Genomic DNA, 57,671 nt, shown 5'->3' with positions numbered 1-57,671 from the left:
CTCGACGCTGCCCGACCTGCCGGTGCTGCCCGGCCTCGACGCGCCCACCTCCTACGCGGTCGGGCTGCCGGCCCTGGACACCCGCGCCCCCTCCGGCGCGGTGCACGAGCGGGAGATCCGGCCGCGCCGCCGGCTCCGCTGGTGGCAGACCCTGCCGATCGCCCTGCTGGCCACCGCCGGCTCGCTGATGTTCGCCTTCCCGCTGGCCTTCGGCTCGGCCGGGGCCGGCTCGGCGATGATCGGGATGCTCGGCCTGCTGCTCACCGCCGCCTCGCTCGGCTGGGGCGCGATGGCGGCCCGGCACGCGGGCTACAAGTGGCCCGGCCTGCCGCGCCGCGGCACCGGCGAGCGGGCCGGCTGGAAGGCGATCGTGATCTACACGCTGATCGTGCTGGCCGCCTGCGCGCTGGCCCTGTACCGGGTCGTCCGGCTCTCCGGACGGTAGCCGGACCGCCCCGTCCGGGCTCCGGAACCGGAGAGCGGTGCTCCGGTGCTCCGGTGCTCCTCGGTACCATCGGGAGGGTGACCGCATCCTCCGCGCAGCCCGTCGGCCTCCCCTTCCTCAAGGGGCACGGCACCCAGAACGACTTCGTGATCGTCCCCGACCCGGAGGGCCGGCTGGCCATCGGCCCCGAGGCCGTGGCCGCGCTGTGCGACCGCCGGTCGGGCATCGGCGGCGACGGGCTGCTGCGCGTGGTGCGCTCCGCCGCCGACCCGGTGGCGGCCGGCCAGGCCGACCGCGCCGAGTGGTTCATGGACTACCGCAACTCCGACGGCTCGATCGGCGAGATGTGCGGCAACGGCATCCGCGTCTTCGCCCGCTACCTGGTCGAGGCCGGGCTGGCGAAGCCGGGAGAGCTGCCGGTGGCCACCCGGGCCGGCCTGCGGACCGTGCGGGTCGCCGAGAACGCCGAGGACGGCACGTCCGGCGAGATCACCGTCGACATGGGACACGCGCTGCTGCCCGGTCCGGACGGGATCGAGGTGACGGTCGGCGGGCGCAGCTGGCCGGCCCTGAACGTCAACATGGGCAACCCGCACGCGGTCGCCTTCGTCGAGAGCCTGGACCACGCCGGCGAGCTGCTCACCGCGCCGCCGGTGAGCCCCGGGGGCGTCTACCCGGAGGGTGTCAACGTCGAGTTCGTGGTGGACCGGGGGCCGCGGCACGTCGCGATGCGGGTGCACGAGCGCGGTTCCGGCGAGACCCGCTCCTGCGGCACCGGCGCGTGCGCCGTCGCGGTGGCCGCCGCCCGCCGGGACGGTGTGGACCCGGCGGTCACCGGCGAAGCCGTGACCTACACGGTGGACGTGCTGGGCGGCCGGTTGACGATCACCGAGCACCCGGACGGCCGGGTGGAGAAGACCGGTCCGGCGGTCATCGTCGCCCGCGGCGAACTGGACCCGGCCTGGTCGGCGCTGGTGCGGGGAGTCTGACCGGCCGTCACCGGCCGGAGCCCGCCCCGGAGATCGTCCCGGAGCTCGTCCGGCCGCGCGGACCGGTCAACGGCCGGTCCGCGTTTGCCCATTTCGTCCGGGATCGAATCCCCCCGTTCGGGTGATACGCCTGACGGACGGGAAGCGGGGCCTCGCGGAACGTGCTCTGCTCGGTAGCATGGACCACCGGGTCGGCCCACGCCCCCGGTACTGCTGCCGGAGGTGCCGATGACCATCGAAGCCGGGCAGCCCCTGGCGGGGCAGCCGACGTCCGCACGGCAAGCCGGGCCCAGGCGCCCGCTCGGCGGGTTGGGCCGGGCCGCGCTCGGCCGCGCCGGGCGCGCCGCGCTGCTGGCCACCGGCCGTCCGCCGGTGCCGGACGCCCTCGAACCGCTGGTCCAGGCCCACCGCCGGCACCATCCGCAGGCCGACCTCGGCCTGCTCGGCCGCGCCTACCGGCTGGCCGAGGCGAGCCACCGCGGCCAGAAGCGCAAGAGCGGCGAGCCGTACATCACCCACCCGCTGGCCGTCACCATGATCCTGGCCCAACTCGGCGCCGGGACGACCACCTTGGTCGCCTCGCTGCTCCACGACACGGTCGAGGACACCGAGTTGACGCTGGAGCAGGTGGCCGAGGGGTTCGGCCCCGAAGTCGCCTACCTGGTCGACGGGGTGACGAAGCTGGAGAAGGTCGACTTCGGCGCGGCGGCCGAGGCGGAGACCTTCCGCAAGATGCTGGTCGCCACCGGGGACGACGTCCGGGTGATGGTCATCAAGCTGGCCGACCGGCTGCACAACATGCGCACCATCCGGCACATGAAGCCGGCCAGCCAGGCGCGGATCGCCAAGGTCACCCGGGACGTGCTGATCCCGCTGGCCGAGCGGCTCGGCATCCAGGTGCTGAAGGCGGAGCTGGAGGACATCGTCTTCGCCACCCTGCACCCCGAGGAGCACACCCGCACCCGCGCCCTGCTCGGGCGGCACGAGGCCGGGCCGGACACCCTGCTGGCGCCGTTCGCCCACAGCCTGGCCCGCCAGCTCGGCGAGGCCGGGATCGCCGCCGAGGTCACCGTGCGCCCCCGGCACTGCGTCTCGCTGCACCGGGTGCTGCTCAAGCGGGCCGCTGCTCCCGGGCCGGACGGCAAGCCGCAGGGGCCGCAGCCGGCCGACTTCGGGCGGCTGCTGGTGGTGGTGGAGGAGAACGCCGACTGCTACGCGGTGCTCGGCGAGCTGCACACCTGCTGGACGCCGCTGCCGGGGGAGTTCAAGGACTTCGTGGCCGCGCCGAAGTTCAACCTCTACCAGTCGCTGCACACCGCGGTGGCGCTGGCCGGCGGCGAGGTGGTCGAGGTGCTGGTGCGCACCCGGCGGATGCACGAGGTCGCCGAGACCGGGGTGGTCGCGCTCGGCGACCCCCGGCAGCCGGGGACCGGCGGCGACCAGGGCCGGGACGAGCTGGACCGCACCGACCCGGCCCGGCCCGGCTGGCTCTCCCGGTTGCTGGAGTGGCAGCAGGAGACCCCGGACCCGGACGCCTTCTGGTCCGCGCTCACCGCCGACCTGGCCGGGGACCGTGAGATCACCGTGGTCACCGAGCGTGGTGAAACGCTTCAGCTCCGAGCCGGCGCCACCTGTGTGGACGCCGCCTACCTGCTGGGCGAGGAGACCGGCCACCGCTGCATCGGGGCCCGGGTGAACGGCCGGCTCGCCGCGCTCTCCACCGTGCTGCACGACGGCGACCGGGTGGCCATCCTCACCGAGGAGGCCGCGGGACCGGCGCCCGAGTGGCTCGCGCACGCCCGCACCCCGGCCGCCCGGCTCGCCATCGAGCGCTGGCTGGCCGACCACCCGGCCGACCAGCCGCCGCGCCGCCCGGTGGTCCGCACCGGCCCGTCCGCCGGGCAGCCCGCGCCGCCCGACCGCCCGGCCGCCGCCGGCCGGCCCGCCGCCCCGGTCGTCGTGGCGGACCGCCCCGGGGTGCCCGTCCGGCTGGCCCGCTGCTGCACCCCGGTGCCGCCGGACGAGATCGCCGGCTATCCCATCCGCGGCGGCGCGGTCGCCGTGCACCGGGCCGGCTGTCCGGCGGGGGAGCGGATGCGGGCCGACGGGCGCGGCGCCCTGGAGGTCGGCTGGCGCCCCGGCGGCGCCCCGGCGGGGGGCTACCGGGCCACCCTGCGGGCGGAGGCGCTGAACCGGCCCCGGCTGCTGGCCGACCTCACGGCCGCGATCTCGGCGGAGGGGGTCGGGATCGTCTCGGCCGAGGTGGAGCCGCCGCAGGAGCTGCGGGTGCGGCACACCTACACCGTCGAGCTGCCCGACCCGGCCGCGCTGGCCGCCGTGCTGCGGGCCATGCTGCGGGTCTCCGGGGTGTACGACGTGGAGCGCCCGCACGCCCCCGCCGGGGGCGGCCCGGGGCGTCCGCCGGCCGGCGCGGCGGCGCCGGAGGAAATGGGGATGACCGGCGCGCGTCCGGCGTGCGACCATCATGGGGAATTCACGGCCGGACCGCGGCGTTGACCGGGCGGAGGAGTCTCAGCCCGTCCCGCGGCCCCGAGGGGTAGCTCACACCTCGCCCGAGTGCTAGACGGGGCGGCAGCTGGGCAGACTCCGGGCACGACCGTCCGTACGGTCGCGCACAGGCCACCCGTTCCAGCAGCCTAAGGACAGAATGACCTCCACGTTCGACACCCGCGACCACGCCGACGCCCCGCGCCGCCTCGACGGTCTGCGGGCGGAAGCCCTCATGGACGAGGACCTCGCGGCCATCGACGAGGACCTCGGCCACCACTTCGACGGCGACCAGTACGACCGCAGCGAGCGCGCCGCGCTCCGTCGCGTCGCCGGCCTCTCCACCGAACTCCAGGACGTCACCGAGGTCGAGTACCGCCAGCTCCGCCTGGAGCGCGTGGTGCTCGTCGGCGTCTGGACCGACGGCACGCTGGAGGAGGCGGAGAACTCGATGGCCGAGCTCGCCGCACTGGCCGAGACGGCCGGCTCCGAGGTGCTGGACGGTGTCATCCAGCGCCGCGACAAGCCCGACGCGGCCACCTACATCGGCTCCGGCAAGGCCCAGGAGCTGCGTGACATCGTCGCCTCCACCGGGGCGGACACCGTGGTCTGCGACGGTGAGCTCACCCCGGGCCAGCTGATCCACCTGGAGGACGTGGTCAAGGTCAAGGTCGTCGACCGGACGGCCCTGATCCTGGACATCTTCGCCCAGCACGCCAAGTCCCGCGAGGGCAAGGCCCAGGTCTCGCTCGCGCAGATGCAGTACATGCTGCCGCGCCTGCGCGGCTGGGGCCAGTCGCTCTCCCGGCAGATGGGTGGTGGCGGCTCCGGCTCGTCCGGCGGCGGCATGGCCACCCGCGGTCCCGGTGAGACGAAGATCGAGACCGACCGGCGCCGGATCCGCGAGAAGATGGCGAAGCTCCGCAAGGAGATCGCCGACATGAAGAAGGGGCGCGACACCAAGCGCCAGGAGCGCCGGCGCCACCAGGTGCCGTCGGTCGCCATCGCCGGCTACACCAACGCCGGCAAGTCCTCCCTGCTCAACCGGCTCACCGGCGCGGGCGTGCTGGTGGAGAACGCGCTGTTCGCCACCCTCGACCCGACCGTGCGCCGGGCGCAGACCCCGAGCGGCCGGGTCTACACCCTGGCCGACACCGTCGGCTTCGTCCGGCACCTGCCGCACCACCTGGTCGAGGCGTTCCGCTCCACCATGGAGGAGGTCGCCGACGCGGACCTGATCCTGCACGTGGTCGACGGCTCGCACCCCGAGCCGGAGACGCAGCTGGCCGCCGTCCGCGAGGTCGTGGTCTCGGTCGACGCGCAGAACGTGCCGGAGATCGTGGTGATCAACAAGGCCGACGCGGCCGACCCGCACGTGCTGCAGCGCCTGCTGCGCCGCGAGCCGCACGCCATCGTGGTGTCGGCCCGCACCGGCGAGGGCATCGACGAGCTGCTCAAGCTCATCGACGAGGAGCTGCCGCGCCCGGCCGTCGAGGTGCACGCGCTCGTGCCGTACACCCAGGGCGCGCTGGTGTCCCGGGTGCACGCCGAGGGCGAGCTGCTCGCCACCGAGCACACCGCCGACGGCACCCTGCTGCACGCCAAGGTGCCGGCCGAGCTGGCCGCCGAGCTGGAGCACTTCGCGGTGGCGCTGACGCCGCAGGGCTGAGCCGCACCGCGCGAACGGGCCCCGGCCCCTCCCGTGAGGGGGGACCGGGGCCCGTTCGCGTCGTCCGGCGGCGGCTACTTCTTCTTCGAGATCCAGTCCAGCGCCTGCTTGGCGACCGTCTCCAGGTACGGCCCGCTCAGCGAGGTGTGCTCCTGGGTGCCGATCGAGGTGTTGGAGACCAGCGCGAGCTTGCCGTCCGGCATCGGCGCGAACCAGCCGCCTCCGCTGGAGCCCTGGGTCATGTTGCAGCCGATGGTGAGCATCGAGGGGCGCTTGGGGTCGAAGGAGAGCCGGGTCGGCTTCCCGCCCTCGCACTTGTAGAGCTCCTGGCCGTCGAACGGCTTGTACAGCGGGTAGCCGACCGCCGTGACCGCGATCTTGTCGCGCGGAGCGTCGAACCAGACCGGGACGGCCCCGCCGACCGTCTCCTCCAGCGACTTGCCGCTGTCGGTCTGGTTGCTCACCCGCATGATCGCGAAGTCGTACTGGTTCGCCGCGTCACCGGTGCCGCCGCCCTCGACCAGCCACTGCGGCGAGGTCACCACGTCCTTGGCCCACCAGGTGCCGAGCGGCGCCAGCTCGGCGAGCGGGGCCTTCTTGCCGCCGCTGGAGGCGCCCGAGTTGTTGTAGGCCGGGACGAAGACCAGGTCCTTGAAGTAGCTGCCGCCCTTGCCCGGGTGGACGCAGTGGCCGGCCGTCCAGACCAGGTTGCTCTTCCCCGGGTGCGCCGGGTCCTGGATCACGGTCGCCGAGCAGTTGCCGCGGCCGCCCTCGGCCGAGAAGAAGACCTTCCCGGAGGGCTGCTTGGTGTACGGGCGCGGCACCGTCACGGCCTTGACCACCGGCGGCTCGGGATCGGTGACGCCGGCGTCGTCGGCGGGCTTGGCGGTGGGCGGCGCCGGGTCGGCCGGCTTGGAGTCGCCCATCTTGTCCGGGTTCCAGAAGTCCTTGACGATCGGGTTGTTGAAGACGTGCTTGGACGCCCAGTTGTCCCAGTCCTCGAACTTCCACTTCGTCAGGTCGTCCCAGCTCTTCGGCAGGCCGTCCAGCAGACCGGTCGGCAGGCCCGAGGGCAGGGTGATGCCGCCGATCACGCCACTGCCGCCCCCCGCGGCGGAGGCGGACGCGGTGGCGCCGCCGGAGGGCGGCGGTGCGGCGGTGCCCTCGCCCGAGGGCCCGTCCGGGCCGCAGGCGGTGACGGCGAAGAGGGTCCCCGCGGCGAGGACCGCGGCCGCGGCTGACCGGTGGATCGCTGGCATGGTGCTGTCCCCCTGGTGGTTCGGTGTGGGCGGCGGACCGCCGTCCTGGAGTCTGCCACTGGCCACCAGGACGGCCCCGGGCGGCCCCCGGGTTCCGGCCCCGGGCGAGGGTCACCGATCTGTGATGCGGGGAGGGCCGCTACACCCCTACGACGGTCCGGCGGCCCCTCCCGGGCGGACAATCACCGATCTTCACCCGGACGAGTGAGCCGTCCTTGTGATCACCCCTCAGGGATAGGTAACCCTTACCTGACGCGACGGTGCGAGCGCCCGCCGGTTCTCCCCACCCCCTGTGCGTCGGCACTCCACGCGCATCAAGGAGCAGCATTGAGCACCGCCCTGACCGGGGCCCCGCCCCGACTCCCGGCCCGCCGCCCCGCCACCACCGCGGCCCCGGCCCCGTCCGACCGGCTGCTCCACCCGGACCCGGTCGTCGCCGCCGAACAGGCCGCCCTGGAGGCCCTGCTGCGCTGCTGGGCCCGTGAGACCGGCGCCACCCCCGGCCCCGACGGGTACCTGAGGATCGCCGTCCTCGGCGGCGCCGCCCGGCTCTCCGCCCCGGTCCGGCACTGGTCGCCGGCCGGCTGGCACCGGTTCGGCCCGGCCACCCTCGCGGCCGGCGAGGCCGCCGCGGCGGGGGACTTCGCCGACGCCCCGGTGGACGCCGTCACCGCCGCCGCCCTGCTCGCCGCCGCGGCCGCCGACCGGCCCGACCCCGGCCAGGTCGCCGACCTCGCCGCCCGGGTCGCCGACTCGGTGGTGCGCACCGCCGACATCCTCGCCCACCACCGCGCCGCCACCGCCCCGGTGCCCGGCGGGCCCGAGCGCTCGGAGTTCCTCGCCGCCGAGCAGTCCCTGCTGCTCGGCCACCCGATGCACCCCACCCCGAAGAGCCGCGACGGCCTCGGCCCCGCCCAGAGCGCCGCCTACTCGCCCGAACTGCACGGCTCCTTCCAACTGCACTGGTGGGCCGTCGACCGCGACCTGCTCGCCGCCGGATCCGCCGTCGCCGACAGCGCGGAGCGGATCACCGCCCGGCTGCTCGACGACCCCGCCCTGCTGCCGCCCGGCACCGCCGCCCTGCCGCTGCACCCCTGGCAGGCCCGTGAACTCGCCCACCGCCCCGCCGTCGCCGACCTGTTCGCCGAGGGCCGGCTGCACGACCTCGGCCCGGCCGGCGACCCCTGGTACCCCACCTCCTCGGTGCGCACCGTCTACCGGCCGGGCACCCCCTGGATGCTCAAGCTCTCGCTGGGCCTGCGGATCACCAACTCCCGCCGGGAGAACCTCCGCAAGGAACTCCACCGCGGCCTGGAGATGCACCGGCTGCTGGAGAGCGGCCTCGGCGCCGAGTGGCGGGCCGCCCACCCCGGCTTCGACGTCGTCCGCGACCCCGCCTGGATCGGCGTCGACCACCCTGGCCTCGGCGACCCGGGCGGCCTGGACACCGTACTGCGCGCCCAGCCCTTCGCCCCCGGGGACCGCGCCTACTGCGTGGCCGGGCTGGTCGCCGAACGCCCGCACGGCGCCCGCGGCGGCGACACCGTCCCGTCCCGGATCGGCGACCTGCTGCGCGCGCTCGCCGCCCGCACCGGCCGTCCGCTGCCCACGGTGACCGCCGAATGGTTCCTTCGCTACCTGGACGCCGTCGTGCTGCCCGTCCTGTGGCTGGACGGCGTGGCCGGCATCGCCCTGGAGGCCCACCAGCAGAACAGCCTGGTGCTGCTGGACGCCGCGGGCTGGCCGACCGGCGGCCGCTACCGCGACAACCAGGGCTACTACTACCGGCGGAGCGCCGCCGACCGGCTCACTGCCCGGCTGCCCGGCCTCGGCGCGCACAGCGACACCTTCCTCGACGACCCGGTGATCGACCACCACTTCGCCTACTACCTGGGCATCAACCACGTGCTCGGGCTGGTCGGCGCGCTCGGCTCCCAGCAACTCGCCGACGAGGCCCTGCTGCTGGCCGCGCTCCGGCGCTTCCTGACCGGTCCCGCCGTCACCGCCACCGGCTCGGCACTGCCCGGCCTGCTGCTGGACGCGCCGACCCTGCCCTGCAAGGCCAACCTGCTCACCCGGATCCAGGGCCTGGACGAACTGGTCGGCCCGGTCGCCACCCAGTCCGTGTACGTCGACATCCCCAACCCGGTGGCCGGCGCGTGAGCGGCCCCGGCGGGACGGCCGGGCCCGGCGACGACCCGGCCGGGTGGGGCGCCATGCCCACCGCCGCCGGGGAGTTCCGGCTGCGCCCGGTCCGGCTCCCCGCCGACCTCGGACTGCTCACCGGCTGGATGAACGACCCCGAGGTCGCCGCCTTCTGGGAGCTCGCCGGCCCGTCCGCCGTCACCGAGCGGCACCTGCGCGGACAGCTCGACGGCGACGGGCGCAGCCTGCCCTGCCTGGGCCTGCTGGACGGCACCCCGATGAGCTACTGGGAGGTCTACCGGGCCGACCTCGACCCGCTCGCCGCGCACTACCCGGCCCGGCCCCACGACACCGGCCTGCACCTGCTGCTCGGCCCCGCCGGCAGCCGCGGCCGGGGCCTCGGCGCCACCCTGCTCGCCGCCCTGGCCGACCGCGTCCTGCGGGAACGGCCGCGCTGCGCACGGGTGCTCGCCGAGCCCGACGTCCGCAACCGGCGCTCCGTCGGCGCCTTCCGGCGGGCCGGCTTCCGGCTCGCCGCCGAACTCGACCTGCCCGGAAAACGGGCCGCCCTGATGGTCCGCGACCGCACCCCGCACCCCGCCTAGGACTGCACCGCTCATGGACACCCTCGCACCCCCGCCCGGGCCGTACGACCTGCTCGGCGTCGGCATCGGCCCGTTCAACCTCTCGCTCGCCGCGCTCGCCGAGCCCGTCCCCGGCCTGCGCACCCTCTTCTGCGACCGGCGCCCGGAGTTCCGCTGGCACCCCGGGATGCTCGTCGACGGCGCACGGATGCAGGTGCCGTTCCTCGCCGACCTGGTCTCCCTGGTCGACCCGACCAACCCGTGGTCCTTCCTCAACCACCTGCGCGAGCAGGACCGGCTGTTCCCGTTCTACTTCACCGAGCGCTTCCAGCTCACCCGCCGCGAGTACGACCACTACTGCCGCTGGGCCGCCGAGCGGCTCGCCAACTGCCGCTTCGGCACCGAGGTCACCGCCCTGCGCTGGACCGGCGACCGGTTCCGCGCCGAGCTGCGCGAGAGCGCCACCGGGCGGGAGCGGACCGTCGAGGCGCGCAACGTCGTGCTCGGCGTCGGCACCCTGCCCGTGCGGCCCGCCGCCTTCGCCGCCCTGGACGGCCATCCCCGGGTCTTCCACTCCGCCGACTACCTCGACCGGCGCGAGTCCCTGGCCGGCGCCCGGGACATCACCGTCGTCGGCAGCGGGCAGTCCGGCGCCGAGGTCTTCCTCGACCTGCTGCGCCGCCACGACGGCGACGGCGTGCGGCTGCGCTGGCTCACCCGCACCCGGGCACTGGCGCCGATGGAGTACTCCAAGCTCGGCCTGGAGCACTTCACCCCCGACTACACCCGGTACTTCCACGGCCTGCCCGGGGCCGTGCGCGACACCCTGGTCGAGGCCCAGTGGCAGCTGCACAAGGCCGCCTCCGCCGAGACCCTCGCCGAGATCCACGACCACCTCTACGCCCGCACCGTCGGCCGGCCGGTCGGTGACGCGCCGGTCGAGATCACCCCCGGCACCGCCGTCACCGACACCCGCCCCGGCCCCTGCGGCGGGCTCGAACTCGACTGCCGGCACACCGACTCCGGCACCGGACACCTGCTGCGCACCGACGCCGTGGTGCTCGCCACCGGCTACCGGGCCGCCCGCCCGGCCGCCCTGGAGCCGCTCGCCCACCTCGTCGACTGGGACGCCGCCGGCCGCTACCGGGTCGACCTCGACCACCGGGTGGCCACCCGGCCGGAGGTCACCGGCGGGCTGTACGTGCAGAACGGCGAGCTGCACACCCACGGGGTGGGCGCTCCCGACCTCGGCCTCGGCGCCCACCGCGCCGCGGTGATCCTCAACGCCGTCACCGGGCGGACCGTCCACCGGCTGCCGCAGCGCACCGCCTGGACCGGCTTCGCGCCGCCGGCCGCACCCGTTCCCGTACCCGCTCGTCCCCGACCCCAGGAGCCGACCCGTGCCGCAACCGCCGGCCGCTGAACCGCCGCTGTACCTGCCGCCGCAGCTCACCGCCGGGCACTGGCAGCGGGCCGGCCGCGCGCTGCTGGCCAAGATGCTCGGCGAGTTCGCCTACGAGGAGCTCGTCACCCCCGTCGAGACCGGCGCCCCCGGCGGCCACACCCTCAAGCTGCCCGGGGCCGAGTACCGCTTCACCGCCCGGCGCGGTGCCTACGACGGCTGGCTCGTCGACCCCGGCTCGGTGACCTGCGACGCGCCCGGGGGCCCCGACCCGCTGCGCTTCCTCGTCCACGCCCGGCGCGCCCTCGGCCTGCGCGGCGAGACCACCGGCCACCTGCTGCGCGAGCTCACCGCCACGCTGACCGCCGACGCCCACCTGCTCGCCACCGCGCTGACCGCCGCCGAGCTCGCCGACCTCGGCCACACCGAGCTGGAGGGCCGGCAGGGCGGCCACCCGTGGATCGTCCCCAACAAGGGCCGGATCGGCTTCTCCGCCGCCGACGCCGCCCGCTGGGCCCCGGAGGCCCGCACCCCGCGCCGGCTGCCCTGGATCGCCGTCCACCGCCGGCTCGCCGAGTACCGGGGCGTGGCCGGCCTCGCCGACCCCGCGTCGCTCTACCGCCGGGAGCTGGACGACCCCGACGCGCTGCGCGCCCCGCTCGGCGCCGCCGCCGACGACTACCTGCTGCTGCCGGTGCACCCCTGGCAGTGGGACGAGACGGTGCTGCCGCTGTTCGCCCCGTGGATCGCCTCCGGCGAGATCGTCCCGCTCGGCACCGACGGCGACCTGCGGCTGCCCCAGCAGTCGATCCGCTCGTTCTTCAACGAGAGCCGCCCGGAGCGCTGCACCGTCAAGCTGCCGCTGGCCGTCCTCAACACCCTGGTCTGGCGCGGCCTGCCCACCGAGCGCACGCTGGCCGCGCCCGCCGTCACCGCCTGGATCCACGGGCTGCGCGACGCCGACCCGTTCCTGCGCGACGAGTGCCGGGTGGTGCTGCTCGGCGAGATCGCCTCGGTCACCGTCGACCACCCGCTCTACCGGGAGCTGCCCGAGGCCCCGTACCAGTACAAGGAGCTGCTGGGCGCGATCTGGCGCGAGCCGCTCGGCCCGGCGCTGGCGCCCGGCGAGCGCGCCCGCACCCTGGCCGCGCTGCTGCAGACCGGCGGCGACGGGCGGCCGCTCGCCGCCGAGCTGATCGCCCGCTCCGGGCTCGCCCCCGCCGAGTGGACCGCCCGGCTGTTCGGCGCGATGCTGCCGCCGCTGCTGCACTTCCTCTACCGGTACGGGCTGGTCTTCTCCCCGCACGGCGAGAACGCCATCGTGGTCTTCGACGAGCGGGACGTGCCGGTCCGGCTGGCGGTCAAGGACTTCGTCGACGACGTCAACCTCAGCGACCAGGACCTGCCCGAGCTGCGCGGACTGCCCGCCGAGGTGGACGCGGTGCTGCTGCGCGAGGACCCGCAGGGCCTGTGCCAGTTCCTGCACTCCGGGCTCTTCATCGGCGTGTACCGCTTCCTGGCGCCGCTGCTGGAGGCCCGGACCGGCCTGGCCGAGGCGCGGTTCTGGGCGCTGCTGCGCGCCGAGGTGCTGCGCCACCAGGCACGTTTCCCGGAACTCGCGGAGCGGTTCGCGCTGTTCGACCTGTTCCGGCCGCGGATCGACCGGCTCTGCCTGAACCGCAACCGGCTGCTGCTGGACGGCTACGCGGACCGCCCGCACCGCCCGCACGCCGCCCGGTACGGCACCGTGCCCAACCCGCTCGCCGTCGACGGGACGGCGCCGCTGCCGGGACAACGGGACCGGATTGTCGCCCCCGCGCCGTAGGGTGGGAGGGTCATGACGAACGACTCCGAATCCCAGCTCCCCGCCGAGGACGCCGACCCGGCCGGGAGCGCGGCGGACGCCCCGGTCGAGGCCGTCCCCCGCGCCCGCGTCCCCGAGCTGCTGCACGCCGCGGTCGCGGCCGTCGGCGGCGTCGAGCGCCCCGGCCAGCTCCGGATGGCCGAGGCCGTCGCCGACGCCGTCGACCACGACGAGCACCTGCTGGTGCAGGCCGGCACGGGTACCGGCAAGTCCCTCGCCTACCTGGTGCCGGCGCTCGCCCACGGGGACCGCGTGGTGGTGGCCACCGCCACCCTCGCGCTCCAACGCCAGCTCGTCGAGCGCGACTTGCCGCGCACCGTGGAGGCGCTCCATCCGGTGCTGCGGCGCCGCCCGCTGTTCGCGATGCTCAAGGGCCGCTCCAACTACCTCTGCCTGCACCGGGCCAACGAGGGCACCCCGAGCGACGAGGGCGAGGGTCTGTTCGACCCGGTCGAGGCGATGGGCGGGCCGGCCGGCAAGCTCGGCCAGGAGGTGCTCCGGCTGCGCGACTGGGCGGACGAGACCGAGACCGGCGACCGGGACGACATGACCCCCGGCGTCTCCGACCGGGCCTGGGCCCAGCTCTCGGTCACCTCCAAGGAGTGCCTGGGCGCCAGCCGCTGCGCGTACGGGCAGGAGTGCTTCGCCGAGAAGGCGCGCGAGCGGGCCAAGCTCGCCGACGTGGTGGTCACCAACCACGCGATGCTCGCGATCGACGCGATCGAGGGCGCGCCGGTGCTGCCCGAGCACGGGCTGCTGATCATCGACGAGGCCCATGAGCTGGTCAACCGGGTCACCGGCGCGGCCACCGCGGAGCTGACCGTCGGCGCCGTGAACCGGGCGGTCAAGCGGGCCGCCCGGCTCGCCAACGAGAAGGCCGTGGACGCGCTGCAGGCCGCCGCCGAGAACTACCACGGCCTGATGGAGACCGCCCAGCCCGGCCGGGTCGAGGAGCTGCCCGAGTACCTCGGGTACGCCGTCACCGCGATCCGGGACGCCGCCCGGCAGGTGATCACCTCGCTCGGCGAGACCAGGGACAAGGGGCTCAGCGACGAGGACGCCGTCCGCAAGCAGGCGATGGCCTCCGCCGAGTCGCTGCACGAGACCGCCGACCGGCTGCTCCAGGACTCCGAGTACGACGTGGTCTGGATCGAGCGCAGCGACCGCTACGGGCTGGGCACCGCCTCGCTGCGGGTCGCCCCGCTGAGCGTCTCCGGGCTGCTGCGCGAGGGCCTGTACAAGGAGCGCTCGGTGGTGCTCACCTCGGCCACCCTCAAGCTCGGCGGGGACTTCAACGGCGTGGCCGCGTCGGTCGGCCTGCCCTCCGAGGCCCGGCTGCCGGACGTCCGCACCGCGGGCGACCATCCGGAGGCGGCGGGCGCGGGCTTCGGCGACGAGCCGGTGCCGCACTGGCGGGGGATCGACGTCGGTTCGCCGTTCAAGTACCCCAAGCAGGGCATCCTGTACGTCGCCCGGCATCTGGCCGATCCCGGGCGGGATCCGGAACGGCCGGACATGCTGGACGAGTTGGCCGAGCTGATCGGCGCGGCCGGCGGGCGGACGCTCGGCCTGTTCTCCTCGATGCGCGGCGCCCAGGCGGCCGCCGAGGCGATGCGGGAGCGGCTGGACCACCGGATCCTGCTCCAGGGGGAGGACACCCTGGGCGAATTGATCCGCGAGTTCGCCTCGGACGCGACCACCTGCCTGTTCGGCACGCTGTCGCTCTGGCAGGGCGTGGACGTGCCCGGGTCGGCCTGCCAGCTGGTGGTGATGGACCGGATCCCGTTCCCGCGGCCGGACGACCCGCTGATGAGCGCCCGGCAGAAGGACGTCGAACAGCGCGGCGGGAACGGCTTCATGGCCGTCGCGGCCACCCACGCGGCGCTGCTGATGGCGCAGGGCGCGGGCCGGCTGGTGCGTGCGGCGGACGACCGGGGCGTGGTGGCGGTGCTCGACCCCCGGGTGGAGACCAAGCGGTACGGCGGCTTCTTCCGCTCCTCGATGCCCGAGTTCTGGTACACCACGGACCGCAACCAGGTGCGCCGCTCGCTGGCGGCGATCGACGCCTCGGCGGCGCCGGTGCGCCCGGTGGTGAAGCGGGGCTGAGACGGACCGGAGGGGCTCCGCGCGGTGTGCGGGGAGCCCCTTTCCGGGTGTCGCCGTGTGGGGGCCGGGGGCGGACGTCAGAGCCGGCGGAGGACCGCCACGACCTTGCCCAGGATGGTCGCGTTGTCGCCGTTGATCGGCTCGTAGGCCGGGTTGTGCGGCATCAGCCAGATCCGGCCGTCCTCGCGCTTGAGGCGCTTGACGGTGGCCTCGCCGTCGATCATCGCGGCCACGATGTCGCCGTTCTCGGCGACCGGCTGGCGGCGGACGGTGACCCAGTCGCCGTCGCAGATGGCCGCCTCGATCATCGAGTCGCCGCGCACGGTGAGCGCGAACAGCTCGCCCTCGCCGACCAGCTGGCGCGGCAGCGGGAAGACGTCCTCGACCGTCTGCTCGGCCAGGATCGGTCCGCCGGCGGCGATCCGGCCGACCAACGGCACGTAGGAGGTGGAGGGGCGGCCGGCGGTCTCGGCGGTGTTCGGCCGGGCCACCTCGACACCGCGGACCTCGTAGGCGCGCGGGCGGTGCGGGTCCCGGCGCAGGAAGCCCTTGCGCTCCAGCGCCATCAGCTGGTGGGCCACCGAGGAGGTGCTGGACAGGCCGACGGCCTGGCCGATCTCGCGCATGGACGGCGGGTAGCCGCGCCGCTGGACCGAGTCCCGGATGACCTCGATCACCCGGCGCTGGCGCTCGGTGAGGCCGGCCTCGTCGGTGCGGATGCCGGGCGGCCGCCCGGGCGCCGAGCGGGCCGGGGCGGGGTGGGCGTCGTCCAGCGCGGGGGAGTGCTCGATGGGCTGGTCCGGAACGCGGCCGACGCCGGAGAGTCCCGGGCCCGGGAGGCGGTGGTCTTCGCTACGGTCCATGCTGATGTCCACGCTCTGCTGATTCGTGGTGCGCTGCCCCACCTTGAGCTGGGAGTGTTCCTGCACCGGGATGGTGTTGCTTTCGACGGTGTTCACGGCGGCCCCTCTCGACGGCTGTCCTCTCCTTTTTCCAGCCCAACGCACCTCGTATCGAAAGGTTGCGCCAAACACACGTTCGAGTGAATTATTCGGGAGTTGGCTGACTCGATCAAGGCTTTGTTGTACATCGATTAAATGTTCGATCCCAAGGCTTCCCCGGAATCCTAGTCGGCGCCGACACGCCAGTGGGTCCACTTCCGCCACGGACCTAGATGTAGTGGCTACAGTCCTCTCCGTGGCCCAGTACTTGTGGTCGAGGCCTCAAGATCGGGTTGCTACCTGCGCCCCGGGATCGCATAGACTCGACCAGTCCGCACGTCCTGCCAGGGAGGGATCCTCAGGTGCACTGCCCCTTCTGCCGGCACTCCGACAGCCGCGTCGTCGACAGCCGGACCACCGAGGACGGCAGCTGCATCCGCCGTCGCCGGCAGTGCCCGGACTGCGGCCGCCGCTTCACCACGGTGGAGACGGCCGCCCTGATGGTCATCAAGCGCAGCGGCGTCACCGAGCCGTTCTCCCGGGAGAAGGTCATCTCCGGCGTCCGCAAGGCCTGCCAGGGCCGCCCGGTCACCGAGGACGCCCTCGCCCAGCTCGGGCAGCGGGTCGAGGAGTGCGTGCGGGCCACCGGCAACGCCGAGCTCACCACCCATGACGTCGGGCTGGCCATACTCGGCCCGCTGAAGGAACTCGACGTCGTCGCCTACCTGCGCTTCGCCAGCGTCTACCAGGCGTACGACGGACTGGAAGACTTCGAGGCCGCCATCGCGGAACTCCGCGCCGAGCGGCCCGCCCCCGAGGCGGACGGCACGCCCGTGCCCGTCGCCGCGGCCGCGCCCTAACCGGCCCGGCCCCTTCACCGGCCCCTTCCGGGGTCGGCAGCACCCCCCGGCCCCTCCGAGGGCCGACGTGTGCCCGAAAACGGCGCACAGACCATGACAAAACCGTGCGTGGCCGGCGAGTGACTCCCGCCTGCCCGCACACCGGAAGAGCGAACCAGCCGTGCCCGGACTTTTCGGGGCACTCCGGGCGTTTGCCCAACCAGGAGGAGGAACAGAAGTGACAGACACCACGAGCGGTTCCGCACGCGGGTCGAAGTCCGACAAGACGGCGGCCAAGGGCGGCGCAGGCAAGGCCCCCAAGGGCGGTCTGCGGATCGGGCGCATCTACACCACTCCTGGCGTGCACCCGTACGACGAGGTCAGCTGGGGGCGGCGTGACGTCGTCATGACCAACTGGCGCGACGGCTCGATCAACTTCGAGCAGCGCGGCGTCGAGTTCCCCGACTTCTGGTCGGTGAACGCCGTCAACATCGTCACGTCCAAGTACTTCCGCGGCGCCGTCGGCACCCCGCAGCGCGAGTGGAGCCTCAAGCAGATCATCGACCGCGTGGTGCTCACCTACCGCGCCGCCGGTGAGAAGAACGGTTACTTCGCCACCCCGGACGACGCCGAGGTGTTCGAGCACGAGCTGACCCACGCCCTCCTCCACCAGGTCTTCAGCTTCAACTCGCCGGTCTGGTTCAACGTCGGCACCAAGCAGCCCCAGCAGGTCTCCGCCTGCTTCATCCTGGCGGTCGACGACTCCATGGAGTCGATCCTCGACTGGTACAAGGAAGAGGGCATGATCTTCAAGGGCGGCTCGGGCGCCGGCCTGAACCTCTCCCGGATCCGCTCCAGCAAGGAGCTGCTCTCCTCCGGCGGCAACGCCTCCGGCCCGGTCTCCTTCATGCGCGGCGCCGACGCCTCCGCCGGCACCATCAAGTCCGGTGGCGCCACCCGCCGCGCGGCCAAGATGGTCGTCCTCGACGTCGACCACCCGGACGTCGAGGCCTTCATCGAGACCAAGGTGAAGGAGGAGGAGAAGATCCGCGCGCTGCGCGACGCGGGCTTCGACATGGACCTCGGCGGGGACGACATCACCTCCGTCCAGTACCAGAACGCCAACAACTCGGTCCGGGTCAGCGACGAATTCATGACCGCCGTCGAGAACGGCACCGAATTCGGCCTGCGCGCCCGGATGACCGGCGAGGTCATCGAGACCGTCGACGCGAAGAAGCTCTTCCGCAAGATGGCCGAGGCCGCCTGGGCCTGCGCCGACCCGGGCATCCAGTACGACTCGGTCATCAACCACTGGCACACCTGCCCGGAGTCCGGCCGGATCAACGCGTCCAACCCCTGCTCCGAGTACATGCACCTGGACAACTCCAGCTGCAACCTCGCCTCGCTCAACCTCATGAAGTTCCTCCGCGACGACGACTCGTTCGACGCCGGGACCTTCGCCAAGGTCGTCGAGCTGGTCATCACCGCGATGGACATCTCCATCTGCTTCGCGGACTTCCCGACCGAGAAGATCGGCGAGACCACCCGCGCCTACCGCCAGCTGGGCATCGGCTACGCCAACCTCGGCGCCCTGCTGATGGCCACCGGCCACGCCTACGACAGCGAGGGCGGCCGCGCCCTGGCCGGCGCCATCACCTCGCTGATGACCGGCACCGCCTACCGCCGCGGCGCCGAGCTCGCCGGCGTGGTCGGCCCGTACGACGGCTACGCCCGCAACGCCGCCCCGCACCAGCGGGTCATGAAGCAGCACGCGGACGCCTCCAGGGCCGCCGTCTCCTTCGACGAGCTGGACGCCCCGGTCTGGGCCGCGGCCACCGAGACCTGGAACGACGTGCTCCGGGTCGGCGCGCAGAACGGTTTCCGCAACGCCCAGGCGTCGGTGCTCGCCCCGACCGGCACCATCGGCCTGATGATGGACTGCGACACCACCGGCGTCGAGCCGGACCTCGCGCTGGTCAAGTTCAAGAAGCTGGTCGGCGGCGGCTCGATGCAGATCGTCAACGGCACCGTCCCGCGCGCCCTGAAGCGCCTCGGCTACCAGGACGAGCAGATCGAGGCGGTCGTCGCCCACATCGCCGAGCACGGCAACGTGGTCGACGCGCCGGGCCTGAGGACCGAGCACTACGAGGTCTTCGACTGCGCCATGGGCGAGCGCTCCATCTCCCCGATGGGCCACGTCCGGATGATGGCCGCGATCCAGCCGTGGATCTCCGGCGCCATCTCCAAGACGGTGAACATGCCGGCCTCCGCGACCGTCGAGGACGTCGAGGAGATCTACTTCGAGGCGTGGAAGACGGGCGTCAAGGCGCTCGCCATCTACCGCGAGAACTCGAAGGTCGGCCAGCCGCTCTCGGCCAAGAAGAAGGACGAGAAGGCCGAGGAGGCCCCGGCCGCCGCGGTCGAGAAGGTCGTCGAGTACCGCCCGGTCCGCAAGCGCCTGCCCAAGGGCCGCCCGGGCATCACCACCTCCTTCACGGTCGGTGGCGCCGAGGGCTACATGACCGCCAACTCCTACCCGGACGACGGCCTCGGCGAGGTCTTCCTGAAGATGTCCAAGCAGGGCTCGACCCTCGCGGGCATGATGGACGCCTTCTCCATCGCCGTCTCGGTCGGCCTCCAGTACGGCGTGCCGCTGGAGACCTACGTCTCGAAGTTCACCAATATGCGCTTCGAGCCGGCCGGTCTGACCGACGACCCGGACGTGCGGATGGCGCAGTCGATCGTCGACTACATCTTCCGCCGCCTGGCGCTGGACTTCCTGCCGTTCGAGACCCGCTCGGCGCTCGGCATCCACTCCGTCGAGGAGCGCCAGCGCCACCTGGAGACCGGGTCCTACGAGCCGCTGGAGGCCGAGGAGGAGCTGGACACCGAGACGCTCGCCCAGTCCGCCCCGGTGGCCCCCGCCAAGCCGGCCGCCGCCCCGGCCCCGGCCGCGAAGGCCACCCCGGCCCAGGCCCACAACTCGACCGAGCTGATCGAGATCCAGCTGGGCCTGAACGCCGACGCGCCGCTCTGCTTCTCCTGCGGCACCAAGATGCGCCGCGCCGGCAGCTGCTACCTCTGCGAGGGCTGCGGCTCCACCAGCGGCTGCAGCTGACCGAGGCCCGCACCTCCCCCTGAGGTGAGCCACCCCTGAAGGCGGGGCGAGGACATGACGTCCTCGCCCCGCCTTCAGGCTTTTCCGTCAACGCGGGTTGACGGCGGATGAGTGTCAACCTAGGTTGACATCGTGACTGAGAGCGGAGAGCTGGCCGCCGCGGCCGGCAGCCGGGATCCGGCGGTGGGGCTCCGGGCCGTCCGGGCGCTGCGGGACCTGGCGGACCGGCTGGAGGCCCTGCAGGTCGGGAACGCGCGGGGGCGCGGCTGGTCGTGGCAGGAGATCGCGACCTGTCTGGGAGTGACCAGGCAGGCGGTGCACAAGAAGTACGCGAAGCGCGGGCTCGGCGGAAGCGGGAAGGGCGGGGACTGAGCGATGTTCGAGCGATTCACCGAGGAGGCCCGGCGGGTGGTCGTCCGCGCCGGGCATGAGTCGGCGGAGCTGCGGCACGATCACGTCGGCACCGAGCACCTGCTGCTGGCGGTCCTGGCCGAGACGGAGGATCCGGCGGCGCGGGTGCTGATCGAGGCGGGGCTCGATCGGGCCACGGCCCGGCAGGCCGTCCGGAGGCTGCTGGGGGAGGGGGACGACGCGCGGGCGCTGGCCGCGATCGGGGTGGACCTGGACGCCGTGCGCGAGGCGGTGGAGTCCGTGTTCGGGGCCGGCGCGCTGAACGCGCCCTCGAAGGAGGAGCCGCGGCGGCGCGGGTGGTTCCGGTCGGAGGGACGGGCGGGGCGCAGTCCGTTCACCGCGCGGGGGAGGAAGGTGCTGGAACTGTCGCTGCGCGAGTCGCTGCGGCTGAAGTCAGGTCACATCGCGGTCGGTCATCTGGTGCTCGGCCTGCTCCGGGAGGGCGACGGGCTCGGTGCGCGGGTGGTCGCCGACCACGGGCTGGACTTCGCCGCGGTGCGGCGGGCGGTGGAGGCGGCGACGGGGTGAGGGGTGGGGGTGATGTGGTGTACGGAGCGTTGCTGGAGGAGACTGACCGTCAACTTGTCGGTTGAGTGGATCGTCTGAATGGATATGATCGGCCGACTGCGTGAACCGAATCGCCGCCCGGAGACGTTCCACGACGTCGGCCGGGCGGTCGCGCATTCGCCCGACTTCTGCCGAGGACACCGCACCGATGACAGAACCCACCAGCCCCGACGGCGGGCCGCGCCGTCGACCCGACGCGCGTACCAAGGCTCTGACGGCGGGGGCCGCCCTGTTGGCGGCGGTGGCCGGGCCGGTCGGGGTGATGCGGGCGATCGACGCCGGGCAGCCGCTGACCGCGGGGGCCGTGGCGGCGGTCACCGTGCTCTGGCTGATCGCCGTCTGGCAGGCCGGGAGCGCCACCGAGCGGGCCCGCCGGCTGGAGGCCGAACTGGCCGGGAAGGACGACGAGGCCATGGCGGCGCTGGTCGCCGCCGGTGCGGCCCGGCAGGGCGAGGCGAGCGCCCGGACGCTGGCCGCCGCTGCGGAGGCCGAGCGGGACGAGGCGCGGACCGCGCTCGGGCGGGCCGAGGAGCAGGTCACGGCCGCCCGCGCGGACGCGGCCCGGGCCCGGGCGGAGGCCGAGGCGGAGCGCGCCGAGCGGGCCACCCTGGACCGGCTGGCCGACGAGGTGCTGCCCGAGGTGGTGAAGCGGCTGCGCACCGGCTCGACCGTGGACGGCGCGCTGGCCGCCCACCGTGAGCACCCCCAGCGCGCCCTGCTGCGCGCCGTCGCCGAGGAGATCGGCCGCGGCGAGAAGCTGCGGGCCGCCGCGCTGGCGGTCTGCGCCACCGCCGCCGGCCGGGTGCAGGCGCTCGCCACGAGCATGCACGCGGAGCTGCGCGAGATGCAGCACCGGCACGACGAGGAGGTCCTCGGCGACCTGCTGACCCTCGACCACGCCACCGCGCAGGCGGGCCGGATGGCCGACAGCATCGCGGTGCTCACCGGCGCCCGCTCCGGCCGGCGCTGGGGCAAGCCGATCCCGGTGGAGTCGGTGCTGCGCGGCGCGCTCGGCCGGATCGGCGCCTACCAGCGGGTGCGGCTGCACAACGCCAGCACGGCCGCGGTGGCCGGGTTCGCCGCCGAGGGCGTGATGCACGCGCTGGCCGAACTCTTGGACAACGCGACCAACTTCTCCGCCCCGCCGGCCGAGGTGCACGTCTACGTCGAGGAGGTGGCCGCCGGGCTGGCGATCACCGTCGAGGACAGCGGCCTGGGCCTGAGCGACAGCTGGCTGCGCCGGGCCGAGCAGGCCGTCTCGGCGGAGCCGCTGGACCTCACCGCGCTGTCGGCGGGCACCCGGATCGGCCTCGCGGTGGTCGGGGTGCTGGCCCGCAAGTACGGGCTGCAGATCTCGTTCCGGCCGTCCGCGCGCGGCGGCACCGGCGTGGTGATGCTGATCCCGCAGCAGCTGGTCACCCACCCCGCGTCGGCGCCCGTCCCGGCGCCCGCGCCCGTAGCCGCACCCGTTCCCGCCGAGCGGGCCGCGCGCCCCGCGCTCACCCCCGCCCGCCCGGCGCCCGCAACACCGTCCGCGCCCCACGTTCCCGTCCACGTTCCCGCCCCGGCCCCCGCCGCGCGGGTGACGGACAGCGGACTGCCGCAGCGCCGCCGCGGCCAGACGCTCGGCTCGGCCGCCCCCGCGGCCGCCCCGGCCGAGCAGCCCGCCCGCGCCGACGCGGCGGGCGCCGCCGCCCGCTTCGGTGCCTTCCGCCGGGCCGTCCGGCCGGCCGCGGACACCCGGCCGGCCGAGGGCGCCGCGGCCGAGGACATCCCGGGCGCCCGGTCCGCCACGGACCCCGCCTCCGACGTTTCCCCCGTCACCGAGAAGGACTCCTGATGAGCAGTGTCACCGACCGCGACCTCGACTGGCTGTTGGAAAACCTGCTGACCAACACCCCCGGCACCCGGCACGCCCTGGTGCTCTCCGCCGACGGCCTCAAGCTCTGCCACACCTCCGGCCTCGGCAACGACCAGGCCGACCAGCTCGCCGCCATCGCCTCCGGCCTGCAGAGCCTGGCCCACGGCGCGTCCATCGAGTTCGGCGACGGCACCGGCGGGGTTCGGCAGTCGATGACCGAGTTCCACGGCGGCGTGCTGTGCATCGTCGCGGCCGGCGAGGGCGCCCACCTCGCCGTGGTCACCGACGAGGACGCCGACGTGGGCGTGGTCGGCCACAACATGCACGGCCTGATCGAACAGATCGGCATCCACCTCAGCGCCCCGGCCCGGGACGACGCCGCGGGTGCGGACGCCCGGGCGGCCGACGGAAGCGCCCGGGCATGAGCGGGGGCGGGGGGAGCACCGACGGGCGGCCGGCCGTGCCGGGCCGGGACGACGACCCGGACCGCCTGTACACCATCACCAGGGGTCGCAGCCGGGCCCCGGAGAACGCGTTCGACCTGGTCACGCTGATCGTCGCCGAGCGCGAGCCGGCGTCGGGCATGCAGTCGGAGCACGCGCGCATCCTGCGGATGTGCGAGGCGCCGACCGCCGTCGTGGAGCTCGCCGCGGAGCTGGCGCTGCCGGTGTCGGTGGTGAAGATCCTCCTCGGCGACCTGCTGGAGGCCGGGTCGATCACCGCCCGCCACCCCCGGTTCGCGCCGACCAAGGCCCGGCTGCCCGATCTCGACACGCTGAAGCAGGTACTGCATGGACTCCAACAGCTCTGAGGGCCCGGACGCACGTCCGAGCGGGCGGACGCCGCTGCGCCGCACCGCCGACAACGCGCTGAAGATCGTCGTGGTCGGCGGCTTCGGCGTGGGCAAGACCACCCTGGTCGGCGCGGTCAGCGAGATCCGTCCGCTGAACACCGAGGAGGTCATGACCAAGGCCGGTGAGGGGATCGACGACCCCACCGGCGCCTGGGGCAAGCGCTCGACCACGGTCGCCTTCGACTTCGGCCGGATCACCCTCTCCGCCAGCCAGGTGCTGTACCTGTTCGGCGCGCCGGGGCAGGAGCGGTTCTGGTTCCTCTGGGACCGGCTGTTCTCCGGCGCCCTGGGCGCGGTCGTGCTGGTGGACACCCGGCGGCTGGAGGAGTCCTGGTACGCCATCGACCGGCTGGAGCACCACGGCACCCCGTTCATCGTCGCCCGCAACAACTTCGGCGAGCCGACCCACACCCTGGAGCAGGTCCGCGAGGCGCTCGACCTGCCGCCCGGGGTGCCGTTGGTGGACTGCGACGCCCGGGACCGGGCGTCCGGCAAGCAGGTGCTGATCGAGCTGGTCCGCCACCTGACCGCCCGGGTCGAGGCCGAGTCGGCGGGCCGTCCCGCCGCCGGCGCCGCCGTCCCCGTCCATGACGTCCTTGAGGAGAGCACGCCGTGACCGAGCCCGCCGCCACCCCGCCGCCGGGCTGCCCGGCGCACACCGGTGCCGTCCCGCTGTACGGGCCGCGCTTCCAGACCGACCCCTCGCAGGTCTACCGCGAGATGCGGGCCGCGCACGGCCCGGTCGCGCCGGTCGAGCTGGCCGGCGGGGTGCCGGCCTGGCTGGTGATCGGCTACCGCGAGCTCCAGCTGGTCACCGGTCAGCCCCAGCTGTTCGGCCGGGACTCCACCCGCTGGACGGGCTGGTCGGCGATCCCCGAGGACTGGCCGCTGAAGCCGATGATGGCCCCGGTGCCGTCGATCCTCTACGCCGAGGGCGAGGAGCACGTCCGGCGCTCGCGGGCGGTCACCGACGCGCTGGCCGCCGTCGACCCGTACGAGCTGCGCAAGCACTGCGAGGAGCTGGCCGACCGGCTGATCGACGAGTTCGCCGGGCGCGGCGAGGCGGACCTGGTCGCCGAGTACACGCACCGGCTGCCGCTGCTGGTGCTCTGCCGGGTGCTCGGGCTGAGCGAGGAGCAGGCGCCGGTGCTCATCGAGAGCCTGCTGACCATGCTGGACGGCGGGGCGGACGCACCGGCCGGCGCGCAGCGGCTGCTCGCGGTGATGCTGGAGCTGGTCGAGGAGAAGGCCGCGCACCCGGGCGACGACATCGCCTCGCGGATGCTGGCGCACCCGGCGGGCCTGAGCCACGAGGAGGTCATGCGGGACCTGCGGGTGCTGCTGATCGCCGGTCACCAGCCCTGCTCGTACTGGGTCTCCAACGCGCTGCGGCTGATGCTCACCGACGCGCGGTTCGCCGCCTCGCTGTCCGGCGGGCGGCGCAGCATCAGCCAGGCGCTGAACGAGGCGCTCTGGGAGGACACCCCGACCCAGATCTTCGCCGGCCGCTGGGCCGTGCGGGACACCCAGCTCGGCGGGCAGCGGATCGCCGCCGGGGACATGGTGCTGCTGGGCTTCGCCGGCGCCAACGCGGACCCGTCGGTGCGCCAGTCGGACGGCCGGCCGGCCGAGGGCAACCGGGCGTACCTGAGCTACTCGTACGGGGAGCACGGCTGTCCGTTCCCGGCTCAGGAGGGGGCCGAGGTGATCGCGACGACGGCGGTCGAGGTGCTGCTGGACCGGCTGCCGGATCTGCGGCTGGCGGTGGCCGAGCACGCGCTGGTGTGGCGGCCGTCGGCCTGGGTGCGCGGGCTGGTGGCGCTGCCGGTGTCGTTCACCCCGGGGTACGCGGGCTGACGCGCGAGCGCGGCAGGCACCCCGGGACCGCTGGACCGCTGGGCCGGTGGACCGCTGGACCCGAACCGAAGGAGAGCTGTAGCCGATGACCGACCCCGCCCCGATCGCCCTCGACCCGCTGGCGCGCGACAACGCCGCCGAGGGTGCGCTGCTGCGCGCCGCCGGCCCGGTGGTGCCGGTGGAACTGCCCGGCGGTGTCGCCGCCTGGGCGGTCACGCGGCACGCGGCCGCCCGTGAGCTGCTGACCGACGCCCGGCTGGTGAAGGACGCCCGGCACTGGGCGGCGTACCAGCGCGGCGAGGTGCCGAAGACCTGGCCGCTGATCGGCCTGGCGGTGCCGGGCCCCAGCATGGTGACCACCGACGGCGCCGAGCACCGCCGGCTGCGCGCCCTGGTGGCGCACGCGTTCACCCCGCGCCAGGTGGAGCTGATGCGCCCGCGGGTGGAGGCGATCACCCGTGACCTGCTGGACACCCTGGCGGCGGGGGAGCCGGTGGTGGACCTGAAGTCCGCCTTCGCCTTCCCGCTGCCGATGACGGTGATCTGCTCGCTGCTGGGCGTGCCGGAGTCGGAGCACGGCCGCCTGCGGGACCTCTACGAGCGGTTCTTCGGCGCCCGGCCGAACCCGGAGGGCATCCAGGCGACCATCGCCGGGCTGAACGCCTTCGTCAACGGCCTGGTGGCGCGGCGCCGCGCGGCCCCCGGCGACGACCTGGCGAGCGTGCTGCTGCTGGCCGACGCGGAGGGCGGGGCGCTGACCGACGCGGAGGCGGCGGCCACCCTGCGGGTGATCATCGCGGCGGGCCACGAGACCACGGTGAACCTCATCGGCAACGCGGTGCGGGCGCTGCTCGCGCACCCGGACCAGCTGGCGCTGGTGCGGGCGGGCGAGGTCGGCTGGGACGCGGTGGTGGAGGAATCGCTCCGCTGGACGCCGCCGACCAGCAACTTCCTGTTCCGGTTCGCCGCCGAGGACGTGCCGGTGGGCGACACGGTGATCCCGCGGGGCGAGCCGGTGATGATCTCGTACAACGCGATCGGCCGGGACCCGGCGCAGCACGGGGTGACCGCCGAGCTGTTCGACATCACCCGGGACCCGATCCGGCACCTGTCCTTCGGGCACGGCCCGCACGTCTGCCCGGGCTCGCCGCTGGCGCGGCTGGAGGCGGGGATCGCGCTGCCGGCGCTGTTCGAGCGGTTCCCGGGGCTGTCGGCGGCGGTGCCGGACGAGGAGCTGCGGCCGAGCGGCTCGCTGGTGGTGAACGCCCTGAAGGAGCTTCCGGTCCGGCTGTTCTGAAGAAGAATCGTTTCTTCCTGCCGTCGTTCGGCCCCGTTCGGATCTCCCGGGCGGGGCCGAACGGCGTTCCGGGTCACAACTGGGGCACACGGGAGTGAAGGGCGTGTCCGGACCTTGGCGGCACGTGGCCGCTGCGTTACCGTCTTGGGATCGGCCGGCCGCCGCGTCCATGTCGAATGTCGAACTCCGGTACAGCGCAATGTCGTTCTGTCATACAGCCGAGCGTTCACGCCCTGGCGAGGAGGACCGCATTGACTCCCACCCCGACCGTGCCGTCCATGACCGTGCCGTCCGCGACCGCGTCGCCCGCCGTCCGTGGGCGGCGCCACCGCCCCCTGGCGGCGGTGGCGCTGCTGGCCGCCGCGGCCCTGACCGCGGCCTGCTCCAACAGCTCGGACAGCTCCGGAAGTTCGGGAGGGTCGGGCGGCGGCCAGACCCTGTCCGGCGACTGCGCCGAGTACCAGCCGTACGCCGGGCACGCGGGCAAGACGGTGACGGTCTTCGCCTCGATCCTCAGCCCCGAGTCGGACAACCTGGAGAAGTCCTGGGCGGACTTCAGCAAGTGCACCGGCATCAAGATCAGTTACGAGGGCAGCAACGACTTCGAGTCCCAACTGCCGGTCAGGGTGAGCGGCGGCAACGCCCCTGACTTCGCGATCATCCCGCAGCCCGGTCTGCTGGCCCAGATGGTCAAGAGCGGCAAGGTGGTCAAGCCGCCGGAGCAGACCGTGGCCAACCAGGGGAAGTGGAGCCCGGTCTGGAAGACCTACGGCTCGGTCAACGGCACCTTCTACGCCGCGCCGATGAGCGCCAACATGAAGTCCCTGGTCTGGTACTCGCCGAAGGCCTTCAAGCAGGCCGGCTACAGCGTCCCCAAGACCTGGGCCGACCTGATGGCGCTGAGCGACCGGATCGCCAAGGCCGGCGCGGGCAAGCCCTGGTGCGGCGGCATCGCCTCCGGCACGGCCACCGGCTGGCCGGCCACCGACTGGCTGGAGGAGGTGGTCCTGGGCTCGCACGGCGGTGAGGTGTACGACCAGTGGGTGAGCCACCAGGTGAAGTTCTCCGACCCGAAGATCGCCGCGGCGATGAAGACGGTCGCCGACTGGATGCAGAACCCGGCCTGGGTCAACGGCGGCTACGGCGACGTGAAGTCGATCGCCACCACGACCTTCCAGGACGCCGGCGCGCCGATCCTCACCGGCAAGTGCTTCATGCTCCAGCAGGCGTCCTTCTACAAGGCGCAGTGGCCCAAGGACACCAAGATCGGGCCGGAGGGCGACATCTTCGCCTTCAGCCTGCCGGCGGTGAACCCCTCGGTGGCCAACCCGGTGGAGGGCGGCGGTGAGTTCCTCACCGCGTTCGCGAGCCGTCCCGAGGTGCAGGCGGTGCAGAACTACCTGTCCAGCAGCGAGTGGGCGAGCAGCCGGGTGCGGACCGCGACCGGCTGGGTTTCGGCCAACCAGGGCGTGGACAAGAGCCTGTACACCGATCCGATCGACCGGCTCTCCGCCGACGCGCTCACCGACCCGGCGGCGACCTTCCGGTTCGACGGCTCGGACCTGATGCCGGCCGCGGTCGGTGCCGGGCAGGAGTGGAAGTCGCTCACCGCCTGGTTCGCCGAGGGGCAGTCGATCCAGAAGACCGCCGCGGACATCGACGCCGCCTGGCCGCAGTAGCGGCGCGCGTCGCAGGACCACCTGTCGAAGGGCGGTGCGGGGCCACCCACCCGCACCGCCCGCCCCTCCGTGTCCTCCCGTCCCTCCGTGCCCTCCCACCCTTCCGTGCCCTCCCGCCCTCGTGCGGGGAGGCATCCCTCCCGGTTCCCCGTTCCGCCCTCCGTTGGGAAAGGACGTCCCGCCATGTCCCTCTCCGCCGGCGCCTGGGGCGACGCGATGGTCAAGTTCGGCAACGGCTTCGGAGCGATCGCCGGCTTCCTCGGCATCCTGTTGCTGGTCTTCCTGGTCGCCGGACGCGCCTCCGGCCGGCTCGCCCGCCCGCTGGCCGTGCTGGTCCTGCTCGGCCCGGCCGTGGTGCTGCTGCTGACCGGCCTGGTCGCGCCCCTGGTCCGCACGGTCTACCTGAGCCTCTACAGCGACGACAGCAGCCGCTTCGTCGGCGGCGAGAACTTCGGCTGGGCGTTCACCAGCGACCCGGTGCGCGAGGTGCTGGTCAACACCCTGCTCTGGCTGGTGATCGTCCCGCTGGCGGCCACCGCGCTCGGCCTCGTCCTGGCCCTGCTGGTGGACCGGATGCGCGGCCAGGCGGTCTACAAGTCGCTGATCTTCATGCCGATGGCGATCTCCTTGGTCGGCGCCTCGATCATCTTCAAGTTCGTCTACGAGTCGCGCGACCCCTCGCAGCGGCAGATCGGCCTGCTCAGCCAGACGGCGATCGCGCTGGGCTGGGACGATCCGCCGAACTGGATGCTCTCCCAGCCGCTCAACACCTTCCTGCTGATGGCCGTGATGGTGTGGGTGCAGACCGGCTTCGCGATGGTCGTGCTCTCGGCGGCCATCAAGGCGATCCCGGACGACGTCACCGAGGCGGCCCGGCTGGACGGCGCCCAGGGCGTGCGGCTGTTCTGGTACGTCACGGTGCCGATGATCCGCACCACGACGGTGGTGGTGCTCACCACGGTGATGATCACCACGCTGAAGGCCTTCGACATCGTCCGCACCATGACCGGCGGCAACTTCGGCACCCAGGTGCTGGCCAACGAGATGTACTCGCAGTCCTTCGTCCAGTTCAACACCGGGCGGGGCAGCGCGCTGGCGGTGATCCTCTTCCTCGCGGTGCTGCCACTGGTGGCCTACAACATCCTCCAGCTGCGCAAGGAGCGTGCGGTCCGATGAGCGTACGGCGCGACGGCAACGCCGTCCGGAAGGCCTTCTCCTCCCCGCTGGCCTCGGTCTTCGTGATCGCGGTGACGGTGCTGTGGACCGTTCCCACCATCGGGCTGCTGGTCACCTCGCTGCGTCCCAAACAGGACGTCACCGCCGACGGCTGGTGGAACGCCCTGCTCCACCCGGACCTCGGCCTGGACAACTACCACACGGTGCTGTTCGAGGGCGGCTCCGGTGTCTCCACCGGCCTGATGCCCTTCCTGGTGAACTCGCTGGCGATCAGCGTGCCGGCCACCCTCTTCCCGCTGGTGCTGGCGGCGATGGCCGCGTACGCGCTGGCCTGGGTGCGGTTCCGGGGCAGCGACACGCTGTTCTTCGTGGTCTTCGCGCTCCAGGTGGTGCCGATCCAGATGGCGCTGATCCCGCTGCTCCAGCTGTTCTCGGGCGGGGCCCACCTGGGTCCGCTGACGCTGCTGCCGGCGCTGGACCTCAAGGGCACCTACGCGCCGGTCTGGCTGGCGCACACCATGTTCGCGCTGCCGCTGGCGATCTTCCTGCTGCACAACTTCATCGCCCAGCTGCCGCGCGACCTGATGGAGGCGGCGGTGGTGGACGGCGCCTCGCACTTTAAGATCTTCCGCTCCATCGTGCTGCCGCTCTGCACTCCCGCGCTGGCCTCGTTCGCGATCTTCCAGTTCCTCTGGGTCTGGAACGACCTGCTGGTGGCGCTCACCTTCGCCGGCGGCACACCGGAGGTGGCGCCGATGACGGTCCGGCTGGCGCAGCTGTCCGGGTCCTTCGGCGGGCGCTGGGAGCTGCTCACGGCGGGGGCGTTCCTGTCGATCGTGATCCCGCTGGTGGTGTTCTTCGCGCTGCAGCGGTACTTCGTGCGCGGGCTGCTGGCCGGCTCGGTCAAGGGGTGAGCGCGGCCCGCCCGGAGGCCGGGCGCGTCCAGCGGCGCGGTGGCGCCGTTCGGGGCGCCCCGGCGGTGGCCGGCCGGGGCTGACCCGCGCTCAGGAGCGCGCCGGGGGATCGGACCCGGCTCTGTCACAGGGGTGTGACAGGGCCGGGTCCGGGCTTTTTGAACTTGTTCAGAATGGTCTACAGTCGGCTTCGGCCGTGGTGCCCGGTGTCTCACTGGTGTGGTTCCGCGTGCCTGTCGGCGGACCGCCCGGAGGGTGGCTTCCGCACGCCCACCCGACCTTTGAGGGGGAAGCCATGTCCGGATTCAGCACGCCAGCGGCGGACGGAGTGCCGCCCGGCGGCGGTGCCGGGACCGGTCCTGGGGCCGGGTCCGCGCCCGGTTCCGGAGCTGCTCCGGGCTTGGGAGCTGCGCCCGGCTTCGGACCGGCGCCCGGCTACGGGCCCGGGCCGGGGCACGGATCTGGGCCGGGTTTCGGACCTGGGCCCGGTTCCGCCGCCGGACCGTACCGGGCGCCCGGGGCACCCGCGCCGCAGCCGTTCGCGTGGCTGCGGCCCAGCGACCCGGACCGCAAGGCCCCGGCCACCGGCCGGACGGTGCTGGCGGCGGCGCTGACCGGCCTGCTCACGTCCCTGCTGCTGATCGACGGACTCGGTGTCAACCTGCTGCTCTGCGCGGTGGTCGCCGCCGTCGGTGCCGGGATCGCCGCCCGTGCGGCGGGCCGCCGGCTGCGGGCCTGGACCCTCGTGTGGAGCGGGCTCGCGCTCGCCCTGCTCGCCGTCCCGGCGCTGTACGAGGCCGGCTGGCCGGCGTTGCTGAGCACGGTGTGGGCGGTCGGCCTGGCCTCGCTCGCCCTGCACGGCGGGCGGCGCTGGAGCGGTGTCCTGCTCGCCCTGCCCGGCCTGCTCTGGCAGCTGGTGCCGGCCCTGGGGTGGGCCCGGGAGGGGTTGCGCGGCCGTGGCGGGAACGTCCGGGGCCGGGTGGTTCCGGTGCTCAAGGGCGTGGGGGTGGCGGCTGTGCTGCTGGCCGTCTTCGGCGCCCTGTTCGCCAGCGCCGACGCGGCCATGGCCGACGTCCTCGGCAGTCTCGTGCCCAGCCTGGAGGGCGGGGAGCTCCCGGCCCGGGTGGCCCTGTTCGTGCTCGGGCTCGCGACCGCGCTGGGCTTCGCCCACATCGCGGCCGGCCCGCGCCGCTGGGACCGTACGCGGGTCCGGCCGGGCCGCGCCAGGGGGCGGATGGAGTGGGCGCTGCCGCTGACCGCGCTGAACCTGATGTTCGGTGCCTTCGCGGTGGTGCAGGGGGTGGTGGTGCTCGGCGGTGGGGAGTCGGTGCTGGAGCGCACCGGGATGAGCCGCTCCGAGTACGCCCGGCAGGGCTTCTGGCAGCTGCTGGTGATCACCGTGCTGACCCTGGTGGTGGTCGCGGTCGCCAAGCGCTGGGCGCCGCGCGGGACGGAGACCGACCGCCGGCTCGCGCGGCTGCTGCTCGGCGCGCTCTGCCTGCTCACCCTGGTCGTGGTGGCCTCGGCGCTCGGGCGGATGTGGTTCTACGTGGACGCCTCCGGGCTGACCACGCTGCGGCTCTGGGTGCTGGCGGTCGAGCTGTGGCTGGGCGTGGTGTTCATGCTGCTGATCGCGGCGGGCCTCACCCCGTCGGCCGGCTGGCTGCCGCGCGCGGTGGTGCTCAGCGCGGCGCTGGCCGCCGCCGGGTACGGGCTGATCGGGCCGGACGCGCTGGTCGCGGAGCAGAACGTGGCCCGCTTCGAGCGGACCGGGCAGATCGACCTGCGTAACGTCCGAGGTCTCTCGGCGGACGCCGTCCCGGCGCTGGACCGGCTGCCGGGGGACTACCGGACCTGCGCGCTGGGCGTGGTCGCCGCCGACCTGGAGAACGCCGGCCCCACGCCCTGGTACGCCGACAGCCTGGCCGGGGCGCGGGCCCGGGAGATCCTCGCCGAGCGTCCGCCGGCCGACCGCCTCACGGGCCGGGAGTACGCCTGTGACCGGGTCGGGCTGCGCCACGAGTTCACCCTCGGCGGCTGAGTCCGGGGGCTGAGTCCGGGGGGTGGGTCCGGGGGCTAGGTCCGGCGACGGGGGACGGCGAGGGGCCGGTCGGGAGCGTGCTGCTCCCGACCGGCCCCTGCCTGTCCGGTCCGCCTCCCCCGGGAGGGCGGCCGGTCAGTGCATCGCGACGCCGGCGGTGTTCGACGGCAGGTCGGCCGCCTTGGCCTTGATCACGACGGCGGCGACCACGAAGGCCAGGACCGCCATCGCGGCGCCCACGATGAAGCCGTGCGAGATGCCCTGCGCGAGCACCTCGTTGGCGGCGGTGGTGCCCTGGGGGAACTCGTGCTTCTCCATCAGCCAGGCCTGCTGCTCCGGAGTGGCGGTGGCCATGAAGCCGGGCAGCTGCACCTCGCCCTCCTTGGTCGCGTAGCGCGCGAACACCGTGGTCAGGATCGACAGGCCGAGCGAACCACCGATCTGCTGCATGGAGTTCAGCAGGCCGGAGGCGGCGCCGGTCTCCTGGCCGGAGACGCCCGCGACGGCGAGCAGCATCACCGGGACGAAGACCAGGCCCATGCCGAAGCCGAAGATCACCGTGGGGCCGAGAATGCCGTCCACGTAGCCGCTGTCCGCGTCGATGAGGGTCAGCCAGCTGAGTCCGATCGCGACGAGCAGCGAGCCGCCCGCCATGAACGGCTTCGGGCCGTACTTGCTCTGCAGGCCGGAGGCGACCTGGGCGGCCACGATGATCGCGGCGCTGATCGGCATGAACGCGAAGCCGGCCTTCAGCGGGCTGTAGCCCAGCGGACCCTGCACGAAGAGGGTGATGTAGAAGAAGATGCCGAACATGGCCGCGGCCAGGCAGAGCATCATCACCAGGCCGCCGGTGCGGTTCCGGTCGGCGAACAGCTTCAGCGGGGTGATCGGCTGCGAGGTCCGGGTCTCGATGAACACGAACGCGGCCAGCAGGATCACGCCCGCGGCGAAGGAGCCGAGCGTCAGCCCGTCCTTCCAGCCGTCCGACGCGGCGCGGATGAAGCCGTAGACCAGGCCGACCAGGCCGAGCGTCGAGGTGAGCGCGCCGGGAAGGTCGAAGCGGCCCGGGTGGCGCTCCGACTCGGCGATGTAGCGCGGCGCGGCGAAGGCGATGAGGACGGCGATCGGCACGTTGACGAAGAAGACCCAGCGCCAGTCGAGGTACTCGGTGAGCACACCGCCGGCCAGCAGGCCGATCGCGGCGCCCGAACCGGCCACCGCGGAGAACACGCCGAAGGCCCGGTTGCGTTCGGGTCCCTCGTCGAAGTTGGTGGCGATCAGGGCGAAGGCCGTCGGTGAGCAGATCGCGCCGCCGATGCCCTGGAGCGCGCGGGCGGCCAGCAGCATGCCGCCGTCCTGCGCGAAGCCGCCGAGCAGCGAGGCCAGGCCGAACAGCAGCGTGCCGGCTATGAAGACCCGGCGCCGGCCGAGGATGTCGCCCGCGCGGCCGCCGAGCAGCAGCAGGCCGCCGAAGGTCAGCGTGTAGGCGTTGATCACCCACGACAGGTTGGTGGTGGAGAAGTCCAGCGCGTCCCTGATCTGCGGCAGGGCGATGTTCACGATGGTGGCGTCGAGCACCACCATCAGCTGCGAGCCCGCGATGACGGCCAGGGCGATGCCCTTGTTCGGGCCTCGGCCGCTGCGCGGTGGAGAGTTCTTGCTGAGCGTGTCGGAGATAGCCAAGTTGATGCCCCCTGCTGGCTATTGCTTCGTATGCTGCGGACCCTGGGGTCCGGCGCGGCCCGGCGGCGTCCCGCGGGCTATGAAGGAACGGAATCGTTCACTACTGTGGACGATAGCGTTGGCGAGATTATGAACGCAAGCGTTCCTTAGGGTTGGTGATGATGGATCAGTTGCTGCGGCGCCAGGCGGCGGACCGCTCGAACCGCTCGACCGGCCTTCCGGCCGGCCCGGCGGCGCAACGGGCGCCCGAGGCCGTGCGGGCCTCCTGTCCCGTCCAGGTCGTCGCCGAGGCGCTGGTCCGGCCGCGGCGGCGGGGGAAGGAGCTGGAGGCGGCGATCTTCGAAGCGGCGCTCGATCAGCTCACCTCCGGCGGATTCGCGCGGCTGACGATGGAGGGGGTCGCCGGCGCGGCGCGGACCGGGAAGGCCGCGCTGTACCGGCGGTGGGCGTCCAAGGTGGAACTGGTCATCGACGCACTGGACTCCACTCTGCCACGCCCTGCCGACACCCCCGCGCTCGGGTCCGCCCGTGCGGAACTGCACTACCTCGTCGAGAGTTTCGCCTCCGTCGCGCGCTCCCGGGCGGGAGGGGCGATGAGCGCGGTGCTGGCCGAGCTGGACCACGAGCAGGCGGAGCTGTTCAAGGACTTCATGACCCGGCGGATGCTGGAGCCGACCAAGGACGTGATCATGGACATCCTGCGCCGGGGCGCCGAGCGCGGCGACGTCCGCCCGGGCGCGGCCAGTCCGGTGGTCGCCGACGTCGTCCCGGCGATGCTGCTGTACCGGGTCAAGGTCTGCGGCCGCGAGGCCGGCCCCGAGTTCGTCGACCAACTGGTCGACGAGGTGCTGATCCCGCTGATCCGGCCCTGAGGCGGGTGGGGCGGGGGTAGGGCCTGCGGGGGTAGGGCCTGGTGAGGTCGGGGTCGGGGTCGGGGTCGGATCCGGGGCCGGAACCGGGGTGCGAGCGGGTGGCATAGGCTGGAGTCCGACCAGCTGAACGGACCCCACCATGCCCATCGTCCCGCCGACGCACTCCGTCGAGCGCTCGCTGCGCCGCGCCGGCGCCAAGGTCGTCGTCGGTCTCGACGAGGTCGGGCGCGGAGCCTGGGCCGGGCCGGTCACCGTGGGCGCGGCCGTCACCGGACTGCGCCGGCCCCCGGAGGGCCTGACCGACTCCAAGCTGCTCACCGAACTCCGCCGCCGGGCGCTCGCGCCCGTGCTCGCCGACTGGGTCACCTCGTACGCGCTCGGCCACGCCTCGGCGCTGGAGTGCGACGAGCTCGGGATGACCGCCGCGCTGCGGCTGGCCGCCGTGCGGGCGCTGGAGGCGCTTCCGGTGGAGCCGGACGCGGTGATCCTCGACGGCAAGCACGACTACCTCGGCGGCCCCTGGCGGGTGCGCACGGTGATCAAGGGCGACCAGTCGTGCGTCTGCGTGTCCGCCGCCTCGGTGCTCGCCAAGGTTCACCGCGACGGCCTGATGGCGGATCTCGGCGAGGCGCACCCCGAGTACGGCTTCGGCGACAACGCCGGTTACCCGTCTCCGGTCCACCGGGCCGCCCTGGAGGAACTCGGGCCGACCGAACACCACCGCCTCTCCTGGTCCTATCTCGACGGGCTGCCCAAGTGGCGCCACCTGAAGCGGATCCGAGTGGTTCCGGGACCCGGCGGGACGGGCTCCGCGGAGCCCGTCGGAGAACAACTCGCGCTCGGTTTCTGACGGTACGTCTGGAAACTCCCGTGGCCGCCCCCGGGCCCCGGGTGCCCAACAGGTGGGGCGCCCGTGCGCGTCCGACCGGCATTTGATAGATATCCGGGTATGCCTGTCTTCCCCGAGGAGCCGGAGATTAACGAGAGCCTCCCGGGCCCCGGCGTTCCCAGCCCCCGCGAGTCGGACGCACAAGCCCTCCGCGCGCCAGCCACCGGCGGCGCGACCACCGCCGTACCGTCGGCCGCCGGTGTCGCGCCGGCCCCGGTGCCGGGCCCCCGCCCCGCACCGCCGCGGCCGGCGCCGCCGCGTTCGGCGGCCGCGCGGGCGGACCGTCCGGGGCCTTCGCCGCGCCCGAACCCGATCCCCAAGCCCAGCCCTCCGCGACCCGCGCCCAGCCCGGCGCCGGTCGAGGTCCGGCACGTCCCCGCCACCGAGGCGGAGGCACTGGACCGCGCGGACGAGACCGTCGACCTGCTGCTGGAATCCGGCCGTGACCCCGGCGCCATCCTGGTGCTGACAATCGGCGAGGCGCACCCCTGGCAGCAGCACGAGCTGTCCTTCGGCGAGGAGCGCTACTGGGCGCAACTCGTCGAGGGCGGCGACGTGTTCTACGCCGATGCCGCGCTGACCCGTCCGGCCCGCCGGCCGGTGGTCGTGCTGGTCGTCAACGGCGGCCCGGCCGACCGTGCCGCGGCGGCCTACGCCAAGGCGCTGCAGCAGGCGGAGGCGCTGCTGGTGGTCTGCGGCGGAGCCGACCCGGCCGCCGCCGGTTCGCCGCTCGCCGCCGCGGGTGCTCCGGCCCCGCGCAGGCTGCGCGCCTGAGGATCGCGACCGCCCGGGCCCGGTACCTCTCTCGGTGCCGGGCCCCGGCGTTGCCGCCGCTCCCCGGTGCGCGATGCGGGATGGGTGCGATGCGGGATGGGTGCGGGATGGGCGCGCGGGTGGCGGACGCCCGGGCCGTCACGGACCGCGAGCGGGTGGCCGGACGGTCAGCGGGTACCGGTGCGCCGGGCCGGTTCGATCGCCGTGACCCGGCCGGGTCCCCAGGGACGCTCGGACTGGCGTGACCGCGCCGAGCGCTCGCCGCGCTGCGGCCGCTGGCCGCGCGGGGTGTCGCGCGCCGCGCGCGGCGGCAGCTCCGTCACGGTGTGGACCGGGCCCCGCGCCCACGAACCCGCGTGCGGATTGCGCCCGCTCCGCCCGTCGCCGAGTATCTGCCAGCCGGCGGGCGTCAGCGCGACATACGCCCCGCAGCGCAGCCCGTGCAGGCCGGCGGCGTCCCGCAGGGCCCACATCCAGGCGCCGTCCGGCTCCGTCCAGCCCGCCCCGCCGTCGCGGCAGCGCAGGAGGACGGCCGTGCGCCTCGGGGTGGGCAGCCGCAGGTCGTGCGGGGTGACCTGGCGCAGGTGGGTGAGTATCGCGTTGCGGTGCTGCCAGCCGTCCGTGTCGTGCGGCCAGGGGGCGAACGAGGCCGAGGCGGTCGCCCGGTGCTGCGCGTCCAGGACGGCGACCACCACCGTGCCGGGCTGGGGCAGATGGCGCTGGTGCAGCTCCAGGACGAACTCGCGGGGATCGCGGAGCAGCGGGATTCCCAAGGCCGCCCAGGTCTCCAGATCGAGCACCCGTCTGGGCGCCGAACTCCGGGCGAGGGGATGCTGACCTCGGTCGTTGCCGCTGATCACGACCCTCCTTCCCGACCCACGGGTGTGTGGGTGCCTGCGTACGCCAGAGGTATGGTCCAAGGGACCGGGCTCCGGGTACTGTCCAATTCTCAGGGCAGATGGGGTGGAGCGGCAACGATGAAATGATGAACGCCGCCCGAAAGCCAACGTTCTGCCGGATATATTCCACGGCCGCCCGGAACCGGCCCGGACACCGCCGGACCGTGATCCGGCCGAGCCGGAGGGCACTGCGAAGCCTCTCGGACAACTCCGTTCCTCCCTTCCGGCGGCGATTTCCCCGGTGATCTCCCCGCCCACCTCTTCGACGGTGCGGACCGGGCGGGGAGATGTCCCGGTGGCCGCGGTTAACCCGATCCGGTGACACCGGTCAGGCGCCTGACACGGGCCCGGCGCCTGACCGCGGTCCGGGGCGCGGGGCGGCGCTCAGCCCTGGACCCCCAGCACCAGCGGCAGCACCGCGCCCGCCCCGGCACGGCGCAGCAGCCGGGCGGCCACGGTGACCGTCCACCCGGAGTCCACCAGGTCGTCCACCAGCAGCACCGGTCCGCCCGCGGCCGCCACCGCCGAGGCCGTCTCCGGCGGCAGGGCCAGCGCGCCCGCCACCGAGTTCAGCCGCTGGGCGCTGTTGCTGCGCGCCCCGTGCGGCGGCTGCCCGGTCGCGTACTCGATCCGCCCGAGCAGCGGCAGCCGCCCGATCTCGGCGATCCTGGCGCCGAGGCTGCCGACCAGCTGCGGCCGGGTGGAGGAGGCCATCGTGACCACGCCGACCGGGCGCTCCAGCCGGGCGCCGTCGGCCGACGCCGGGCCGGCCCAGCCGCCCGGCCCGCGCGCCCAGTCGGCCAGCACGGTGACCAGTGCGTCCACCACCTCCGGGGGGACGGGACCGTCCGGGGTCCGGTCGGAGAGCAGCGAGCGCAGGCGGGTGCCCCAGCCGATGTCCGAGAGCCGGCCGAGCGCCCGGCCGGTCTCGGCCTGCTCGCCCGCCGGGATGCGGCCCTTGAGCGGGATGCCCAGCGCGTCCATGCCGGTGGGCCAGAGCCGGCGCGGCTCGACGCCGACGCCCGGCCGGCCGAGGGTGGCGCGGGCGGCCTCCAGGGCCTCCGCCGAGACCTCCGGTCCGTGCAGCGGCCCGGCGCAGTTGTCGCACCGGCCGCAGGGCGTCGCCTGCTCGTCGTCCAGCTGGCGGCGCAGGAACTCCATCCGGCAGCCGGTGGCCGACGCGTACTCGCGCATCGCCCGCTGCTCGGCCTCCCGGGAGGCGGCCACCTTGGCGTAGCGGGCGGTGTCGTACTCCCAGCTCCGGCCGGTGGCCGTCCAGCCGCCCTTGACCCGGCGGACGGCGCCGTCCACGTCGAGGACCTTGAGCATGGTCTCCAGCCGGGTGCGGCGGAGGTCCACCCGGGGCTCCAGCGCGGCGGTGGAGAGCGGTCGGCCGGCCTCGGCGAGCGCGTCGATGGTCCGGCGGACCTGCTCCTCGGGCGGGAAGGCGAGCGAGGCGAAGTAGCGCCAGATCGCCTCGTCCTCGCGGCCGGGCAGCAGCAGCACCTCGGCCCGGTCGACGCCGCGCCCGGCCCGGCCGACCTGCTGGTAGTAGGCGATCGGGGAGCTGGGGGAGCCGAGGTGGACCACGAAGCCGAGGTCCGGCTTGTCGAAGCCCATGCCGAGGGCGGAGGTGGCGACCAGCGCCTTGACCCGGTTGGCCAGCAGGTCGGCCTCGGCGGTGCGGCGCTCGGCGTCCTCGGTGCGGCCGGAGTAGGAGGCCACCGTGAAGCCGCGCTCGCGCAGGAAGGCCGTCACCTCGTCGGCGGCGGCGACGGTGAGGGTGTACACGATGCCGGAGCCGGGCAGCCGGTCGAGGTGGTCGGCGAGCCAGGCCAGCCGGTGCGCCGGGTCGGGCAGGGCCAGCACGCCGAGGGTGAGGCTCTCGCGGTCGAGCGGGCCGCGCAGCACCAGCGCGTGCTCGTCGCCCGCGCCGGTGCCGAGCTGCTCGGCGACGTCGGCGGTGACCCGGGAGTTGGCCGTGGCGGTGGTGGCCAGCACCGGGACGCCCGGCTGGAGCTCGGCGAGCATGGTGCGCAGCCGGCGGTAGTCGGGGCGGAAGTCGTGGCCCCAGTCGGAGATGCAGTGGGCCTCGTCGACCACCAGCAGGCCGGTGGAGGCGGCGAGCTTGGGGAGCACATGGTCGCGGAAGTCGGGGTTGTTCAGCCGCTCGGGGCTGACCAGCAGGACGTCCACCGCCCCGGCGGCGACCTCGGCCTGGACGGCGTCCCACTCGTCGGTGTTGGCGGAGTTGATGGTGCGGGCGTGGATGCCGGCCCGGGCCGCCGAGTCCACCTGGTTGCGCATGAGGGCGAGCAGCGGTGAGACGATCACCGTCGGACCGGCGCCGCGGGCCCGCAGCAGGGCGGTGGCGATGAAGTAGACGGCGGACTTGCCCCAGCCGGTGCGCTGCACCACCAGGGCCCGGCGGTGGTCGACGACCAGGGCTTCGATGGCCGTCCACTGGTCCTCGCGGAGGGTGGCGCCGGGGCCGGCCAGCTCGCGCAGGACGGCCTCGGCCCGCGCCCGGACCTCGGCGCGGTCGGCGGCGGTGGCGGTGGTGTGGGTCTTCGGCTGCTGCATGGCCCCCATGTAACCCCGAGGAACCGACACGGGGCGAACGGCGAGGGGTGAGGAGCGGGCGGAGCCGGGAGGCGTTTCATCCGTTCTTCTGCTGAACGGCCGCCGTTTTTCCCCCGGGAGAGTGGCTCGGCGATACGCCGATCGGGGGAGGAGTTATTCACAGGCCGGGTTTATCCACAGGGCCGGAGGAATTTTCCGGGGGCTGCGGAGAATTGCGGCAGCCTTCCCGCCATGACCGACGAACGCATCGCCCTTCCCTTCGGCGACGGCCCCGGTGGCCGTCCGATCACCATGCGGGGCCCGGCCGACATGGCCGAGGTGCTGCCCTACCTGCTCGGCTTCTTCCCCGACGACAGCATCGTCGCGGTCGGCCTCCAGCCGCCCGGACTGCACCAGGGCGGGGTGATCCGGCTGGACATCCCCGAGTCGGCCGAGGAGTGGCCGGCCGCCGCCGAGGAGACGGCCGCCCTCCTCGTCAGGCTCTCCGAGCGGCAGGACCGGCGGCCGGCCCAGGTCCTCCTCTACCTCTGCCAGGACCCCTCCGGGCCGGGGCCCGGAGGGAGGCACGGCCCGCCGGTGGCCGAGCAGCTGCGCCCGCTCGCGGACCGGCTGCACCAGGCCTTCGAGTGCCGTGGGGTGCGGGTCAAGGAGTCGCTGTGCGTCTCGGCGGGCCGCTGGTGGTCCTTCCTCTGCACGCGGGAGGGCTGCTGCGATCCGGCGGGGCACCCGATCCGCCGCACGCCCGGCCCCGGCCCGGTCGCGGTGGCGGCGACCGTCGCCGGCCTGGCGCCGCGCGGCAGCCGCAAGGAGATCATGGCCGGGCTGGCCCCGATCGGCCCGCCCGGGGCGGACACCGTGCGGGGCGCCCTCGCCCGGGCCGGGGCCGGGCCGTCGCCGGGGCGGCGGCTCTCGCTCGACCGGCGGGAGCACGCCGAGCTGCTCGACGCGGCGGTGGCCGCGTTCATGGCCGGGGCCACGGCGCTCGACGAGGACCGGACGGCACGGCTGCTGCTGGCGCTCCAGGACCGGATCATCCGGGACCGCGCGGCCGAGTACGCCAGACCGGACGAGCTCGCGCCCGCCCAACGGCTCTGGCGGTTCCTGGCCACCCGCTGCGTGGCGCCCTACGAGAGCTGTGCCGCGCCGCCGCTCACCCTGCTGGCCTGGGCCTCGTGGGTCGCGGGGGACACCGCCACCGCGCGTGTGGTGCTCGGCCACACGCTCCGCCGCCACCCTTCCTACCTGCTCGCGCAACTGCTGTACGAGTCGCTGAACGGCGGCTTCGCGCCGGACACGCTGCTGGCGAGCGTGGAGGAGGAGCGCCGCCGCCGCACCGAGCGGGAGGAGCGGGAACGGGCGGCGGCCGAGGAGCGGGCCCCGGACCAGGCGCCGGAGGCCGAGCCGGAGTCGGGGTCGGGGTCGGGGTCGGAGCCGGGTCCGCCCCCGGCACCGGTCCCGGCCGCCGGCCGGCCCGCTCCCGGGAAGGCGCGCCGCCGCGGCCGTCGGCGGCGGGGTCGGTCGGGCGCGGCGACCGACGGGGCGGTACCGGGACCGGCCTCCGGCGGGCCCGGGGAACCCGACCGTCCGGCCGGCGCCTCGCCCGGGCGGGACGGCAGCGGCGGCGCCCCCGAGGCGGGCGGAGGCACCGGGGCCTGCGCCGCGCGGGCGCGGTGCACGGGGACCGCCGGTGCCCGCTCCGGCACGGCTTCGGCGGCGGGGTGCCGGCCGCCGGATCGCCGGCGTGCCCTCCGCACGGTGCGGATCGCCCGCCCGACGCCCTGGCCGGCGCCCTCCCCGGCGGGCGGCTGCCGGCGGGTCCGGGTCCGGGGCGCGCGCGGAGCGGCGGAGGGCCGCCATGGGCGTTGACGTCCTGACGGTCGCGGCGGGCGGGCCGAGCCCGTCCGGCCGCCGCCGGACCGGCTTCCCCGACCGTCCCGCCAGGCGTCCGGGGAAGCCCGGACCGGGGGCGTTCCGCCCGGCGGCCGGGGCCGGGTCCGGCGCCGCGCTACGCCTCGCCGCGCGCCATCGCGATCAGGCGGTCCAGTACCTTGCCCCCGCTGACCCGCAGGCCGTCGTGCTCCCACTCGTTGGTGATCCAGGTCCGCAGCCCCCGCACGGCCCGCGCGGTCTCCAGCGAGTCGGCGGTGTCCACGTACATGTCGTCGTGGTAGACCGCCGCCACCACCGGCACCTCGTTGGCGGCCAGCCGGGCCGGGTCGTAGAGGTCGGACCAGTCGGTGCGGGCGGCGAGCAGCTCCGCGGTCTCCTTCAGCGGCCGCAGCGCCGGGTCGGTGTCGAACATCCAGGGGTAGATCATCTCCCCGGTGAAGAGCACCGGCGCGCCGGACTCCAGCGCGGCCCGGGCGTCGAACTCCGGGAACTCCGCCCGCACGCGCGCGGCGGACCAGCCGGTGCCGGCCGGGTCCACCGAGCGCTGGCCGTAGATCGACTCGTGCAGGACGGCGTAGAGCGGGCCCTGCGCGAAGGAGAGCTGCGCCTGGGCGCCGGCGAGGAAGGTGTCGGAGAGCTCGGGGCCGGCCGAGCCCTCCACCCAGGCCTCCTCCAGCAGGTAGTGGAGGGTCCCGGAGCCGCTGCCGCCGCCGAGCAGCAGGCCGAGCGCCTGGAACGCCTCGACGGTGAGCCGCCCGCCGTCGGGCAGGACGGCGGGGGCGTCGGCGAGGTGCGCGGCGATCCGCCGCACCGCCTCGACGTCCTGCGGGAAGCGCGCGTAGTGGTCCTCGTTCTTGCGGACGACGCGCGGGTAGGCGGCCCGGTAGACGTCGTCGGCGGAGCTGCGCAGTCCGGCCAGGCCGCCGGTGATGAAGGCCTGGTCGAGGCCCTCGGGTGCGAGGGAGAGGTAGGTGAGGGTGCAGAAGCCGCCGAAGCTCTGACCGAGCACGCTCCACCGGCGGTCGTCGCCGAGCAGCCGGCGGCGGATCAGCTCGGCGTCCCGCACGATCGAGTCGGCCCGGAAGTGCGCCAGGTAGTCCGCCTGCTCCTTGGCGCCGCCCCGCCGCGCCAGCGTCTGCCGGGTGGCGGGCGTGGACCGCCCGGTGCCGCGCTGGTCGAGCAGGAGCACCCGGTAGTCGTCGAGCGCGCGCTCCAGCCAGCCGTCGCGGCCGAGCGGGCGGCCGGCCTTGCCGCCAGGACCGCCCTGGAGGAACACCAGCCACGGCAGACCGGCGTCCTCGGAGCGGCCCGAGGCGACCACCTCGCGGGCGTACACCTCGATCTGCTCGCCCTGCGGGGCGGCGTGGTCGAGCGGCACCTGGAAGACGTGGTCGGTGAAGGCAATCCCGGGCAGCCGGCTGACGGTGGACATGCAACTCCTCGGTCTCTGCTGGTCACAGTGGTCGCTTCGGTCCCGACCGGGGTTGCCGGTGGCGGGGCCGCGATCCCCGCACCGTATCCTGACCGCGGCCCGGGGCCGCCCCGGCGGCCACCGCCCGCGACCGCCCACCCGGCGACCCGTGCGGCCGGGTACGACCGACCGGAGGCGCCAGCCGTTCGGCCAGCGGCCGCGGCGCTCGGGCGGGAACCGGACCCCGGGCGACCCGGCGGGCGTGACCTGTCGCCGGTCTCCGGCGTTCACTCCGGGGGCCCTGTGCCCGGGCGCCGAGCGCCCACCGGGGGACGGGGCGCCGGGCATCGGACCCGGGCACCGCGCCGTCACCGGCGCGGGCGGGCAACGGGCCCGGCGGTGCGCCGGAGGGCGCCACGATGCCCGGGACGAACGACGGCCGGGACGAACGACGCCCGGGACGAAGGACGCGGGACCGGTGCCGACTCGGTACCGGGCGCCGCTTGGCACGGCCCGGCACCGGGTACGGCCAGACACGGCACGGTGGTCGGCGGGGTGTCCGCCGGCCCGGCACCAGCACGCACGCGATCGAACATGCTCGCGGCCCATCGGCCCTGACCGGCCACCGGACCGCCGAGGGGAGGAGAGTCCGGTGACCGCGATGAGGCCACCACAGGCCATGCCCGCCGAGAGCGTGGTCGGCGCGCCGAGACCGGCCGGCCGGCCGGACCAGGCCCAGCCGGCCGGCCCCGGCGGCCCGGCCCGGCCCGCGCCGCCGCGCTCGCAGCCGGCCGCCACCCACCAGGAGCTGCTCTGTGTGAACGCGCCCGCGATGGCCGCCTCGGGCCCCGACGGCCAGGTGCGCGGACACGGCCTGCACGGCTTCTACCGCTCCGGCGTCCGGGTGGTGGCCCGGATGGAGCTGCGCCTCGGCGGGGTCGAGCCGCTCCCGCTCCAGGGCACCCTGACCTCGGCGGCCCAGGCCCGCTTCCTGGGCGCCGTCCGCCTCCCCGGCGACCTCGACCCGGACCCGGCGCTCACCGTCGAGCGGCTGCGCCACGCCGACGGCGTCGAGACCGTCACGGTGCGCAACGCCGGCAGCCGCCCGGCCCGGCTCCCGCTGGAGATCGCGCTTGCCACCGACCTCGGCCCGGTCGGCGAGATCGCCGCCGGTCACCGGCCCCCGGACCTGCCCGGCCAGGTGCAGTCCGCCGGGCTGCGCTGGGTGGGGCCCACGCACAGCGCCACGGTCAGCGCCCAGCCCTCGCCGCACGCGGTGCTGGCCGGAGCCGGCGTGCTGCGCTGGGACCTGGAGGTCCAGCCGGGCGCGCGCTGGTCGGTCGAGCTGCGGGCCGGCCTGGAGAGCACGGCGCCCGGCCCGCGCCCGCCGGGCGGTCGCGGCACCGGGGTCCCGCTGCCGTGGGCCGAGCCCGAGGTGCGCTGCGACGATCCGCGCGCGGCGCTGGTGGTGTCGCGCTCCCTGGACGCCCTCGGCGGGCTGCTGTTCGCCGACCCCGACCGGCCCACCGACCTCTACCTGGCCTCCGGCGCGCCCTGGCGGTTCGGCCTCGCCCCGGCCGACGCGCTCTGGGCGGCCCGGCTGACCCTGCCGCTCGGCACCCGGCTCGCCGCCGGCACGCTGCGCGCGCTGGCCCGCCGTCAGCAGACGGCCGCCGCGGCGGGCCAGGGCCCCCGCCGCCCCGAGGGCCTGCTTCCCGGCGCGCTGCGGCACGGCGGCCCCGAGCTGCCGCCGACCTGCACCGCCACCGAGGCGACCCTGCTGTTCGTCACCGTGCTGGCCGAGGCCTGGCGCTGGGGCCTGCCCCGGGCGGAGGTGGCCGAACTGCTCCCGGCCGCCGAGCGCGCGCTCGGCGCGCTGCGCGAGGGTCTGGTGGACGGCTTCGTCACCGACCTGAGCCGCCCCGTCGAGGAGCGCTCCGCCCAGCCGGTGCCGGCCCGGGCCGAGGTGCAGGCCCAGGCGCACCGGGCCGCCCTGCACGGGGCCGAGCTGCTGGAGGCCTTCGGCCGGCCCGGCGCCGAGGAGTGGCGCGGTTGGGCGGCCGCCCTGCGCGGCCGGTTCCGCGAGCGGTTCTGGGTGGACGACCTCTCCGGCGGCCGTCCCGCCGCCGGTCTCGCCCCGGGCGGCCAGCCGCTGCCCGCGGTCGCCGCCGCGCTGGTCCACCTCCTCGACCCGGGCCTGTCCGCCGAGGGCGGCCGGCACGAGAGCCTGCTGGACCGCGAGCAGACCAGGCTGCTCGCCCAGCGGCTGGCCGCGCCCGAGCTCGACAGCGGCTGGGGACTGCGCACGCTCAGTGCCAAGTCGCCCCGGTTCAACCCGCTGGGCCACCGCAGCGGGGCGGTGCGCGTCCACGAGACCGCCCTCGCCATCGCCGGGCTCGCGGAGGCCGGCCACGAGAACGAGGCCGGCGCCCTGCTGGAGGGCCTGCTCGGCGCCGCCGCCCACTTCGAGGGCCGGCTGCCCGAGATGTACGCGGGGGAGCAGTGGACGCCCGGCTGCCCGCCGGTCCCGCATCCGGGGGCCTGCCGACCGGCGGCGGTCTCCGCGGCCGGCGCCGCGCACGCGGTGTTCGCGCTCGCCGGGGTCCGGCCGGACGTCCCCGGCGGACGGGTGCTGGTCCGCCCGGCCAGCACGGCGCCGCTCGGGGAGCTGGAACTGACGGGGCTGCGGGTGGCCGGCGAGCCGTTCTCGGTCCGGGTCAGCCGGATCGGTGTGGCGATGGTGGAGGAGGCGTCCGCCGAGCTCCAGCTGGTGGCCCGCTGACGCCGCCTCCGCCGCCGCCGCCGCCCGGGCGCGGGCCGGACTCCACCGGCCCGCGCGGGGCGGACGGCGGGACGGGCCGCGGCGGCACGGCCCGTCCGCGGGCCTGTGCTTATCGTCAGAGAGACGACTATGATCGTCGCCATGTCGCGTTATGACCCGTCGGCCTTCCCCCCGTTCGCAGTCACGGTCGACCTGGTCGTGCTGACGGTGCGCGAGCACGCGCTCTGTGCCCTGCTGGTCCGCCGGGGCGAGCCGCCCTACCAGGGCTACTGGGCGCTCCCCGGGGGATTCGTGCGCCCCGACGAGGGACTGGCCGAGGCCGCCTCGCGGGAGCTGGCCGAGGAGACCGGTCTGCGCGCCTACTCCGCCCCCGGCCACGACGCGGCCGGGCCCGGCACCGCCGGCGCCCACCTGGAACAGCTCGCCACCTACGGCCACCCCCAGCGCGACCCCCGGATGCGGGTGGTCAGCGTCGCCTACCTGGTGCTCGCGCCCGACCTGCCGACCCCGCGTGCCGGCGGCGACGCCAGCGGCGCCCGCTGGGCCCCGGTCACCGAGCTCCTCGGCCCGAACCAGGTCGACGGTGTCCCGCTCGCCTTCGACCACGGACTGATCCTGGCGGACGGGGTGGAGCGGGCCCGCTCCAAGATCGAGTACTCCTCGCTCGCGACGGCCTTCTGCTCGGCCGAGTTCACCGTCGGCGAGCTGCGCCGGGTCTACGAGGCGGTCTGGGGCGTGGTCCTCGACCCGCGGAACTTCCACCGCAAGGTGACCGGCACCCCGGGCTTCCTGCTGCCCTCGGGCGGCACGACGACCCGTCAGGGTGGCCGCCCGGCCCAGCTGTTCACCGCCGGCGGCGCCAATGTGCTCAACCCGCCGATGCTGCGCCCGGAGTCCTGAGGCCGCGCCCGAGCCGGCCCGGCCGCCGGCCCGTCCGTCGGCCCGAACGTCTCGGTCGCAGGATCGGATTGTCCCCTGATCGGGTGAGGTGTGCGGGCGGTGTGCCCGTGCCGCTCCCGTAATGCCCGGAATCGCCGCCGCCGACCCCTAATGTGCTGGCGCGGAACCGTGCGGGCGCGACCCGGCGCCGCACGGACCAGGTCGGCCGAGGGCATGGGAGCAGCCAGCGATGATCCAGATCACCGGACTGACCAAGGTCTACCGCCGGGGCGTTCCACCGGCGTTGCTGGATCTGACCTTCGAGGCCCGTCCGGGCACGGTGACGGCGCTGCTCGGCCCCGAGGGGGCGGGCAAGTCGACCGCGCTGCGGCTGATGCTGGAACTCGAACGGGGCCGGGGCGTCACGCTGTTCGCCGGCCGCACCTACCGCCGGCTGCGGTGGCCCGAGCGCGAGGTCGGCGTGGTGCTCGCCGGACCGGGCGGCGTACCGGGGTGTGCGGACACCGCCGGACACCCCGGCCGCAGGGCCCGGGGACACCTCAGGATGCTGGCCGCGGCCGTCGGGGTGCCGGCCCAGCGGGCCGACGAACTCCTGGAGCAGATCCGGCTCGCGGCCGTCGCCGACCAGCGCCTGCGCACCTTCTCGCCGGGGATGCACCGGCGGCTCGCGCTCGCCGCCGCGCTGCTCGGCGAACCCGCCACGCTGCTCCTGGACGCGCCCACCGACGGGCTCTCCCCGCGCAACGTGGAGTGGTTCCACTCCTTCCTGCGCTCGTTCGGCGCCGCCGGGGGCACGGTGCTGGCCACCACCCGCACCCCGCAGGAGGCCGCGCGGTTCGCCGACCGGGTGATCACCCTGGACGAGGGGCGGATGGCGGCCGACCAGCCGGTGTCGGAGTTCCGGCGCACCCGGCTCAGCCCCGAAGTCTCCGTCCGGGGACCGCAGATGGCCCGGCTCGCCGACCTGCTGACCGGTCACGGCGCACAGGTCCGCCGGGACGGCGGCGCGGGGCTCGCGGTGGCGGGGATCGGGCGGACCGAGATCGGCGAACTCGCCTACCGGCACGGCATCCTGCTGCACGAGCTCGCCGACCGGGTGGCCGAGCAGCCCGCCCCCCGGGCCGCCCTGCCGGCCGGTTCCGGCCGGTCGGGCCGGCTCCAGGTGCAGGCCGGTCCCGGACCGGTCCGACTGACGAAGGCCCGGGCCGCGGGTGACGGGGCGAAGGAACGGCCGAAGGGGCGGGCGGAGGAACGGACGGAGGAACGGACGGAGGAACGGGCGCCGGTTCCGGCGGCGGCCGAGCGGACGACGGCACCCCCGGTGGCGCCGGCGGCACTGGCGCAGGCGCAGGCGCAGGCGCAGGCGCAGGCACTGGCGCCGGCGGTGGTACGGCCGGCCGCCGCCGACCGGGAGCGGGACCCCGCCCCCGCCCCCGCCCTCGCCCTCCCGGTCGCGGCGGCGGCCGGCCTCTCGGCCGCGACCGCGCTGTCCGCGCTCACCGCCCGCAGCGGGATCCGGGCCATCCCCCGGCGCACGGCCGACGGGAGCGGACGGGGCCGACCGCCGGCCGGCGGACAGGCCGGCGGACAGGGCGGCGGACAGGGCGGGGCCCGGGACGGCGGGAGGCCGGCCGGGGAGGCCTCGCCGACCGTCACCGTGGACCGGCTCTTCCGGGACGGACCGACCGGTCTCGCCCGCTCGGCCGACGGCCGCCCCGGGGAGTCCGCCGACCTGAGGACCGACGACACCGTCCGCCTCGGCCGCGTCACCCACCGGCCCGCCGAGCACCCATCCGTCACCCACCCACCCGCCGAGCACCGGCCCGTCGAGCACCGGCCCGTCGAGGGCCCGCCCGCCGCCCGCAGGGGCGCGGAGGACGCGGCACCCGCAGCCTCCGGTGCTGCCGCCACGGACCGGGCCGGGGTGGCCGTCCCGATGACCTCTGACCTTCGGAGCGAGTGAACCGTGCGAGTTCTGGCCTATGAGCTGCGCCGGCTGCGCGGCCTGCGTTCGACCTGGCTGCTGCTCGGCCTGGTGGTGGTCTGCGACGCCGTGGTCGCCGGTGTGCTGGCGGCGCGGACGCCCGACGGGGCCCTGGGCGGCGCGGCGGGCGTGCGGCTGCTGACGGCGGCGGTGCCGCTGGTGCCGCTGCCGTTCGCGGCGCTGGGCGCCGGGGTGCTGGGCGCGCTGTCGTACGGGCACGAGGTGCGGCACCCGGGGCTGGCGGCCTCGCAGGTGGGCTATCTGCGCCGGGTCCGGCTGCTGGCGGGCAAGCTGCTGGTGACCGGCGCGGTCGCGGCGCTGCTGGCGCTGGTGACGCTGCTGGTCGACGCGGTGACCGTGCACCTCGCGCTGCCGGCCGGGGTGACGGTCACGGCCTGGTCGGACCCGGCCGCGCTCTCCGGACGGGTCGCCCGGGCGCTGGCCGCGGCCGGGCTGAGCGGGCCCGGCGACCTGCCGCAGGCGCTGGCGCCGCTGGGCCCGGCGGCCGGGCACGGGGCGCCGACCGCGCTGCTGGCGTTCGTCCTGCTGGTGGTCGCGGCGGGCTGGACCGGGGTGCTGACCACCGCGCTGACCCGCAGCGCGGTCGCCGGGGTGCTGCTGCTCTGCGCGCTGCCGCCGCTGCTGGAGTCCGGGGTGGCGCTGCTGCTGCGGCGGACCGGGACGCCCTGGCCGACCCGCGCGGCGGAGCTGCTGCCGTTCCAGTCCGGGATCGAGTGGGCGTACGGATGGGTGTACGGCGGGGACCGCCGGGTTGCGGCGGGCGGCTCGGTCCTGACCGATCCGGCGCTGCTGGCCGCGGTGGCGGCTCCGGCGTTCCTGTTGCTGCTGGTCACCCTGGCGGTGCAGGTCAGGCGCCGGGCGCTGTGAGCCCCCGCCCGGCGGGGGCGGTTCGTCAAGATCGACCAAGGGTGACCGTAATGCGCGCTTCGCCCTGATAAGAAGTCAATTATCCAGTCACGGTCGATCACCCTTTCGTGTGCTTTTCACGAGAATTCTCAAGCTGCGCCCGCCGATCGCCGACAAAGGAGCTGTGAACACCCTTGCGCACCCCACCATGACCCCCGCCCGCTCCGCCGACGGGGCCATCCCCGGCGCCATCCCCGGCCCCGCCGACCTGGACCGCTTCTCCTACGCCGACCGGCCCACCCCGCCGGCGCCCCGCTGGGAGGGCGCCGAGTCGGACCTCGCCCGGGTCGGCCGCAAGACCACCAGCAGCCGCGGCCGCGGCCTGCACGGCCAGCTCGTCCAGCAGCTCGGCCAGATGATCGTCTCCGGCGACCTCGGCGCCGACCGGCCGCTCGTCCCCGAGGAGATCGGCCAGCGCTTCGAGGTCTCCCGCACCGTCGTCCGCGAGTCGCTGCGGGTGCTGGAGGCCAAGGGCCTGGTCAGTGCCCGTCCCAACGTCGGCACCCGGGTCCGCCCGGTCAGCGACTGGAACCTGCTCGACCCGGACATCATCGAGTGGCGCGCCTTCGGCCCGCAGCGCGACGAGCAGCGCCGGGAGCTGTTCGAGCTCCGCTGGGCGATCGAGCCGCTGGCCTCCCGGCTGGCCGCCGGCCACGGCCGGGAGGACGTCCAGCAGCGGCTGGCCGAGCTGGTCGAGATCATGGGGCACGCCTGCGCCCAGGCGGACCTCGCCACCTACGCCCGGGCCGACGCCGAGCTGCACGGCCTCGTCCTGCAGCTGGCGGGCAACCGGATGCTGGAGCACCTCTCCGGGATCGTCGCCTGCGCGCTGCAGGTGTCCGGCGGACCGGCCACCTCCTGCGAGCGGCCCTCGGAGCCCTCGGTCGGGCTGCATGCCCGGCTGGTGGACGCGCTCGGCACCGGCGACGGCACCGCCGCCGAGACCGCGATGCGGGCACTGCTCACCGTCCACCCCGAGATCGAGCCCTCCGTCCCGGCTCCCCGGGAGCACTGAGCGGACCGTTCGGCGACCGGGCTGCCATCCCGCCCCGCGACCTGTCCACGGACCGCCCCGTCATGATCCGTCCGACCGAGACCCTCCCGCGGCCTCCCGCCGCCTCCTCAGCGACCCCGGCCCTCCGGCTGCCGCCACGGTGCAGCCGGGGGGCCTCCGCACGTCGGGGGCCGTCACGGGTCGGCCCGGCGGACGTGGCCCGGGGGCGAGATGTCGTGTCCATGGTGACCGGTTGGGGCGCGGGTGGGGGATGATGGAAGCCGGCCCCGGGCCGCGGCCGCCGTCCGGTGTGACCCGCGACACGAAGGCCATGCGTAACACTTGACGAGTAGCAGCGATGTGTCCTGAGCGGAAGCAGCTCCGGAATACCCCAACATGTCAGAATGCTGTGTTGGTCTGCGGCGCTGCTGCCGTCCTGCAAACCCAGTCCTCAAGCCCGAGTCGGTCGGAATCGACACCGCGTGCCCGACGCGCGATCTCCTTCCCCGCCCGCTCGGGCGGCCGGTACGGGTTCGAGTCCACTCATCGTCCGAGAGGTTGTTCGTGTCGGCCAGCACATCCCGTTCGCTTCCCCCCGAGATCGCCGAGTCCGCGGCTCTGCTGGCGCTCATCGAGCGGGGCAAGGCCCAGGGGCAGATCGCCGGTGACGACGTGCGCCAGGCGTTCGAGGCGGACCAGATCCCGGTCACCAAGTGGAAGAACGTCATGCGCAGCCTCAACCAGGTTCTGATTGAGGAGGGGGTGGACCTCATGGTCAGCGCGGCCGAACCGGCCGGCGCCAAGCGCAAGAGCGTTGCTGCCAAGAGCCCCACCAAGCGCACGGCGACCAAGGCGGTCACCACCCGGACCCCGGCCGCCCCGTCGGCCCCGACCAAGCCGCCCGTGCGCATCGCGCCCGGTGCGACCATCTCCACTCCGGCGGTCGCGGCCGCCGCGGCGCCGGTCAGCACGGTCTCCGCCGAGATCACCACCGAGGCGGTCACGGCCGCCGAGGTGAAGGCGGCCCCGGCGAAGAAGGCCGCCCCGGCCAAGAAGGCCGCCGCCAAGAAGACCACCGCGCCGGCCAAGAAGGCCGCCGCCAAGAAGACCACCGCCGCCAAGGGCAAGGGCGACGAGGAGCTGCTCGGCGAAGAGGAGCTCCTGGAAGAGGTGGCGCTGCCGGGCGACAAGGCCGGTACCGAGGGCGACGCCCCGGAGGAGGAGTCGGAGGGCTTCGTCCTCTCCGACGACGACGAGGACGACGCGCCGGCCCAGCAGGTGGCCGTCGCCGGTGCCACCGCCGACCCGGTCAAGGACTACCTGAAGCAGATCGGCAAGGTGCCGCTGCTCAACGCCGAGCAGGAGGTCGAGCTCGCCAAGCGGATCGAGGCCGGCCTGTTCGCCGAGGACAAGCTCTCGGCCGCCGACAAGCTCGCCCCCAAGCTCAAGCGCGAGCTGGAGATCATCGCCGAGGACGGCCGCCGCGCCAAGAACCACCTGCTGGAGGCCAACCTCCGCCTGGTCGTCTCGCTGGCCAAGCGCTACACCGGCCGCGGCATGCTCTTCCTGGACCTCATCCAGGAGGGCAACCTCGGTCTGATCCGTGCGGTCGAGAAGTTCGACTACACCAAGGGCTACAAGTTCTCCACCTACGCGACCTGGTGGATCCGCCAGGCGATCACCCGAGCGATGGCCGACCAGGCCCGCACCATCCGCATCCCGGTGCACATGGTCGAGGTCATCAACAAGCTGGCCCGCGTCCAGCGCCAGATGCTCCAGGACCTGGGCCGCGAGCCCACCCCGGAGGAGCTGGCCAAGGAACTCGACATGACCCCGGAGAAGGTCATCGAGGTCCAGAAGTACGGTCGCGAGCCCATCTCGCTGCACACCCCGCTCGGCGAGGACGGCGACAGCGAGTTCGGTGACCTCATCGAGGACTCCGAGGCGGTCGTCCCGGCCGACGCGGTCTCCTTCACCCTGCTCCAGGAGCAGCTGCACTCGGTGCTGGACACCCTGTCCGAGCGCGAGGCGGGCGTGGTCTCGATGCGCTTCGGCCTGACGGACGGTCAGCCGAAGACGCTGGACGAGATCGGCAAGGTGTACGGGGTCACCCGTGAGCGCATCCGCCAGATCGAGTCGAAGACCATGTCCAAGCTGCGCCACCCGTCGCGTTCCCAGGTGCTGCGCGACTACCTGGACTGATCACCGGTACCGGTCGGCCGGTACCGATCGGAAGGCCCGGAGCCCCGTGCTCCGGGCCTTCCGGCCGTTCGGGGCCGGTGGGCGTCAGCGTCCGGGTGGCCGCTGTCGCTCGTCCGGGTGGTGGCGCGGCGGCGATCGGTCGCGGACCGTAGCCGTTCACCTACGCTGTGCCGGTTGCCTGCTGCCGAGCCACCTGGAGACCCGGTGCCGCCCACCCGCGCCGACCTGCCGACCCCCGCGCCCGCCGGCGCACCCGTCGCTCCCGCCGTCGCATCCGTCGCTCCTGTCGCCGGTCCCGGCGCACCCGCCGCCGCCGGCCCGCTGTCCTCCCGGCGGCGCCGGGCCGCCGTGCTGGCACTGCTGGCCGCCCTGCCCGCGCCGCTGCTCGCCCTCGGCCCGGCGGCCCCGGCCGCCGCCCAGGCCCGGCCGCAGGGCCGGATCGTCGGCGGCGAGGCGGTGTCCACGGGCGACCACCCGTGGATGGTGGCGCTGGCCAGCCGCCAGCAGTTCGGCTCCGGGCGCTCGGGGCAGTTCTGCGGGGGAGCGCTGGTCACCCCGACCAAGGTGGTCACCGCGGCGCACTGCTTCTACGACGAGGCCAGTGGGCGCCCGGTCGAGCGGCCCGGCCTGCGGGTGGTGGTCGGGCGGGACGACCTGCGCGGTTCGCTCGGCCGCGAGGTGGCGGTGCGCACCGTCTGGGTCCACCCCGCCTACTCCTTCAGCACCAACATGAACGACGTGGCGGTGGTCACCCTGGCCGAGTCGCAGGGGAGCCGGCCGGTGATCGACCTGGTCGGCCAGGGCGAGGCGGAGCCGTACCGGCCGGGGACCAGGGCGCAGGTGTACGGCTGGGGGGACACCACCGGCCGCGGCGACTACGCGCCCGCGCTGCGCGGCGTGGACGTGCCGATCATCCCCGACCAGACCTGCGCCCAGGCCTACCCGGGCGGCCCGGACGGGCGCTTCGACGCCCGGGGCATGGTGTGCGCCGGCGAGCAGCAGGGCGGAAAGGACGCCTGCCAGGGCGACAGCGGCGGCCCGCTGGTGGTGGCCGGCCGGCTCGCCGGGCTGGTCTCCTGGGGGACGGGCTGCGCCGAGGCCGGCCACCCGGGCGTCTACACCCGGATCGCCTCGGTCTCCGACGCGGTGCGCGCCGTTCTGTAGCCGGACGGGCACCCGGTGCCGACCGGTCGGGCAGCACCCGGGCGGCGGGCGGAGCCGGTCCGGGAACGACGAAGCCGGGCGACCGGCCCCCGAAGGGGCGGTCGCCCGGCTCACCCGGTCACGCGTCGTGCGTGGCCGGACACACAGCTCGACGCTGGGCCTGTTGGGGCGCCTCGAATCAGCGCTCGTCGTCCGTGGCCGTCGCGGACGTGCCGCCCAGGCGGCCGCTCTCGTCCTGTATCTCCACGGCGATCTTCTTGAGCTCGGGCTCGAACTTCCGGCCGTGGTGGGCGCAGAAGAGCAGCTCTCCACCGCTGGCGAGTACGACGCGCAGGTAGGCCTGGGCGCCGCAGCGGTCGCAGCGGTCAGCCGCGGTGAGCGGGCTCGCAGGTGTCAGAACAGTAGTCACGTCGCCTCTTCTCTAGCTCGACGAGCTGTCGTACCAGGGTCAACATCCAACCAGGCCGAAAACGTTCCCGCTCGTGGCTTTTCTTCTCTGAGGATTCTGCTGTGTTGATGAGGACGTGCCCCGGGGGCCGGTGGTTCATGCGTACCGAATCCCAGGATCCGCCTGTCGCTCGAACGCCCGATCGGAACCGGATGTGAGAGTCCGCGTAGCATAATCCTCTGCTGGGTTGGAGCATAAGCCCCGTCCCGGGCCCCGGTAGCCTGCATAACGGCAGTTCCGGAGGCCGCACCCGGTCCCACGGTCCGCCAGGAGCGGTGGTACCGGGAGGAGATGGAGCCCCGGCGACCCGAATCCGGCACGGCCCTTGTTCGCGCAGCGCGTACAAGCTGCGCGGGACCGGCCCGCCGTGCTGTGCACCCAGCGGAGGGGTGCGCACACGGAGGGGAAACGGCTGTCGGTGCGGTGTGCTGCACTGGCGGACGGTCCGGACCCGTCCGGATGTGACCGATGAGACAGAACTTGACCGAGGAGAGTGCCGCGTGAGTGCCGAAACGACCGTGCCGTCCGCTCTGCTGGCCGGCGACGACGGTTCCAACTACACCGCTCGGCACCTGCTCGTCCTGGAGGGTCTGGAGGCGGTCCGCAAGCGCCCCGGCATGTACATCGGCTCGACCGACAGCCGCGGCCTCATGCACTGCCTCTGGGAGATCATCGACAACTCCGTCGACGAGGCGCTGGGCGGCTACTGCGACCGGATCGAGGTCGTGCTGCACGACGACGCCTCGGTCGAGGTCCGCGACAACGGGCGCGGTATCCCGGTGGACGTCGAGCCGAAGACCGGGCTGTCCGGCGTCGAGGTCGTGATGACCAAGCTGCACGCCGGCGGCAAGTTCGGCGGCGGCTCGTACGCGGCCTCCGGCGGTCTGCACGGCGTCGGCGCCTCCGTCGTCAACGCGCTCTCCGCCCGCCTGGACGTCGAGGTCGACCGCGGCGGCCACACCCACGCGATCAGCTTCCGCCGCGGCACCCCCGGCATCTTCACCGAGTCCAGCCCGGACGCCCCGTTCGAGCCGGCCAACGGCCTGACCAAGGCCCGCAAGGTGCCCAAGACCCGCACCGGCACCCGGATCCGGTACTGGGCCGACCGGCAGATCTTCCTCAAGGACGCCAGGCTCTCGCTGGAGAACCTGCACGCCCGGGCCCGGCAGACCGCCTTCCTGGTGCCAGGCCTGACCATCGTGGTGCGCGACGAGCGGCTCACCGAGAGCGACCAGGTCGAGGAGAGCACCTTCCGCTTCGACGGCGGCATCGCCGAGTTCTGCGAGTTCCTGGCGCCCGACAAGCCGATCTGCGACGTGCTGCGGCTGCACGGCGAGGGCACCTTCAAGGAGACCGTGCCCGTCCTGGACGACCTCGGGCACATGACGCCGACCGAGGTCACCCGGCACCTCGGGGTGGACATCGCGCTGCGCTGGGGCGCCGGCTACGACACCACGCTGCGCTCCTTCGTCAACATCATCGCCACCCCCAAGGGCGGCACCCACGTCACCGGCTTCGAGCGCTCGCTGGCCAAGACCGTCAACGAGGCGCTGCGCGCGGGCAAGCTGCTGCGCGTCGCCGAGGACGACATCACCAAGGACGACGCCACCGAGGGCCTGACCGCCGTGGTCACCGTCCGGCTCGCCGAGCCGCAGTTCGAGGGCCAGACCAAGGAGGTGCTGGGCACCTCGGCGGCCAACCGGATCGTCGCGGCCGTCGTCGCCAAGGAGCTCAAGGCCTTCCTCACCTCCGCCAAGAAGGACGAGAAGGTCCAGGCCCGGGCGGTGCTGGAGAAGGTCGTGGCCGCCGCCCGCACCCGGGTCGCCGCCCGCCAGCACAAGGAGGCCCAGCGCCGGAAGACCGCGCTGGAGACCAGCTCGCTGCCGGCCAAGCTGGCCGATTGCCGCAGCGACGACGTCGACCGCAGCGAACTCTTCATCGTCGAGGGCGACTCCGCGCTCGGCACCGCCAAGCTGGCCCGCAACTCCGAGTTCCAGGCCCTGCTCCCGATCCGCGGCAAGATCCTCAATGTGCAGAAGGCGTCCGTGAGCGACATGCTCAAGAACGCCGAGTGCGCGGCGATCATCCAGGTGATAGGGGCCGGTTCGGGCCGCACCTTCGACATCGACCAGGCCCGCTACGGCCGGGTCATCTTCATGGCCGACGCCGATGTCGACGGTTCGCACATCCGCTGCCTGCTGCTGACGCTGTTTCAGCGCTACATGCGGCCGATGGTCGAGCAGGGCCGGGTCTTCGCGGCCGTGCCGCCGCTGCACCGGATCGAGCTCACCAACCCCAAGCGTGGGCAGGAGAAGTACCACTACACCTACTCGGACGCCGAGCTGCGCTCCACCCTGCTGGAGTTCCAGCGCAAGGGCCTGCGCTGGAAGGACCCGGTCCAGCGGTACAAGGGCCTGGGCGAGATGGACGCCGACCAGCTGGCCGAGACCACCATGGACCCGCGCCACCGCACGCTGCGCCGGATCAACCTGGGCGACCTGGAGCAGGCCGAGAAGGTCTTCGACCTGCTGATGGGCAACGACGTGGCGCCGCGCAAGGAGTTCATCGTGGACTCGGCGGCCACCCTGGACCGTTCGCGCATCGACGCCTGACCGGGCACGGCGGCGCGAGGGCTCTCCACCCGCGGGTGGAGCGTCCTCGCGCCCTGCTCGCCGTTCTCGGTCTCCACCCGGCTGATGCGCGAGTCCGCCGAACTCGCCCGCCGCAAGGGCGTCCGGCTGCAC

The 57,671-nt window shown here is 74.4% G+C and carries 42 protein-coding genes (1 of these 42 running past the window's edge); 35 read left to right on the top strand and 7 right to left on the bottom strand.

The genetic code is table 11. The features are described 5' to 3' along the window. The 4 genes from ABTX81_RS28860 to hflX all read left to right on the top strand — a co-directional run. Positions 1–445: the 3' portion of a hypothetical protein gene (locus ABTX81_RS28860; RefSeq protein ID WP_350551382.1), read on the top strand. Its footprint begins 107 nt before the window's first position; the window shows 445 of its 552 coding nt (coding positions 108–552); its start codon lies beyond the left edge, outside the window; it ends in the stop codon at positions 443–445. 77 nt (positions 446–522) lie between these two features. Next, the gene (dapF, locus tag ABTX81_RS28855; protein ID WP_350551379.1) at positions 523–1,434 is read left to right on the top strand and encodes a diaminopimelate epimerase; all 912 of its coding nucleotides are present in this window, start codon (positions 523–525) and stop codon (positions 1,432–1,434) included. Positions 1,435–1,662: 228 nt separating this feature from the next. Next, positions 1,663–3,951 (top strand): RelA/SpoT family protein, encoded by a 2,289-nt coding sequence (locus tag ABTX81_RS28850; protein ID WP_350551377.1) that lies wholly within the window; start codon positions 1,663–1,665, stop codon positions 3,949–3,951. A 151-nt stretch (positions 3,952–4,102) separates the two neighbouring features. Next, positions 4,103–5,611 carry a GTPase HflX gene (hflX, locus tag ABTX81_RS28845; RefSeq protein ID WP_350551374.1) on the top strand — a complete coding sequence of 503 codons (1,509 nt, stop codon included), beginning with the start codon at positions 4,103–4,105 and terminating at the stop codon, positions 5,609–5,611. 74 nt (positions 5,612–5,685) lie between these two features. Here hflX and ABTX81_RS28840 read toward each other — a convergent pair whose 3' ends face one another. After that, positions 5,686–6,870: a trypsin-like serine peptidase gene (locus ABTX81_RS28840; protein WP_350551371.1), complete on the bottom strand. Its 1,185-nt coding sequence runs from the start codon at positions 6,868–6,870 to the stop codon at positions 5,686–5,688. Positions 6,871–7,197: 327 nt separating this feature from the next. Here ABTX81_RS28840 and ABTX81_RS28835 point away from each other — a divergent pair, with 327 nt between their 5' ends. The 5 genes from ABTX81_RS28835 to ABTX81_RS28815 are packed head-to-tail and all read left to right on the top strand — an operon-like array spanning position 7,198 to position 14,971. Further along, entirely contained in the window at positions 7,198–9,033 is a 1,836-nt protein-coding gene (locus tag ABTX81_RS28835) for an IucA/IucC family protein (RefSeq protein ID WP_350551368.1), read from the top strand. Next, the gene (locus tag ABTX81_RS28830) at positions 8,925–9,620 is read left to right on the top strand and encodes a GNAT family N-acetyltransferase (RefSeq protein ID WP_502892885.1); all 696 of its coding nucleotides are present in this window, start codon (positions 8,925–8,927) and stop codon (positions 9,618–9,620) included. Before ABTX81_RS28835 ends, ABTX81_RS28830 begins: the two co-directional genes overlap by 109 nt. Positions 9,621–9,633: 13 nt before the next feature. Continuing rightward, a complete protein-coding gene (locus ABTX81_RS28825; protein WP_350551363.1) occupies positions 9,634–11,022 on the top strand; it encodes a lysine N(6)-hydroxylase/L-ornithine N(5)-oxygenase family protein in 1,389 nt (462 codons plus the stop codon). Continuing rightward, entirely contained in the window at positions 11,000–12,826 is a 1,827-nt protein-coding gene (locus ABTX81_RS28820) for an IucA/IucC family protein (protein ID WP_350551360.1), read from the top strand. The genes ABTX81_RS28825 and ABTX81_RS28820 overlap by 23 nt, the downstream gene beginning before the upstream one ends. Positions 12,827–12,838: 12 nt before the next feature. After that, positions 12,839–14,971: an ATP-dependent DNA helicase gene (locus tag ABTX81_RS28815; RefSeq protein ID WP_350551357.1), complete on the top strand. Its 2,133-nt coding sequence runs from the start codon at positions 12,839–12,841 to the stop codon at positions 14,969–14,971. Between the two features lie 77 nt (positions 14,972–15,048). Here ABTX81_RS28815 and lexA read toward each other — a convergent pair whose 3' ends face one another. Further along, positions 15,049–15,930 carry a transcriptional repressor LexA gene (lexA, locus tag ABTX81_RS28810; RefSeq protein WP_502892882.1) on the bottom strand — a complete coding sequence of 294 codons (882 nt, stop codon included), beginning with the start codon at positions 15,928–15,930 and terminating at the stop codon, positions 15,049–15,051. A 344-nt stretch (positions 15,931–16,274) separates the two neighbouring features. On the opposite strand from lexA, the gene nrdR reads away from it, so the two are divergent. The 14 genes from nrdR (at position 16,275) to ABTX81_RS28740 (ending at position 32,525) form a co-directional block, all read left to right on the top strand. Further along, positions 16,275–16,772 carry a transcriptional regulator NrdR gene (nrdR, locus tag ABTX81_RS28805; RefSeq protein ID WP_344345707.1) on the top strand — a complete coding sequence of 166 codons (498 nt, stop codon included), beginning with the start codon at positions 16,275–16,277 and terminating at the stop codon, positions 16,770–16,772. A gap of 217 nt (positions 16,773–16,989) precedes the next feature. After that, entirely contained in the window at positions 16,990–19,869 is a 2,880-nt protein-coding gene (locus ABTX81_RS28800) for a vitamin B12-dependent ribonucleotide reductase (protein ID WP_350551354.1), read from the top strand. A gap of 132 nt (positions 19,870–20,001) precedes the next feature. Continuing rightward, entirely contained in the window at positions 20,002–20,241 is a 240-nt protein-coding gene (locus ABTX81_RS28795; RefSeq protein ID WP_350551351.1) for an RNA polymerase subunit sigma-70, read from the top strand. Positions 20,242–20,244: 3 nt separating this feature from the next. Next, on the top strand, positions 20,245–20,808 hold the full coding sequence (locus ABTX81_RS28790; protein ID WP_350551349.1) for a Clp protease N-terminal domain-containing protein: 564 nt from the start codon (positions 20,245–20,247) through the stop codon (positions 20,806–20,808). A 187-nt stretch (positions 20,809–20,995) separates the two neighbouring features. Then, positions 20,996–22,687, top strand: a complete 1,692-nt coding sequence (locus tag ABTX81_RS28785) for a sensor histidine kinase (RefSeq protein WP_502892881.1) — start codon at positions 20,996–20,998, stop codon at positions 22,685–22,687. Further along, positions 22,687–23,133, top strand: coding sequence for a roadblock/LC7 domain-containing protein (locus ABTX81_RS28780; RefSeq protein WP_350551346.1), 447 nt, complete (start codon positions 22,687–22,689; stop codon positions 23,131–23,133). Before ABTX81_RS28785 ends, ABTX81_RS28780 begins: the two co-directional genes overlap by 1 nt. Further along, positions 23,130–23,519, top strand: coding sequence for a DUF742 domain-containing protein (locus ABTX81_RS28775; RefSeq protein WP_350551343.1), 390 nt, complete (start codon positions 23,130–23,132; stop codon positions 23,517–23,519). The genes ABTX81_RS28780 and ABTX81_RS28775 overlap by 4 nt, the downstream gene beginning before the upstream one ends. Next, positions 23,500–24,177: a GTP-binding protein gene (locus tag ABTX81_RS28770; protein ID WP_350551341.1), complete on the top strand. Its 678-nt coding sequence runs from the start codon at positions 23,500–23,502 to the stop codon at positions 24,175–24,177. Before ABTX81_RS28775 ends, ABTX81_RS28770 begins: the two co-directional genes overlap by 20 nt. Then, positions 24,174–25,418, top strand: a complete 1,245-nt coding sequence (locus ABTX81_RS28765; protein WP_350551338.1) for a cytochrome P450 — start codon at positions 24,174–24,176, stop codon at positions 25,416–25,418. Before ABTX81_RS28770 ends, ABTX81_RS28765 begins: the two co-directional genes overlap by 4 nt. Before the next feature lie 85 nt (positions 25,419–25,503). Continuing rightward, on the top strand, positions 25,504–26,715 hold the full coding sequence (locus tag ABTX81_RS28760) for a cytochrome P450 family protein (protein WP_350551336.1): 1,212 nt from the start codon (positions 25,504–25,506) through the stop codon (positions 26,713–26,715). Positions 26,716–26,966: 251 nt separating this feature from the next. Then, positions 26,967–28,394, top strand: a complete 1,428-nt coding sequence (locus ABTX81_RS28755; RefSeq protein ID WP_350551334.1) for an ABC transporter substrate-binding protein — start codon at positions 26,967–26,969, stop codon at positions 28,392–28,394. Positions 28,395–28,577: 183 nt separating this feature from the next. Next, positions 28,578–29,570 (top strand): carbohydrate ABC transporter permease, encoded by a 993-nt coding sequence (locus ABTX81_RS28750; RefSeq protein WP_350551331.1) that lies wholly within the window; start codon positions 28,578–28,580, stop codon positions 29,568–29,570. Then, positions 29,567–30,484 carry a carbohydrate ABC transporter permease gene (locus tag ABTX81_RS28745; RefSeq protein WP_350551328.1) on the top strand — a complete coding sequence of 306 codons (918 nt, stop codon included), beginning with the start codon at positions 29,567–29,569 and terminating at the stop codon, positions 30,482–30,484. Before ABTX81_RS28750 ends, ABTX81_RS28745 begins: the two co-directional genes overlap by 4 nt. 595 nt (positions 30,485–31,079) lie before the next feature. After that, entirely contained in the window at positions 31,080–32,525 is a 1,446-nt protein-coding gene (locus ABTX81_RS28740; RefSeq protein WP_350551325.1) for a DUF4153 domain-containing protein, read from the top strand. A 135-nt stretch (positions 32,526–32,660) separates the two neighbouring features. Here ABTX81_RS28740 and ABTX81_RS28735 read toward each other — a convergent pair whose 3' ends face one another. Then, a complete protein-coding gene (locus tag ABTX81_RS28735) occupies positions 32,661–34,208 on the bottom strand; it encodes an MFS transporter (RefSeq protein ID WP_502892880.1) in 1,548 nt (515 codons plus the stop codon). Positions 34,209–34,369: 161 nt separating this feature from the next. On the opposite strand from ABTX81_RS28735, the gene ABTX81_RS28730 reads away from it, so the two are divergent. The 3 genes from ABTX81_RS28730 to ABTX81_RS28720 all read left to right on the top strand — a co-directional run bounded on the left by ABTX81_RS28730 (position 34,370) and on the right by ABTX81_RS28720 (position 36,743). Continuing rightward, entirely contained in the window at positions 34,370–35,080 is a 711-nt protein-coding gene (locus ABTX81_RS28730; RefSeq protein ID WP_350551323.1) for a TetR/AcrR family transcriptional regulator, read from the top strand. Between the two features lie 139 nt (positions 35,081–35,219). Next, complete coding sequence (rnhB, locus tag ABTX81_RS28725; protein ID WP_350551321.1) at positions 35,220–35,930, top strand: ribonuclease HII; 711 nt, start codon at positions 35,220–35,222, stop codon at positions 35,928–35,930. Between the two features lie 99 nt (positions 35,931–36,029). Then, entirely contained in the window at positions 36,030–36,743 is a 714-nt protein-coding gene (locus tag ABTX81_RS28720) for a hypothetical protein (RefSeq protein ID WP_350551319.1), read from the top strand. 167 nt (positions 36,744–36,910) lie between these two features. Here ABTX81_RS28720 and ABTX81_RS28715 read toward each other — a convergent pair whose 3' ends face one another. Both ABTX81_RS28715 and ABTX81_RS28710 read right to left on the bottom strand, forming a co-directional pair. Then, the gene (locus ABTX81_RS28715) at positions 36,911–37,543 is read right to left on the bottom strand and encodes a hypothetical protein (protein ID WP_502892884.1); all 633 of its coding nucleotides are present in this window, start codon (positions 37,541–37,543) and stop codon (positions 36,911–36,913) included. 483 nt (positions 37,544–38,026) lie between these two features. Then, positions 38,027–40,234 carry a RecQ family ATP-dependent DNA helicase gene (locus ABTX81_RS28710; RefSeq protein ID WP_502892879.1) on the bottom strand — a complete coding sequence of 736 codons (2,208 nt, stop codon included), beginning with the start codon at positions 40,232–40,234 and terminating at the stop codon, positions 38,027–38,029. A gap of 222 nt (positions 40,235–40,456) precedes the next feature. Between ABTX81_RS28710 and ABTX81_RS28705 the strand changes: the two genes are divergently transcribed. Beyond that, positions 40,457–42,091: a DUF4192 domain-containing protein gene (locus ABTX81_RS28705; RefSeq protein WP_350551309.1), complete on the top strand. Its 1,635-nt coding sequence runs from the start codon at positions 40,457–40,459 to the stop codon at positions 42,089–42,091. Between the two features lie 139 nt (positions 42,092–42,230). On the opposite strand, the gene ABTX81_RS28700 is transcribed toward ABTX81_RS28705, so the two are convergent. Then, positions 42,231–43,547 (bottom strand): alpha/beta fold hydrolase, encoded by a 1,317-nt coding sequence (locus ABTX81_RS28700; RefSeq protein ID WP_350551307.1) that lies wholly within the window; start codon positions 43,545–43,547, stop codon positions 42,231–42,233. A gap of 640 nt (positions 43,548–44,187) precedes the next feature. Here ABTX81_RS28700 and ABTX81_RS28695 point away from each other — a divergent pair. The 7 genes from ABTX81_RS28695 to ABTX81_RS28665 all read left to right on the top strand — a co-directional run bounded on the left by ABTX81_RS28695 (position 44,188) and on the right by ABTX81_RS28665 (position 54,479). Beyond that, the gene (locus tag ABTX81_RS28695) at positions 44,188–46,308 is read left to right on the top strand and encodes a glycogen debranching N-terminal domain-containing protein (protein ID WP_350551466.1); all 2,121 of its coding nucleotides are present in this window, start codon (positions 44,188–44,190) and stop codon (positions 46,306–46,308) included. A gap of 141 nt (positions 46,309–46,449) precedes the next feature. Next, on the top strand, positions 46,450–47,208 hold the full coding sequence (locus ABTX81_RS28690) for an NUDIX hydrolase (protein ID WP_350551305.1): 759 nt from the start codon (positions 46,450–46,452) through the stop codon (positions 47,206–47,208). Positions 47,209–47,437: 229 nt separating this feature from the next. Further along, positions 47,438–49,171 (top strand): ATP-binding cassette domain-containing protein, encoded by a 1,734-nt coding sequence (locus ABTX81_RS28685; protein ID WP_350551303.1) that lies wholly within the window; start codon positions 47,438–47,440, stop codon positions 49,169–49,171. Between the two features lie 3 nt (positions 49,172–49,174). Then, a complete protein-coding gene (locus ABTX81_RS28680) occupies positions 49,175–50,080 on the top strand; it encodes a hypothetical protein (protein WP_350551301.1) in 906 nt (301 codons plus the stop codon). A gap of 163 nt (positions 50,081–50,243) precedes the next feature. After that, positions 50,244–51,134, top strand: coding sequence for a FadR/GntR family transcriptional regulator (locus ABTX81_RS28675; protein ID WP_350551299.1), 891 nt, complete (start codon positions 50,244–50,246; stop codon positions 51,132–51,134). A gap of 537 nt (positions 51,135–51,671) precedes the next feature. Beyond that, positions 51,672–53,315 (top strand): RNA polymerase sigma factor, encoded by a 1,644-nt coding sequence (locus ABTX81_RS28670; protein WP_350551297.1) that lies wholly within the window; start codon positions 51,672–51,674, stop codon positions 53,313–53,315. A gap of 348 nt (positions 53,316–53,663) precedes the next feature. Next, positions 53,664–54,479 carry a S1 family peptidase gene (locus ABTX81_RS28665; RefSeq protein ID WP_502892883.1) on the top strand — a complete coding sequence of 272 codons (816 nt, stop codon included), beginning with the start codon at positions 53,664–53,666 and terminating at the stop codon, positions 54,477–54,479. Between the two features lie 178 nt (positions 54,480–54,657). On the opposite strand, the gene ABTX81_RS28660 is transcribed toward ABTX81_RS28665, so the two are convergent. Further along, a complete protein-coding gene (locus ABTX81_RS28660; protein ID WP_350551292.1) occupies positions 54,658–54,888 on the bottom strand; it encodes a DUF7455 domain-containing protein in 231 nt (76 codons plus the stop codon). 539 nt (positions 54,889–55,427) lie between these two features. Here ABTX81_RS28660 and ABTX81_RS28655 point away from each other — a divergent pair. Next, positions 55,428–57,539: a DNA gyrase/topoisomerase IV subunit B gene (locus tag ABTX81_RS28655; protein WP_350551289.1), complete on the top strand. Its 2,112-nt coding sequence runs from the start codon at positions 55,428–55,430 to the stop codon at positions 57,537–57,539. Positions 57,540–57,671 lie beyond the last annotated feature (132 nt).

It is taken from the genome of Kitasatospora sp. NPDC097605 (assembly GCF_040302725.1).
Taxonomy (GTDB): domain Bacteria; phylum Actinomycetota; class Actinomycetes; order Streptomycetales; family Streptomycetaceae; genus Kitasatospora.
This window is presented reverse-complemented; position numbering and strand designations above follow the sequence as displayed.

What these genes read in the sequence shown, in the direction of transcription:
- ABTX81_RS28850 (WP_350551377.1), top strand. Translation starts at nt 1,663, where the DNA reads ATGACCATCGAAGCCGGGCAGCCCCTGGCGGGGCAGCCGACGTCCGCA.
- hflX (WP_350551374.1), top strand. Translation starts at nt 4,103, where the DNA reads ATGACCTCCACGTTCGACACCCGCGACCACGCCGACGCCCCGCGCCGC.
- ABTX81_RS28840 (WP_350551371.1), bottom strand. Translation starts at nt 6,870, where the DNA reads ATGCCAGCGATCCACCGGTCAGCCGCGGCCGCGGTCCTCGCCGCGGGG.
- ABTX81_RS28825 (WP_350551363.1), top strand. Translation starts at nt 9,634, where the DNA reads ATGGACACCCTCGCACCCCCGCCCGGGCCGTACGACCTGCTCGGCGTC.
- ABTX81_RS28815 (WP_350551357.1), top strand. Translation starts at nt 12,839, where the DNA reads ATGACGAACGACTCCGAATCCCAGCTCCCCGCCGAGGACGCCGACCCG.
- ABTX81_RS28790 (WP_350551349.1), top strand. Translation starts at nt 20,245, where the DNA reads ATGTTCGAGCGATTCACCGAGGAGGCCCGGCGGGTGGTCGTCCGCGCC.
- ABTX81_RS28785 (WP_502892881.1), top strand. Translation starts at nt 20,996, where the DNA reads ATGACAGAACCCACCAGCCCCGACGGCGGGCCGCGCCGTCGACCCGAC.
- ABTX81_RS28780 (WP_350551346.1), top strand. Translation starts at nt 22,687, where the DNA reads ATGAGCAGTGTCACCGACCGCGACCTCGACTGGCTGTTGGAAAACCTG.
- ABTX81_RS28775 (WP_350551343.1), top strand. Translation starts at nt 23,130, where the DNA reads ATGAGCGGGGGCGGGGGGAGCACCGACGGGCGGCCGGCCGTGCCGGGC.
- ABTX81_RS28770 (WP_350551341.1), top strand. Translation starts at nt 23,500, where the DNA reads ATGGACTCCAACAGCTCTGAGGGCCCGGACGCACGTCCGAGCGGGCGG.
- ABTX81_RS28760 (WP_350551336.1), top strand. Translation starts at nt 25,504, where the DNA reads ATGACCGACCCCGCCCCGATCGCCCTCGACCCGCTGGCGCGCGACAAC.
- ABTX81_RS28750 (WP_350551331.1), top strand. Translation starts at nt 28,578, where the DNA reads ATGTCCCTCTCCGCCGGCGCCTGGGGCGACGCGATGGTCAAGTTCGGC.
- ABTX81_RS28745 (WP_350551328.1), top strand. Translation starts at nt 29,567, where the DNA reads ATGAGCGTACGGCGCGACGGCAACGCCGTCCGGAAGGCCTTCTCCTCC.
- ABTX81_RS28730 (WP_350551323.1), top strand. Translation starts at nt 34,370, where the DNA reads ATGGATCAGTTGCTGCGGCGCCAGGCGGCGGACCGCTCGAACCGCTCG.
- rnhB (WP_350551321.1), top strand. Translation starts at nt 35,220, where the DNA reads ATGCCCATCGTCCCGCCGACGCACTCCGTCGAGCGCTCGCTGCGCCGC.
- ABTX81_RS28720 (WP_350551319.1), top strand. Translation starts at nt 36,030, where the DNA reads ATGCCTGTCTTCCCCGAGGAGCCGGAGATTAACGAGAGCCTCCCGGGC.
- ABTX81_RS28710 (WP_502892879.1), bottom strand. Translation starts at nt 40,234, where the DNA reads ATGGGGGCCATGCAGCAGCCGAAGACCCACACCACCGCCACCGCCGCC.
- ABTX81_RS28705 (WP_350551309.1), top strand. Translation starts at nt 40,457, where the DNA reads ATGACCGACGAACGCATCGCCCTTCCCTTCGGCGACGGCCCCGGTGGC.
- ABTX81_RS28700 (WP_350551307.1), bottom strand. Translation starts at nt 43,547, where the DNA reads ATGTCCACCGTCAGCCGGCTGCCCGGGATTGCCTTCACCGACCACGTC.
- ABTX81_RS28695 (WP_350551466.1), top strand. Translation starts at nt 44,188, where the DNA reads ATGAGGCCACCACAGGCCATGCCCGCCGAGAGCGTGGTCGGCGCGCCG.
- ABTX81_RS28690 (WP_350551305.1), top strand. Translation starts at nt 46,450, where the DNA reads ATGTCGCGTTATGACCCGTCGGCCTTCCCCCCGTTCGCAGTCACGGTC.
- ABTX81_RS28685 (WP_350551303.1), top strand. Translation starts at nt 47,438, where the DNA reads ATGATCCAGATCACCGGACTGACCAAGGTCTACCGCCGGGGCGTTCCA.